The organism is Neptunomonas marina (assembly GCF_004005935.1).
Lineage (GTDB): Bacteria > Pseudomonadota > Gammaproteobacteria > Pseudomonadales > Balneatricaceae > Neptunomonas > Neptunomonas marina.
Genome location: NZ_SACQ01000012.1, coordinates 1 through 53,291 on the forward strand (window position 1 = coordinate 1; position 53,291 = coordinate 53,291).

Sequence of the window (53,291 nt, forward strand, 5' to 3'; positions counted from 1 at the left end):
TCCCATCCCGAACTCAGAAGTGAAACGATTTAGCGCCGATGGTAGTGTGGGGTTTCCCCATGTGAGAGTAGGACATCGCCAAGCTTTTAATTAGGAAGCCCTGATCGGTAACGGTCAGGGCTTTTTACTGTGTGCAAAGAAAAATAAGATTAAACGTTTCCTTTTTAATATTCACTCTCCCCTCAAGCACTCCCCTTTTAATCGGCAGGTTAGCAAAGATAAACGAAGTCGATAGACATCGTTCAGTTCCTATACTAGAATACCGCCCGTTTGCCCGCAGCAAATGCAGGTAAGCGTCAGCTAGTGTAAAAAGTGAGGTGATTTCTCTTTTTACAAATCTCGTACAGATTCCATATATACAGCGCATGCGGGGAGGTTAAATTGACAAGACCAGCCATTCTGGCTCTTGAAGATGGTAGTGTATTCAAGGGTATTGCTATTGGCGCGGACGGTCAATCAAGTGGAGAGGTGGTGTTTAATACCTCCATGACCGGCTATCAAGAAATTCTTACAGATCCTTCCTATTGCCGACAAATCGTTACATTAACGTACCCACATATTGGTAACGTAGGAACCAACGACGAAGATGAAGAGTCTTCAGGTACTTGGGTTTCTGGGTTGGTTATCCGAGATTTGCCGCTTGTTGCGAGCAACTTTCGTAACCAAAAAGCGCTAGATCAGTATCTAAAAGATAACAATATTGTTGGTATCGCAGATATTGATACTCGCCGCTTAACTCGTCTATTGCGTGAAAAGGGCTCACTGAATGGTTGTATTATGGCCGGTGAGATCTCTGAGGAAGACGCGCTCGCTGCTGCCAAAGCTTTCCCTGGTTTGAAGGGTATGGATTTAGCGAAAGAGGTATCGGTCAACGCTGCATATGAGTGGAACTCAAGCACATGGGCTCTCGGTGAAGGTCATCGCGATATCGCGCCGCAAGAGCAACCTTATCATGTGGTAGCTTATGACTTCGGTGTAAAGCGCAATATTTTGCGTATGTTGGTTGAGCGCGGATGCCGTGTAACAGTGGTTCCTGCGCAAACTCCTGCTGCTGACGTTTTGGCCATGAAGCCTGATGGTGTATTTTTATCAAACGGTCCTGGTGATCCGGAGCCGTGTGATTACGCGATTGAGGCTATTAAAGCCATCTGTGAAACTACGCTACCCGTTTTTGGTATTTGCCTTGGCCATCAGTTACTCGCATTAGCTTCTGGTGCACAAACTATCAAGATGAAGTTTGGTCATCACGGTGCCAACCACCCGGTGCAAGACTTGGATCACAAGCAAGTGATGATCACTAGCCAAAACCACGGTTTTGCGGTGGATGAATCTTCGTTACCAGAGACCCTGCGTGCAACTCACAAGTCATTGTTTGATGGCTCACTACAGGGCATCGAGCGTACAGACCGCTCTGCCTTTAGTTTCCAAGGACACCCGGAAGCAAGCCCAGGCCCTCGTGATGTCGCTCCGCTGTTTGATCGCTTTATCAAAGAGATGGCTGCACACAAAAACGCTTGATCGATTGATCAGTAAAGTAAACAGATTTGACCGGTTGTTAGAATGCCAAAACGTACGGATTTAAAAAGTATACTGATTCTGGGTGCAGGTCCGATCATTATCGGACAAGCATGTGAGTTTGACTATTCGGGTGCGCAAGCCTGTAAAGCGCTACGTGAAGAGGGTTACCGAGTTATTTTGGTGAACTCGAACCCAGCAACAATCATGACTGATCCAGCGATGGCCGATGCGACATACATCGAGCCTATTAACTGGAAAACAGTAGCGAAAATCATCGAAAAAGAGCGCCCAGATGCATTATTGCCAACAATGGGTGGTCAAACAGCTTTGAACTGTGCGCTTGATCTTGAGCGAGAAGGGGTGCTGGAGCAGTTTGGCGTTGAGATGATTGGCGCAAACGCAGACACGATTGATAAGGCAGAAGATCGTGATCGCTTCGACAAGGCGATGAAGAATATTGGACTCGAGTGTCCACGTGCTTCTATCGCACATAGCATGGAAGAAGCGCTACAAGTGCAAGCGCAGCTTGGTTTTCCTTGTATTATTCGCCCATCTTTCACGATGGGTGGCTCAGGCGGTGGTATCGCTTACAACATCGATGAGTTTGTCGAAATTTGCGAACGTGGTTTGGATCTTTCACCGACAAACGAGCTGCTGATTGATGAATCGCTGATCGGTTGGAAAGAGTATGAGATGGAAGTTGTTCGTGATAAAAACGACAACTGCATTATCGTCTGCTCGATCGAAAACTTCGATGCAATGGGCGTTCATACAGGTGACTCAATCACGGTAGCGCCTGCACAAACGCTAACTGACAAAGAGTATCAACTGATGCGTGATGCTTCTTTGGCTGTACTACGTGAGATCGGCGTAGAGACAGGTGGTTCAAACGTACAGTTTGGTGTTAACCCGAAAGATGGCCGTATGGTTGTCATCGAAATGAACCCACGTGTATCTCGTTCATCCGCATTGGCTTCTAAAGCAACGGGTTTCCCTATTGCCAAAGTTGCTGCAAAGTTGGCCGTAGGTTATACGCTCGATGAGCTACAAAACGATATTACGGGTGGAGCGACGCCTGCGTCATTTGAACCTTCTATCGACTACGTAGTGACTAAAATTCCACGCTTCACTTTTGAGAAATTCCCTCAGGCGAACGATCGCCTGACGACTCAGATGAAGTCGGTGGGTGAGGTGATGGCGATCGGCCGTACGCAGCAGGAGTCATTGCAAAAAGCGCTGCGTGGTCTTGAGGTTGGAGCGACCGGCTTCGATCCAGTGCTTGATCTAGATAGCGAAGACGCGCGTTCAACGATCATTCGTGAAATGAAAGAACCGGGCGCTGAACGTATTTGGTACCTTGGCGATGCTTTCCGTATGGGTATGAGCGTCGACGAGTTATACCGTATCAGTGGCATTGATCCATGGTTCCTTGTGCAGGTTGAAGACCTGATCAAAGAAGAGCAGCGCGTTGCTGAAATGGCGATGTCAGGCTTAGATAAAGATGCGGTTTATCGCCTCAAGCGTAAGGGCTTCTCTGATGCACGTTTGGCGACTCTATTAGGTGTTTCTGAGAAGCAGTTTAGAAAGCACCGCCAAGCGTTAGATGTCCGTCCTGTTTACAAGCGCGTTGATACGTGTGCTGCGGAGTTTGCCTCTGATACTGCTTACATGTACTCCACTTATGAAGAGGAGTGTGAAGCAAACCCATCTAGCCGCGATAAGATTATGGTCATTGGCGGCGGTCCAAACCGTATCGGTCAGGGCATTGAGTTCGATTACTGCTGTGTGCACGCAGCCCTTGCTGCGCGTGATGATGGTTTTGAAACGATCATGGTTAACTGTAACCCTGAGACGGTTTCAACCGATTACGATACATCTGATCGTCTGTTCTTTGAGCCTATTACGCTTGAAGATGTGTTGGAAATTGTAAACGTAGAGCAGCCGAAAGGGGTTATCGTTCAGTATGGTGGTCAAACACCATTGAAACTGGCTGTTGCTCTAGAGCAAGCGGGTGTGCCGATCATTGGTACGTCACCTGAGGCGATCGACCGCGCTGAAGACCGTGAGCAGTTCCAGCAGATGTTGAAGCGTCTTGGCTTGAAACAGCCAGAAAACTCTACAGTGCGTTCACTCGAAGAGGCGATCATAGAAGCAGAGCGTATCGGTTACCCGCTCGTTGTACGCCCTTCCTACGTTCTTGGTGGTCGCGCTATGGAGATCGTCTACAAAGAAGACGAGCTGCGCCGTTACATGAATGAAGCTGTGCAAGTATCTAATGAAGCCCCAGTGCTACTCGACCACTTCCTGAATGCGGCGATTGAAGTCGATATCGATGCTGTTTCTGATGGTGAGACCGTCGTTATTGGTGCGATCATGCAGCATATTGAACAGGCTGGCGTTCACTCTGGCGACTCTGCTTGCTCTTTCCCACCTTACAACTTGCCGGCTGACGTGCAGGACTTGATGCGTGAGCAGGTTAAGAAGATGGCACTGGAGCTTGGGGTTGTGGGCTTGATGAACACGCAGTTGGCTTACCAGGATGGTGAGATCTACGTGATCGAAGTCAATCCGCGTGCATCGCGTACTGTGCCATTTGTCTCTAAGTGTATCGGTGTTTCGCTTGCTAAGATCGGCGCTCAGGTGATGACAGGCAAAACGCTGAAAGAGCTTGGCTTTACGGAAGAGATCGTACCGACGCTATTCAATGTGAAGGAAGCGGTATTCCCATTCAATAAATTCCCATCAGTGGACCCGATTCTCTCTCCAGAGATGAAGTCTACGGGCGAAGTAATGGGCTCTGGCACAACCTTTGGTGAAGCGTTTATGAAGGCAACGATTGGTGCTGGTGAGAAGATGCCAACGCCAGGGCGTGCGTTTATCTCGGTCCGCGATGTGGATAAAGACGGTTCTGTTCGCGTTGCAAATGCGTTGCTAGATCTTGGCTTTACGCTATGTGCGACCGGCGGTACCGCTGCTTTCTTGCAAGAGAAAGGTTTCGATGTTGAAGTGGTCAACAAAGTGATGGAAGGTCGTCCTAACATCGTTGATATGATCAAAAACAACGAGATTGCTTATGTGGTCAACACAACCGAAGGCCGCAAAGCAATTGCCGACTCGGCAGAGATCCGTCGTAGCTCTCTTCAGAACAAGGTTGCTTATACGACTACCCTTGCAGGTGCAGAAGCGATTACAATGGCGCTTCAATATGGCGAAGAGAAGACTGTTCGTCGTCTACAAGATTTGCACTGAGGAGTGAGAGATGAGTCGTGTCCCTATGACCGTTGCGGGCGAAAAAGCGTTACGAGCTGAGTTAGATCAGCTCAAAACGGAAGCTCGTCCGCGTGTCATTGCTGCTATCGCGGAAGCGCGTGAGCATGGCGATTTAAAAGAAAACGCTGAGTATCACGCTGCCCGAGAAGAGCAGGGCTTTATCGAGGGGCGCATCCAGGAGCTTGAGGGTAAACTCTCTCATGCTCAGGTGATTGATGTCACTGCGTTGCCACAAACCGGCAAGGTTATCTTTGGCACAACAATTGTGATTATCAATCTCGATACGGATGAGGAAGTTCGTTACCAGATCGTAGGTGATGATGAGGCGGACATTAAAAATGGCAAGCTATCGGTGAACTCACCGATAGCTCGCGGCCTGATTGGTAAGTCAGAGGGCGATATCGCGGCCATCCGCACCCCAGGTGGAGATGTTGAGTATGAGATTGCAGAGGTTCTGCACATCTAATGCCAATAAAAAAGCCGCCCTTATGGGCGGCTTTTTTAACGCAGCAAGTTAGAGAGCTTAGGGTTAGGCTCTAAAGATGGGCGGTAGATCAGAGCGATATTACCGATCTCTTGCACAATAGTCGCTTCCACAATCTCGCATAGTTCGCGAATGAGTTGTTTTTTAATGGTGCGGTCACCTACAACGAACTTTACCTTGATCAACTCGTGATCTTCCAGGGCGCGATCCACTTCAAGCTGGATGTTTTCCGTCAGCCCCTTTCCTGCCACAGTAACCAGTGGGTTAAGGCTGTGACCGATGGTGCGGAACTGTTTCTTTTGCTCAGGCGTCAGGCTCATACTAAAATTGTTATCTCATGGTTAGGTGGCGTGAGGCCACAGGGTATTCATATTCCTATTCTACCTGAGAGCTGTGCGGCGTTAAACCAAAGAGATATTTTTGTGTCAAGGCTGAAATCAATGAGTGCAGCCTGAGCGCGTTTTTATGGATCGTCTGTATGGCGCTGAAAAGCACAAGAGCTGCTAGGTCGAGAACTCGCCTTGTGGAGCGTCATGAGCAAGACAGTCTGCACACATGCGGCATACTTGTGTTTTGGATCTGTAAGTCAAAGCCGAGCTAATCGGCGAGCGCTACGGTAGAGTTTCAAGGTGCTGCACAGAACAATCGGCAACAGAGCAGGCACAGTAAGACAGTGGATGTGAGTTTGTAGGCCTTGTAATTTCAGATACGGCCCCCAGTATAAATAGTACGAACTCTATTGATCAGCTTACTGCTATCTCTTTGATTCTGTGAGCACTTGATATGGTGCAGCAAGTTTTGAAACCTAATGATGATCTTGTTGCCGAAGTGTTCCGAAGTGCGGGTTTTGATCAGTATTTAGCCGATGTGCGTACAAGTTTTACAAAGGTTGTTACCTGCAAGCCTGACTCCTCTCGAATTTGGTCGTGAGAAGCCGATATTGCTGGGTTAGTTAAAAAGAGGCGTGAATAGCCAACCGGGCGCAACTCGTGTAGTTTAGCGTTCGCAGATTGATGTTTAATTAGAGGATTGTCTTTTGAACGATATGGCAAAGAATCTGGTACTTTGGTTAGTTATTGCTGCAGTGCTGCTGACAGTATTTAACAACTTCAGTGCAGAAAGTGACCCAGGTCGAGTGACGTACTCCGACTTTGTTACTGAGGTGCAAAAAGGGCAAGTATCTAAAGTCGTGATTGATGGCTTCACGATCCGTGGCCAACGTGCTAACGGAGAGCGCTTCCAAACGATTAGGCCCGCGCTTCAAGATCCAAAGCTTGTGGACGAGTTGTTAGCTAACAACGTTGTCATCGAGGGTAAGCAGCCAGAACAACAGAGTATCTGGACGCAGTTGTTGGTCGCTTCATTCCCGATTCTAGTTATTATCGCGATCTTTATGTTCTTCATGCGCCAAATGCAAGGCGGCGGTGGAAAAGGCGGCCCGATGTCGTTTGGTAAATCCAAAGCCCGCATGATGAGCGAAGATCAGATCAAGACAACATTCGATGATGTGGCCGGTGTTGAAGAGGCTAAAGAAGAGGTGAAGGAGCTCGTTGATTACCTGCGTGATCCGAGTAAGTTCCAACGTCTCGGTGGTAATATTCCACGCGGTGTTTTGATGGCAGGTAACCCGGGTACAGGTAAAACGTTGCTGGCCAAAGCGATCGCCGGTGAAGCTAAAGTACCGTTCTTCAGTATTTCGGGCTCTGATTTCGTAGAGATGTTCGTGGGTGTGGGTGCATCCCGTGTGCGAGACATGTTTGATCAAGCTAAGAAGCATGCACCGTGTATCATCTTTATCGACGAGATTGATGCGGTCGGTCGACACCGTGGTGTTGGTATGGGCGGTGGTAATGACGAGCGCGAGCAAACACTAAACCAGTTGCTGGTTGAGATGGATGGCTTCGAAGGTACGGAAGGCATTATCGTTATCGCGGCCACTAACCGCCCTGATGTGCTTGACCCTGCGCTATTGCGTCCTGGCCGTTTTGACCGTCAGGTTCATGTTGGCCTGCCAGACATCCGAGGTCGTGAGCAGATTCTTAAAGTGCACATGCGTAAAGTGCCAATCGGAGATGATGTTAAACCTGAGCTGATTGCACGGGGTACACCAGGTTTCTCTGGTGCTGACCTTGCTAACTTAGTGAATGAGGCGGCCTTGTTCGCAGCACGAGCTAGCAAGCGTACGGTTGGTATGGATCAATTTGAGCGCGCTAAAGATAAAATCATGATGGGCGCCGAACGTAAGTCCATGGTGATGTCTTACAAGGAACGTCTCAACACGGCGTACCATGAATCGGGCCATGCGATTGTGGGTCGTCTAATGCCGGATCATGATCCGGTGTATAAGGTATCTATCATTCCTCGCGGGCGCGCTTTAGGTGTGACTATGTTCTTGCCGGAAGAGGATCGTTACAGCCATAGCCGACAAACGATTATCTCGAATATCTGTTCTTTGTACGGTGGACGCATCGCAGAGGAGATGACGTTAGGCAAAGAGGGCGTCACAACTGGTGCCTCTAACGATATCCAGCGCGCTACGTCGATGGCACGTAATATGGTTACAAAATGGGGTTTGTCTGATGCGATGGGCCCACTGCTTTATGATGACGAAGACAGTGATCCATTTAGCCGTGGCTATGGTCAAGCCGCTAAGCCTCTTGCAGAAGAGACTCAACGTAAGATTGATGCCGAGGTGAGAAGCATCATTGATGAGTGCTACAAAAAGGCTTATCAGTTACTTGAAGATAACCGCGATATCCTTGAGTCGATGACGCAAGCGCTGATGAAGTATGAGACGATCAGCAGCGAGCAAATAGACCAACTTATGGCTCGAGAGGCGGTATCTGATCCTGATGGCTGGGTTGATGAGAAAGCAGAGGATAAACCTGTAGAAGAGTCTGCATCGCTTGATAGTTTAGAAGATAGCGAAGAAGCTTCCTCAGAGGCGTCTGATGATCAACAACGGAAGGACCCAGATATGCCTGAAGCGCCAAGGCAAAGAAAGCCTGAAGGCGATGACGATGAAGGCAAAATGGTCTAACGTAAAGTAGTTAATTAAAAGGCTGGGTTTCCCAGCCTTTTTTGTTTTCGGAGTGGATGTCGGATGAGTAAACAGTTGGTTTGTAACGATAAGGTCTTGGACCTATCTCGAGTGCAAGTGATGGGTATTTTGAACGTCACCCCTGATTCATTTTCTGATGGAGGTCGGCTTTATCAAAGTGGTAATGGCGTTGCGCTTGATCAATTGTTGCGTAAGGCTGAGGCCATGGTGAGTGCAGGTGCGTCTATACTGGATGTGGGGGGCGAGTCGACCCGTCCGGGAGCTGCGCCGATCAGTGAGCAGGAGGAGTTAGACAGAGTTATCCCTGCCATTGAAGCGCTTAAGCACGAGTTTGATGTTGTTGTATCGATGGATACCAGCAACGCTGCAGTCATCTGTGCAGGCGCCGAGTCGGGGGCTGGATTTATTAACGATGTACGGGGGTTGTCTCGCGAGGGTGCGATCGCCGCTGCAGCAACAACGGGGCTGCCTGTATGCCTTATGCATATGCAAGGCGACCCCTCAACGATGCAAGACCGCCCTGAATATGTGTCGGTTGTTGATGAGGTGCAGCAGTATTTAATTCAGCGGGTAAAGTGCTGCCTAGATGCAGGTATCAAACAGGACGCTATTGTTATCGATCCCGGTTTTGGTTTTGGTAAAGCCCTAGAGCACAATTTGGCGTTGTTAAATCGCCTCGAAACATTAGATGTTTATGGTCTCCCACTACTCATAGGCACATCGCGCAAGAGTATGATTGGAAGTGTCTTAGATCGGCCTGTCGATGAGCGCCTGCACGGCAGTTTAGCGACAGTCGCAATTTCTATCATGAAAGGCGCACGTATTGTTCGTGTTCATGATGTAGAAGAGACAATAGACGTAGTAAGAATGACGGAAGCTGTACTGCTTGAAAAGAGAGGATAGAACGTGGGAAAACGCTATTTTGGTACTGATGGTATTCGTGGTCAGGTCGGTAAGTTTCCGATTACTCCAGACTTTATGCTTAAACTGGGCTGGGCCGCAGGTAAAGTCTTCGCTCGTGAAGGTTACTCAAAGATTTTAATCGGTAAAGATACGCGTATCTCCGGCTACATGTTTGAGTCTGCATTAGAGGCGGGCTTGTCGGCAGCTGGTGTGGATGTGTTGTTAACCGGTCCGATGCCAACGCCAGCAATAGCTTATCTTACGCGAACTTTTCAGGCGAACGCCGGGATTGTGATCTCCGCATCTCATAATCCGTTTGGCGACAATGGCATTAAATTCTTCTCGGCTGAAGGCACTAAACTTCCCGATGAGATAGAGCATGCTATCGAAGCGCAGATGGATTTGGTCATGACTACCGTTGATTCGGGCATGCTCGGTAAAGCGAGCAGAATCGCCGATGCGGCAGGGCGTTACATCGAGTTCTGTAAAGCCACTGTGCCGTTGGGTTTTAATTTGCAAGGCTTTAAGATTGTCCTCGACTGCGCAAATGGCGCAACTTATCACGTCTCTCCTCAGGTATTACGTGAGCTGGGTGCAAACGTTATTGAGATCGCGTCCTCTCCTGATGGGCTCAATATCAATGAGTCCTGTGGCGCGACATCGCCGCAGCGTTTACAGAAGTCGGTTGTCGCTGAAGCCGCCGATCTCGGTATTGCATTGGATGGTGATGGCGACCGGGTCATCATGGTGGACGAGAATGGCGAAGTTGTCGATGGCGATGAAATTCTGTTTATTGTCACACAGCATATGAAAGCTCGTGGTGTTCTGTCTGGTGGTGTGGTTGGAACGCTGATGAGTAACTTTGGCTTAGAGCAATCGCTTAAGAAGATTGGTGTCCCCTTTGTGCGCGCGAATGTGGGTGACCGTTACGTAATGGAGAAACTGGCAGAGCATGACTGGGTGTTAGGTGGCGAGAGCTCCGGGCACGTGGTTTGTCGCCATTTAACCTCGACGGGCGATGGCACAATCTCGGCGTTACAAGCGCTGCGTGCGATGCGTGAAACAGGTAAAAGTCTGGCCGAGCTGAAGTCGGGTATGCAGAAAATGCCACAAGTCATGATCAATGTCAGAATGGCTAAAAAGGTCGACGTTAAAAGTGTGGCTGCGATACAAGATGCAGTAAAAAACGTGGAGGCTGAGCTTGGCTCGAGCGGCCGCGTGCTACTGCGCCCTTCCGGCACAGAGCCGTTGGTTCGCGTTATGCTGGAAGGTGAGAATCCTGAGGTCATTCAGACTCTGTGCGAAGAACTGGCTCAAGTTGTTGAAAAATCATTAGAAGCGCTTGTCAGCGAAGAGTAAGTCAGTTAATATTTGCGCCTCTTTGACGGGGGGATGACGTGCGTAACCTAGTTATTGCTGGAAATTGGAAAATGAATGGTTCTCAAACCTTCGCGCAAGAAATGCGAGAAGCGCTTGATAACGCAGAATTTTCTGAGCGCATCACTACGGTAGTTTTTCCTCCGTTTTTGGCAATTCATACTATGCTCGGTAGCGATAAGTTTGCTGTTGGAGCGCAGAATTGCTACACGGAACAAAGCGGTGCATACACGGGTGAAGTATCTCCTGAGTTAATTGCAGATGCTGGATGTCAGTATGTTTTAGTCGGGCATTCGGAGCGCCGTACGCTTCTTGGTGAAACAGACCAGGTAGTGGCTAAGAAGGTCAAGCTGGCCGTTTCTGCTGGTTTAACGCCTGTTCTGTGTGTCGGCGAGACGTTAGATGAACGTGAGTCTGGCAACTTTAAGGATGTCGTAGAGCAGCAAGTCGTGGCTGGTTTGAAAGAACTGAGCGGCGATGAAGTGAAGCAGGTTGTCGTGGCATATGAGCCGGTGTGGGCTATAGGTACTGGCAAAACGGCCTCTGCTGATCAAGCTCAAGAAGTTCACGCACATATTCGATCAGTGCTTAATAGTGCCTTCGATGGTGCGGGTGACGCTATCTCAATTTTGTATGGCGGCAGCGTTAAGTCGGAGAATGCAGCAGAGTTGCTTGGTTGTGCCGATATTGATGGTGGCCTAATCGGTGGCGCATCATTGAATAGTAAAGAATTTATAACCATCTGCAGAATTGCTGCAGATAGTCATTAAGCGAGAAAGTCATGGAAACACTAGTTTTAGCAGCACATGTTATTGTCGCAGCAGCGATTATTGTACTTGTGCTGTTGCAGCAAGGTAAAGGTGCTGAAGCTGGTGCAGCGTTTGGCGGTGGTGCTTCTCAAACGGTCTTTGGTAGCCAAGGTTCAGGCAGCTTTTTAGGTCGTTTGACGGGCATTATGGCAGCTGGCCTTTTCGTAACAAGTTTTGTTTTAGCTATCTACGCAAAAGAGAAAGCAGTTTCTGTTCAAGATGCTGGTATTCCAGCAGTAGAAGTTGTTGAAGAAGTAGAGCAAAACAACCTTCCTACTCTGGAAGAAAGCGCAGCGCCAGCTGATGCAGATGTTCCAGTAGCAGAGTAAAAGTTTATGCCCAAGTGGTGGAATTGGTAGACACGCTATCTTGAGGGGGTAGTGACCTATCGGTCGTGCCGGTTCAAGTCCGGCCTTGGGCACCATATTTGCAAAAAGGTGTGTAGGTATATATAATGCGCACCTGTTTCTGATGCGGGGTGGAGCAGCTTGGTAGCTCGTCGGGCTCATAACCCGAAGGTCGTTGGTTCAAATCCAGCCCCCGCTACCACTTAAGAAAGCCCCTTTTAAGGGGCTTTTTCGTAGGTTTGGTGTAATTTGTAGTCGCAGAAATGGGTCCAAGAGGCCCATTTTTTGTTTCTGAGATAAAGAAAAGAGGTCGTTTCGTTGTCTGCGAAGCTTAAATTAATTCAAGAACTGATTCAGCCGTCGGTCGAGGCTTTAGGTTGTGACTTGTGGGGTGTTGATTATCTCTCACAAGGCAAGCATACGACCTTGCGGATCTATATCGATAAAGAAGATGGCGTAACGGTTGATGACTGTGCAGCAGTTAGCCACCAAGTTAGCGGCGTTCTCGACGTTGAGGACCCGATAAACGGAGAGTATACGTTAGAGGTTTCCTCTCCGGGTATGGATCGGCCTCTTTTTACCTTGGAGCAGTTTGCTGCCTATCGAGGACACAAGATCCACATGCGCCTGCGCGTGCCGTTTGAAGGGCGTCGTAACTTCAAAGGCATCTTAAATGGTGTTGAGGGTGAAGATATTTTGCTGGTTGTGGATGATGAAGAATTTTTGTTGCCGATCGATCTGCTTGATCGAGCACAAGTGATTCCACAGTTTTAATAGCACACAAGACTATTGGGCGAGGCAGTAGCATGAATAAAGAGATTCTACTGGTTGCAGAAGCAGTATCGAATGAGAAAGACGTCCCACGCGATGTTATCTTCGAAGCGATCGAGCTGGCTTTGGCGACAGCGACAAAGAAAAGATACGAAGAAGAAGTTGATATTAATGTGGTAATCGACCGCGCTACGGGTGATTACGACACATTCCGTCGTTGGAAAGTTGTTAGCAATGATGAAGTACCTGCACTAGGTACTGAGCTAACAATGGAAGAAGCTGAAGAGATCGACACTAAACTGCAGCCAGGTGATATCCACGAAGAGCAAGTGGAATCTGTTGCGTTCGGCCGTATTGCTGCGCAGACAGCAAAGCAAGTTATCGTACAAAAAGTGCGTGAGGCTGAGCGAGCTAAAGTTGTTGACCAATACAAAGACAAGCTTGGTGAGCTGATCTCTGCAAGCGTTAAGAAAGTAACGCGTGACAATGTGATCGTCGATCTTGGTAATAACGCAGAAGCTTTGCTACCTCGTGATAACTTGCTCCCTCGCGAAGTATTCCGCATGGGCGATCGTGTGCGCGCAGTGTTGGCAGAAGTACGTAGCGAAGGCCGTGGCCCTCAGCTGGTATTGAGCCGTACTTCGCCGGAGATGTTGATCGAGCTATTCCGTTTGGAAGTACCGGAGATCTCTGAGGAAGTTATCGAGATCCGTGCGGCTGCCCGTGACCCCGGCTCCCGAGCAAAGATTGCTGTTAAAACTAACGACGGCCGCATCGACCCGGTAGGCGCTTGTGTTGGCATGCGTGGTGCGCGTGTTCAGGCTGTTTCCGGTGAGCTTGGTGGTGAGCGCGTCGATATTATTCTTTGGGACGACAACCCAGCGCAGTTGGTCATCAACGCGATGTCGCCTGCTGAAGTCGCTTCCATCATCATGGATGAAGAGACCCATTCTATGGATGTGGCGGTTGACCAAGATGCTTTGGCAATGGCAATCGGCCGTGGTGGTCAGAACGTGCGTTTAGCGTCCGATTTGACGGGTTGGGAACTTAATGTAATGACAGAGCAAGATGCCGCTGAGAAGCAGCAATTTGAGATGGGCTCTGTTATGGAGGTATTCGTAAAACACCTTGATGTGGATGACGATGTAGCGGAAGCACTGGTTGCTGAAGGCTTCACGACCCTGGAAGAGGTGGCTTACGTACCCGCTGAAGAGATGCTTGAAATCGATGGCTTCGATGAAGACATCGTACAAGAGCTAAGAACGCGAGCGAAGGATGCGTTATTGAATCTTGCATTGGCTAGTGAAGAAGAGCTAGAGAATGCAGAACCTGCGCAAGACTTGCTAGAGATGGATGGTATGGAACGTAACCTTGCGTTCCAGTTGGCCGCTAAAGGCGTTATCACCATGGAAGATCTCGCAGAGCAATCTGTAGAGGAACTGTTGGAGATCGAAGGTATCACCGAAGAGCGAGCGGCTGAGCTGATTATGACAGCGCGTGCTCCCTGGTTCGCGGATGAAGACTAAGGTCAACGGAGGAGGTTTACCAATATGGCAGAAGTCACAGTAAAACAACTTGCCGATGTGGTTGGTGTTCCCGTTGAGCGTTTGATGACGCAGATGCAGGAAGCCGGCATAGAAGGAAAGAACGAAAGTTCCAGTGTGACGGATAGTGAGCGTCAAACACTGTTAGCGCATCTGAAACGCTCGCATGGTGAAGCGGAAGAAAGTGTTGCTTCACCTAAAAAGATCACTTTAAAGCGCAAGACAACATCTCAGCTCAAAGTAGCGGGTGCCTCGGGTAAAAAGAAAACAGTCAATGTTGAAGTACGTAAAACGCGCACATACGTTAAACGTTCTGAGATAGAGGCTGATGAAGGTGCGGTGGCGCAAGCTGCAGAAGAGCAAGCGCGCAAAGAAGCGGAAGAGCAAGCGCGCCAAGCGGCTGAAGAGCAAGCTCGCTTAGAAGCTGAGCAGCGTGAAAAAGAGGAAGCAGCGCGTCAAGCAGAGGAAGCTGCTCGTCAGAATGAAGAAGCAGCACGTCGCGCAGCCGAGGAAGCTGCCCGCAAGGCTGAAGAAAACAAGGCTAAAGCGGAAGCTGAAGCCAAGGCTAAGGCACAAGTGGAAGAAAAAGCGAAGGCTGAAAAGCAAACTCGGGGCAATGACGCTTCGAAGAAAACGTACCGTAACGAAGATAAAAAGCCGGGCCGTAACCAAGGGCGTGGTAATGGCCGCTCTGACGGTGATCGCCGTGGCGGAAAGCTCTCTCGTAACAGCAATGCGAAACAGGCGCGTAAAACGCCAAAAGTAGCCAATGCGCATGGTTTCAATGAGCCGCAAGCACCGAAGGTGCATGAGGTATCCATCCCTGAAAGTATCACGGTTGCAGAACTGGCGAAGAAGATGTCAGTGAAAGCGGCAGAAGTGATCAAGGTCATGTTCAAAATGGGTGCGATGGCAACCATTAACCAGGTGATTGACCAAGATACAGCAACGCTCGTTGTAGAAGAGATGGGCCATGTTGCGAAGCCGTTGCAGGAGAATGCGATTGAAGAGGAGCTGATGGATAGCATCCAAGCAGTTCAAGGCGAATCCAAAGGCCGTGCTCCGATCGTTACAGTCATGGGACACGTTGACCATGGTAAAACTTCCCTGCTCGACTACATCCGTTCAACGCGGGTAGCATCAGGCGAGTCTGGCGGCATCACGCAGCACATTGGTGCTTACCATGTAGAAACAGATAATGGCATGGTGACCTTCCTTGATACACCGGGCCACGCAGCCTTCACAGCGATGCGTGCGCGTGGTGCGAAGCTGACCGATATCGTTATCCTAGTTGTTGCAGCAGACGACGGTGTTATGCCGCAGACTGAAGAAGCGATCCAGCATGCGAAAGCCGCTGGTGTGCCTTTGGTTATCGCAGTTAACAAGGTTGATAAAGAGGAAGCTGACCCTGATCGTGTGAAGAACGAGCTAGCGCAGCGCGACGTTATCCCAGAAGACTGGGGTGGTGATGTACAGTTTGTGCACGTATCAGCGAAAACGGGCCAAGGTATCGACGAACTGCTAGAAGCCGTATTGTTGCAAGCCGAAGTTCTTGAGCTAACGGCTGTGCCATCTGCTCCAGGTCAAGGTGTTGTTGTTGAGTCTCGTCTTGATAAAGGTCGTGGTTCTGTAGCGACGTTGTTGGTACAAAACGGCACCATGAAGAAAGGCGACATTGTTCTGGCAGGCCTGCACTATGGCCGTGTCCGTGCGATGATCGACGAGAACGGTAAGCCTGTTAACTCTGCAGGTCCAGCGATTCCGGTTGAGATTCAAGGCCTAGATGGTACTCCAGAAGCGGGTGAAGAGTTCACGGTGGTTTCTAATGAGAAGAAAGCGCGTGAAGTTGCACTGTTCCGCCAAGGCAAATATCGCGAAGTTAAGTTGGCTCGCCAGCAAGCATCTAAGCTTGAAAACCTGTTTGCCAACATGCAAGCGGGTGATGTTAAGAACTTGAACATCGTTTTGAAAGCGGACGTACGTGGCTCGCTAGAAGCCCTGACGCATGCCCTTGAGGACCTATCCACCGACGAAGTGAAGGTGGTTATTGTATCCAGCGGTGTTGGTGGTATCTCCGAAACTGAGGCGAACTTGGCGCTGGCGTCATCTGCGCTATTGGTAGGTTTCAACGTGCGTGCGGATGCTCAGGCGAAGTCGATTATCGACCGTGAAGGCCTGCAGCTGCGTTACTATAGCGTGATCTATGACATCATCGATGACGTGAAGCAGGCGATGTCTGGTCTGTTGTCTCCAGAGTTCCGTGAAGAGATCGTGGGTGTTGCTGAAGTTCGCGATGTATTCCGCTCACCAAAGCTGGGTCTGGTAGCTGGTTGTATGGTGACCGAGGGTACGGTATTCCGTAACAAGCGTATCCGTGTACTACGTGATAACGTCGTTATCTATGAAGGTGAGCTTGAATCACTGCGCCGTTTCAAAGATGCCGTTAACGAAGTCCGTCAAGGTATGGAGTGTGGTATCGGTGTGAAAAACTACAACGACGTTAAAGTTGGCGATCAGATTGAGGTTTACTCAACGATCGAAGTTCAACGAACACTGTAAGAGCGAGTATGGCACGCGAATTTAGTCGTACCCAACGAATTGCTGAGCAGGTCCAACGCGACCTTGCTCAGTTGATTCAATTTGAAGTCAAAGATCCTCGTATGGGGATGGTGACAATCAGCCATGTCAAAGTGACCAAAGACCTTGGTTATGCGGATGTCTATGTGACAGTGATGCCGCTTGGCGACCAAGACGAGGCGGAGTCCATCGCCGCTTCTTTGCATGTATTGCGTCAAGCATCGGGCTTTCTGCGTCGTGAGTTAGCGCGCCAAATTAAACTTCGTGTTATGCCGCAGCTGCGTTTTCACTTTGATGAAAGTGTTGAACGTGGCCGCCAACTGCACAGTTTAATTGAGAAAGCTGCGCGCGAGCTGCGCGAAAAAGAACGCACTGACGAGGAGTAACGTCCGTGGCAAGGCGTCGTAAAGGCCGTCCTGTGGACGGCATTTTTTTGCTTGATAAACCTCAAGGCGTAAGTTCAAACGGTATTCTGCAACGAGTGAAGCGTATCTATGATGCAGCGAAAGCAGGCCATACCGGTGCGCTTGACCCGTTAGCTACGGGTATGTTGCCGATCACATTTGGTGAAGCGACTAAGTTCTCCCAGTTTCTTCTTGATGCGAATAAGCGCTATATCACCACGGCAAAGCTTGGCATTCGTACGGATACCAGTGATGCGGATGGTGAAGTGATTGCAACCGCAGATGTACCCAAGCTTGAGTTGTCGGAGCTGCGCAAACTGCTGGATCAGCACTTCACTGGCGAGATTGAGCAGGTGCCATCGATGTACTCTGCACTTAAGCATCAAGGTCAGCCACTTTATAAGCTTGCTAGAGCCGGTAAAACAGTCGAGGTGAAGCCGCGTCGTGTGACGGTTTTTCAGATCGATATTCTTGATCTGCGTGACGATGAGGTGGACTTAGATATTCGCTGTTCTAAAGGCACTTATATCCGCTCTATCGTTGAAGATTTAGGTTTGCTGTTAAGCTGTGGTGCTCACGTAAAAATGCTCCGCAGACTAGACTCCGGACCGTATCGTGCGGAGCAGATGCTGACGATTGATCAACTCGAAAGTTTGGCGGCGCCAAAAGCTGACAATGAGTCAGTCGAAAGCATACAAATGCGCTTAGATGCGCTATTATTAGCGCCTTGGAGTGCTATTGAAGATGCGCCTGTGGTTCAGCTGGATCAGCTAGCAACAGAGCGGCTTCTTAATGGTATTGCAGCCGATGTATCCGCCGCTCCTTGCGAGTTGGTACGGATCGAAAACGGTACCACCGGCCAGTTTCTTGGTATCGGTGAAGTGACCGACGAAGGCAAACTAAAATCAAAGCGGTTGTTGTCTACGCAGACAGCACCGAAGTCATTTTGAGCAGTGTGCTCAAACATGGCGCTGCACTGAAAATATGCTCGGTTCAGCGCGTCTATTAATCCGGCGATTAATGAATAATCGTCTGCATATTACATTGGAGAAAATACAATGCTTACAGCTGAACAAAAAGCTCAAATCGTTGCTGATTTCGCACGTAGCGAAGGCGATACTGGTTCTACAGAAGTTCAAGTTGCACTGCTAAGTGCTAACATCGAAGGTTTGCAGAGCCACTTCAAAGCGCACAAGCACGATCACCACTCTCGTCGTGGTTTGATCCGCATGGTTAACCAACGTCGTAAGTTGTTGGACTACCTGAAGCGCAAAGACGCTGACCGTTACCTTGCTTTGATCGGTCGTTTGGGACTGCGTCGCTAAGTGAGTTTCTCCAGAGGCCATACATTGTGTGGCCTCTGCTTTTTTGGCCCCGTAAAGGCGTAACGTTTCGACCCGCCTGTACTCATTTGTGTTTCGTTATCTGCTGAATACAAATGAGTACTGGCTAGCATGATGGTATGAAACAGACGTACTTGACGGGATCATTTTTCAAAATTTAGAAGGAGATAATCGTGCAAGCGATTACAAAAACATTTGAATTTGGTGGTCAAACCGTCACATTAGAAACAGGCCGTGTTGCGCGTCAGGCAACAGGTGCCGTATTAGTCACAATGGGAGAGAACCAGGTACTGTGTACGGTGGTTGGTGCAAAAGACGCTAACCCGGGTCAGGACTTCTTCCCACTGTCTGTTCACTACCAAGAGAAATACTATGCGGTTGGCCGTATCCCTGGTGGTTTCTTCAAGCGCGAAGCTCGTCCGTCTGAGAAAGAGACGCTGACGTCACGTTTGATCGACCGTCCAATCCGTCCACTTTTCCCGAAAGGCTTCATGAATGAAGTGCAGGTGATCTGTACGGTGATGTCTGCGGATAAGGTAAACGATCCCGATATCGCTGCTATGCTGGGTACATCTGCAGCACTGGCGATCTCTGGTATTCCTTTCCTTGGCCCAATCGGTGCGGCACGTGTCGGCTTTACTGAAGACGAGGGTTACCTACTTAACCCAAGCTACGAAAAACTAGCTGAGTCTGAGCTGGACATGGTGGTTGCTGGTACGTCTGATGCGGTCTTGATGGTTGAATCTGAAGCACAAGAGCTGACAGAAGATGAGATGCTCGGTGCGGTATTGTTCGCTCATGCTGAGATGCAAGTAGCAATCAACGCGATCAACGAGTTGAAAGCCGAAGCGGGCAAAACGGCTTGGGAATGGGAAGCTCCAGCGAAAAACGAAACGCTGATCGCTCAGGTACAAGAGCTAGTGGGTGCAGGTATCACTGAAGCATACCAAGTGGCTGATAAAATGCAGCGTCAAGCGGCATTGTCTGAGCTACGTAGCAAAGCTGTTGCGGCATTAGCGGGTGATGAAGAAGGCCAACCATCTGAGAAAGAAGTTTCTGCTGTGGTGGGCTCTGTTGAGAAAGCGACAGTTCGTCAGCGCATCGTTAACGGTGAGCCACGTATCGACGGTCGAGACACGAAAACTGTACGTGGTATCAATGTTGAGATTGATCTACTGAAAGGTACGCACGGTTCTGCGCTGTTTACGCGTGGTGAAACGCAGTCTATCGCTACCTGTACTCTGGGTACTGCACGTGATGCTCAGATCATCGATGCCCTAGAAGGCGAGCGTAAAGATCCATTTATGCTGCACTACAACTTCCCTCCATATTCGGTAGGTGAAGCGGGCCGTATGGGTGCGACGGGTCGTCGTGAGATTGGTCATGGCCGTTTGGCACGTCGTGGTGTTGCAGCGGTACTGCCAACACAAGAAGAGTTCCCATACACGATCCGTATTGTTTCTGAGATCACAGAATCTAACGGTTCTAGCTCAATGGCATCTGTATGTGGCGCGTCACTTTCTATGATGGATGCTGGTGTACCGTTGAAAGCGCCGGTTGCCGGTATCGCAATGGGCTTGGTGAAAGAAGCCGACCAATTTGCCGTACTAACCGATATCCTAGGCGATGAAGATCACCTAGGTGACATGGACTTTAAAGTAGCTGGTACTGAGCAGGGTATTACTGCACTGCAGATGGATATCAAGATCACAGGTATCACTGAAGAGATCATGGAGATCGCACTTGAGCAAGCGTTCGAAGCGCGTGTTCACATCTTGAAAGAGATGGCGAAGGTAATCGGTTACGCACGCCCTGAGCTGCCAGACAACGCACCAGCGATGACTCAGCTGAAGATCAACCCAGAGAAGATTCGTGACGTTATCGGTAAAGGCGGCGCAACAATTCGCAGCCTAACTGAAGAAACTGGCGCGATGATCGATATCGACGACGACGGTACAGTACGCATCTACGCTGCCGATAAAGCAGCAGCGAAAGAGGCGACTGATCGCGTTATCGCAATTACTGCCGAAGCTGAAGTTGGCAAAATCTACGAAGGTAAAGTTGTTCGCATCGAAGAGTTTGGTGCATTCGTGAACATCCTGCCGGGTAAAGATGGTTTGGTTCACATCTCGCAAATCGCTAACAAGCGCGTTGAGAAAGTGACTGACTACATCAATATGGACGATGTTGTTAAGGTTAAAGTGTTGGAAGTTGACCCACGCGGTCGTATCAAACTTTCCATGAAAGACCTGATTGAAGACGAATCAGTCGACAACTAAGCAACACACTCTGAAAAAGCCCTCCTTGTGAGGGCTTTTTTGTTGTGTGTGATATGCGGATGTATCGTGATTTTTGACGAATCTTGCGATTTGTTAAGGTTTTTTGTGGCGTCAGTATCGATCATAACCCTTCGTTAGGAGGTTGCTATGTCGTTTGTTTTCTTCGAAAGCCAACCCAAATCCTTTTGGGGGGTGTTACTTAGCAATGGTTTTCGGCCATTGTTTCTGTGTGTTGGGCTGGCTGGCCTGCTACTCATTGCGCTTTGGATTCCTCTGTTTGCGGGCCACATTACGTTACCTTTAGGTATGTCATCGATATTGTGGCACGCTCACGAGATGCTGTTTGGTTTTGTCGGCGCGGCCATGGGCGGCTTTTTGTTGGCAGCGGTGTCGAAATGGACGGGGCGTTTTCCCGTGAGCGGCGGTGCGCTGGCACTCTTGGTGGTGCTATGGATGAGCGGGCGCATCGTCATGTTGCTCTCTGGAACATTGCCGGCATGGTTGGTCGCTACGGTTGATGTCAGCTACGGGCTTTGTCTCGCGGCGCTGGTGGGGCGAGAGATCATCGCGTCAGGTAATCGCCGCAATTATAAAGTTATTGTGCTACTGCTTGTTTTCGCCGCGTTGAAAGTCGTGTTTCACTGCGCCGTAGCTTTGCCTGAGTGGGATCCAAATATCGCCATCAGAGGCGCTGTGATGCAGATCTGTATGATGCTCTCGCTGATTGGTGGGCGCATTACACCGGCATTTACACGTAACTATCTTATGAAGCAAAACCCGGCGCTAACTTTGGCGCCAGCGGCTTTTGGTCGTTTGGATATTGCCGCAACGCTGACTTTGTTAGCTGCTGCGCTCAGTTGGATCGCACTGCCCACCGCTGTATTTTCCGCCTACTTACTTATGGTCGCAGGCCTATTGCAGATAATGCGCCTTGTGCGCTGGAAAGGTTGGCTAGCTCTGGATGAGCCTTTATTGTGGATATTGCACCTAGGGTTTGTCTGGTTAGGGCTAGGTCTTGTGCTACTTGGCGCCGGTGTGCTGGATAGTTCACTTGGATCCGTGGGCTTTCACGGTTTAGGTATCGGCGCTATGGCGTCGATGATTTTGGGGGTGGCCTCGCGTGCAGCACTGGGTCATACCCAGCGTCCGCTGGTGGCAGGTAAGTTGATGACAGTGGCATTTATGCTATTAAGCGGCGCAGCCGTATTGCGGATTCTCGTATCGCTGTTGGCTGCTTCGTTATACTGGCCGCTGTTGTATGGTGCTGCGTTGCTATGGCTAGCCGGCATGTTGCTGTTCTGTATCCGCTATGTGCCGATTCTAGTGAAGCCTGCACCGAGCTGGCGCTACCCCGGAGCATAGATTAACGGGGCTGGCGTAGCCTAATCAGTTTGAAGTGCTCGGTTACAACGGGTGTGGCGATCTCTTGGAAGTAGGGTTGCGCCTTGCGTTCAAGCCCGATATGTAAGTTGGTGACAAAAATCGCCACGCCTTCAGAGGTGAGGTGTCGAGCAGCACTTTGAATAAACCGCTCAGTCAGGTCGCCACTGATACCAAAGCCACTATGAAACGGTGGATTACAGATAACGGCATCAAAGCGGGATTCAATACTCTTGCCACAATCGGAGGCGATAACCTCGCCAAGCGTATTGAACTGCGCGAAGTTCTCCCGGCAAGCTGCTACAGCTGCTGCGTTGTTGTCTGTGGCGCTGATATGTGCACCGAGCAAACGATGGCTATGTAAGCTTAGGTAGCCGTAGCCACAGCCAAGATCCAATAGTGATTTGATCTCCACCCCTGCGCTTAGTGTGCGTAAGTGTTCGACAAGCAAAGCGCTGCCTTTATCGATCTTATCCCAGCCAAATACGCCGGGCTTGCTCCAGAAGTGAAAGCTCTCATCGCGAGGGGCTTGGCGTAGGGTGAGATAGTCCTGGTCGTCCAGCGGCGTGAATTGGTTAATCGTTACAGCAGCAGCCCATGTTTGTTTATCTGCTTTCCAACTCTCTGCGCTGCTATGTGCTGCTTTTGCCGCCCGATCAATAAAGCCTTTGATTCCCTCTTGCTTCATGCCTGTAATGATCAACTTGCCATTAGCGACTAATTTCGCTGCCGCTTGATTGATCAGGTGATGGGCACGCGCTTTCTCTTTCGGGATTCGTATAAGAGCCGTGTGGTAGTGGTTAGCCGTGACATTTTCTAGACCGTCGCAGAAATCGCACTGCCAGCCACGTTCAGTCAGGCCTTGGTAGATATCAAAGCGGTTAGTGAAGGCATGGACTGAGGGATTAACCGCGGGCAGTGTTTCGAAATCAAGGTTGTCGTCCACCAACCATAGAGCGGGTGCGCTGATTTGGCGAAACTCGTCAAACAATAGAGCGAAGGCGCTATCTCGGCTCATGCAACCACCCGCTCAATCTCTTCTTGCGTGAGTGGGCGATATTCACCAGGCAGCAGCTCTTCATCGAGATCGATGCTACCGATGCGGTCACGATGTAGCTCCACGACGCGATTGCCAATAGCGGCAAACATACGTTTCACCTGATGATAGCGTCCCTCAGTCAGTGTGAGATAGGCCTCGTGGTTCGCTAAAATCTCGAGTGCAGCAGGCTTGGTGGGCTCTTTCTCGCCCTGCAGCAAGATGCCAGTGGCGAAGGTGTCAATCGCCTCCTCAGGAATAGGGTCGGCGGTCACCACGTGATAACGTTTGCTGCATTGGTGGCGCGGCGATGTAATCTTATGGGACCACTGTCCGTCATCTGTAATCAGCACAAGCCCTGTGGTATCCACATCTAAGCGACCCGCTAAGTGCAACTCTTCTGGGCGGACTTCATCGATTAGCAAGCCGTTAATGGTTGGGTGCGTGCCGTCATCACTTGAGCAAACATAACCCTGAGGTTTGTAGAGCATGAAGTAACGCGGTTTAGGTGCAGATATCTCGCGATCATCCAAGGTGACCACATCATCTTCGCTGAGCTTGTAGCTGCTATCACGCAGCGCCTTGCCGTTCACTTCGACGCGGTCTTTATGCATCATGCGCTTGATATCTTTACGGGAAAAACCAGTGGATTGAGAAAGGTATTTATCGATGCGCATGAGCTGTTTGTCTCGCCTTGAAAAAGCGCCATTATAGCGCTTTTGTCAGCGTAAATGCTGCCTTTGTAGTCAATTCCGAGTAGAATAGTCGGCTTCTAATTGAGGCGGAATATCGTGAAACTTTTTGTTAACAACTTAACCAATATCGACTTCTCTTATCTGCATACTGAGCGCGGCTTGATGGGTGAATCTTGGCTGGTACAGCTGCAGCTAGATGGTGCTTTGAATGACCAAGGGATGATCTGTGATTTTGGGATCGTTAAGAAAGTTGTTAAGGAGTGGATGGATACGTTTGCGGACCACGTCTTGCTGGTGCCTGTGGGCAGTGATCAAGCTGATTTGCAATACCATGACCAGCAAGCGCAGCTTACTTGGCACTATAAAGAGGGCGAAGCGTTGGTTTGTCAGTCGCCAGCGCAAGCGATCATCGCCGTCGAAACGCCTGAAATTACGCCGCAAAGCTTGGCTCAGTGGTGTGAGGCTAAACTTAAAGCGCTTTTTCCTGGTGAGGTAAAGGGGCTTAAGCTGCACTTTGTTGCAGAGCCAGAGCAGGGCGCTTTCTATCACTATAGCCATGGTTTACAGCAGCACGAGGGTAACTGCCAGCGTATCGCCCACGGCCATCGCTCGCAATTGCACATCTACCGCAATGGGCAACGCGATAGCCTGTTAGAGCGCGAATGGGCAGAGCGCTGGCAAGATATCTATTTGGGGACGACGGCTCACCGCCAACCAGACCCTAAGCCGGGTGTATATGCATACTGTTATCAGGCACCTCAAGGGCAGTTCGAGCTGTCTTTACCGGCGAGCCGTTGCTATGACCTCGACACTGAGACAACGGTTGAGTTGATCGCTGAACACTTAGCAGAGCAAGTGAAAGCAGTCTTTCCGGATGACTCGATTGAAGTGCACGCGTTTGAAGGGATTGGCAAAGGCGCCATCTCCGTTCGCTGATTCACAGGCAAAAAAACCGCAGTTAAGACTGCGGTTTTTTATATGGGTCAGTCGAGAGCCGGTTTAGTCGCGCTCAATCGCCAAAGAGGTTCCCATACCACCGCCGATACATAGCGTAGCCATGCCTTTTTTCGCATCGCGGCGGCCCATCTCATGAATGAGAGAGACTAAAATACGGCAGCCTGATGCACCAATTGGGTGGCCCAGTGCAATTGCGCCGCCGTTGACGTTAACGATATCGGTATTCCAGCCTAGCTCTTTATTTACAGACATCGCTTGTGCAGCGAATGCTTCGTTGGCTTCAACGAGGTCAAGGTCGTTGATGCTCCAACCTGCCTTCTCTAGCGCTTTTTGAGTCGCGCAGATTGGGCCTGTGCCCATGATTGCTGGATCAACACCCGCAGAAGCGTAAGCGCTAATACGTGCTAGAACAGGTAAACCAAGCTCAGCTGCTTTGTCTGCAGAGCATACGATAACCGCTGCTGCGCCATCGTTGATGGTTGATGCGTTACCCGCTGTGACAGTGCCATCTTTTTTGAAGGCTGGGCGTAGTTTCGCCAGCGCATCAACCGTACAGCCAAAACGCGGTTGCTCGTCAGTGTCGAACACAACCGGATCACCTTTACGCTGCGGGATCACGACTGGGATGATCTCATCTTTGAACTTACCAGCCGTCACAGCCGCTTCAGCTTTGTTTTGAGATGCAGTGGCAAAGGTGTCTTGTTCTTCACGTGAGAAACCGTATTTCTCAACGATGTTCTCCGTTGTAATGCCCATATGGTAGTTGTTGAACGCGTCCCATAGGCCATCGGTGATCATGGTATCGACCATTTTCCAGTCACCCATGCGTGCGCCGTTACGTGAGTTTGGCAATACGTGAGGTGATTGGCTCATGTTCTCTTGGCCACCTGCGATGATGATGTCAGCATCGCCGCAGCGGATCGCTTGCGCTGCCATCTGCACGGCTTTTAGGCCAGAACCGCAGACTTTGTTGATAGTGAGGGCAGAAACTTCCTGTGGAATACCCGCATTGATAAGCGCTTGACGTGCTGGGTTTTGGCCACAACCTGCGGTCAATACTTGGCCGAGGATCACCTCATCGATTTGAGCTGGGTCGATCTTCGTCTGCTCTAGCAAGCCTTTGAGTACCGTTGCGCCAAGATCCGATGCGGAAACTTTTGCCAACGATCCATTGAATGCTCCGACCGCTGTACGTCCAGCGGCAACAATAACGACATCACGCATGTTTTTGCCTCATTTCAAACAAGTTCTATGGTCCCTAAAAAGGGTGAGTGTATGCAGAATAAGTGACTCAATTATTGCGAAGTGCAAAAACATCCGAGCCCATACTATTCGACCTACCGCTATGTTGCAGTGCAACAAGACGCTCAGTGTGCGGTAGAGACGTGTCTATTGCAAGTCTCTGAAGCTTATCAGTGACTCACAATAGACGTTAGCAAGGCCCTTATGGAGAGGGAAGGGGACTAAAGGTTAACGACCTGATTGTCGAGTAGGCGGGCAGGTCCCATATAAGCGGCGGCTAGAATCACCAGCTGTTGGTCGTTCTCATTCGCAGGAAGTAGGTCTGACTGGCGCACGATCACGAAATAGTCGCGCTTAAAGCCAACCTCTTCGAGCTGCTTTTGAGCACTTTCTTCTAGCTCCGTGTAGTGGCGGTGACCAGCGACGATTGCGTCACGAGTACGCTTCAGCACTTGATTAAGAGCGGTAGCACGCTCCATCTCGTCAGCACTGAGGTACCCATTACGGGAGCTTAGTGCTAAGCCCGCCTCATTGCGCACGATGGGAGAACCCTGAATCTCAATAGGCAGACTTAGGTCTCTTGTCATGCGGCGGATAACGTAGAGCTGCTGGTAGTCTTTCTCGCCAAAGACGGCGATATCAGGCTGCACCATACCAAACAGTTTGCAAACAATGGTGGCAACGCCTTGGAAGTGACCAGGACGGCTCGCGCCACAGTAGAGGTCTGAAACCTCGGGTACTTCAACCATGGTTTGCTTTTCGCGTCCGTCTGGATATACCTCCGCCTCGGTGGGGGCGAACAGGTAGTGACAGCCTGCAGCAATCAACTTTTGCTGATCATCAGCTAGCGTGCGTGGGTACTTATCGAGATCTTCACCGGCTGCGAATTGCAGCGGATTTACAAAGATTGTCGCGACAACAATATCGGACTCTTCCAGTGCCTGCTCAACAAGAGCGATGTGCCCTGCATGCAGGTTTCCCATAGTGGGAACGAGACCAATACGCTTGCCAGCGGCACGTTCAGCCGCCAGCACGCTACGGAGCTGTTCCGTTGAGTGAAATGTTTGCATAGGACTTATTCGAAGCTGTGTTCTGCTTGAGGGAAACTCCCCTCTTTGACCGCTGTAGCGTAGGCTACGAGCGCTTCTTGGACTGAGCTAGCATCTGCCATGAAGTTTTTGACAAACTTAGGCGAGCGGCCTGGCGTTAAACCTAGCATGTCATGCAGGACGAGTACTTGAGCATCTGTTTGTGCTCCGGCACCGATACCGATAACCGGGATGTCTACAGCTTGCGTGACTTCCTCAGCCAACAGCGATGGTACGCACTCTAGCAGTAGTAGGCTGGCACCTGCTTGCTCTAAACGCACGGCATCTTCGATCATCTGCTTGGCGCTATCGCGATCACGCCCTTGGACTTTGTAACCCCCTAGCTTGTTAACGGCTTGTGGAGTCAGCCCTAAATGGACGCAAGTTGGGACGCCGCGCTCAGATAGCAGCGTTACGCTTTCGGCCAGCCAAGCACCGCCCTCAAGCTTGACGATGTGAGCACCTGCTTGCATTAATTGCGCGGCGTTTTCCATCGTTTGCTCAGGCGTGGCATAGCTCATAAACGGCAGGTCAGCCATCACCATAGAGCCTTGGTTACCACGGGTAACACAAGCCGTGTGATATGCCATCTCTTCCATTGTAACCGGTAGGGTACTGTCTTGGCCTTGTAGAACCATACCCAGAGAATCGCCTACCAGAATCACCTCTACCCCAGCTTCGCTAACGGCGTGCGCGAAACACGCGTCATATGCCGTAAGTACAGCGAATTTCTCACCTGCTTTCTTGCAAGCGGATAATGTATGTAATGTGACTTTGTTCATAGGCAACTCAAATCTGTTTTAGAAAAGCTAATTTCGTAAGTGATTATACCGATATCTTCTCGAGTGTGCCCACAGGGCATGCTACTAATAGATCACTTATTGGCCGCTGAGGGGGGAAGATTAACTCGCTATTAATCTCTGCCATTGGCCAAAGCACGAAGTTACGCTGGGTCGCGAATGGGTGAGGTACTTGTAAACGCTCAGTATCTATCACCGCTTCGCCGAAGAGAATAATATCGAGATCAAGCGTCCTTGGGCCCCAGTGTTGTTTACGTATCCGGCGGTGTTGTTGCTCTATCGCTTGCAAGGCATCCAAGAGCTGCTCAGGTGCGAGCGTCGTTTCGAGCAGCGCGACAGCGTTAATAAAGTCGGGCTGGTCTTGAGGTCCGACTGGATCGGACCGGTAGATGCTCGATTGAGCAAGGAGTGTGCAATTGGGGAGCTGCGCAAGCTCCGCAAAAGCACGCGTCACTTGTGCAATAGGATCATCTAAATTGCTGCCTAAGCCGATATAGCACTTACGATGTTTTGTTTCTTGGGTCATTTTTTGCTCTGCTGCGACGACGTGGCTTGCGAGGCGAGCGTGCGCTCTTGTCGGTAGGGATGGCGTTCACCATCTCCTCTTTACGCTCACTGTTAGCCGATTGAAACTCTGTCCACCACTCACCTAAGTTGTCTAGGGACTCACCACTTTGTTCGCGTAGGAGTAAAAGGTCATACGCTGCGCGAAAGCGCGGATGATCGAGCGTTTGTTGGGCTCGATTACCATGGCGTCTCGGTAGGCGCAGCTGTAACTCCCAAATCTCTCGGATCGGTGTAGAGAAGCGGCGTGGAATCGCTGTACGTTTTACCTGCTCAGCTAAAACATCGTTCGCAGCGGCATGCAGGGCTGCCAGCACCGGCATTTTGCTATCCGCATCGCGCAGCGCTTGCATCCGTGTTTGCAGCGGGTGCCAGAGCATGGTCGCGTATAAAAAGGCTGGTGTAACACTCTTACGTTGATTGATGCGGCGGTCGGTATTTTTCAGCCCAGCAACAATCAACGACTCCACTAAACCGCTATCGTCTTGCTGAAGCGCAGCTTCAACGCCCGGTAAGAGTTGTACGAAAAGATCGTACTCTCTTAATAGTGTAAATGAACCAACGGCATGCCCGGATTGGAACAGTTTCAGTACTTCGTCAAATAGGCGTGCAGGGGCGATACCTTGTAGCAAACCCGACAGTTCGCGGATAGGTGCTTCAGTTTGAGGCTCGATGGAAAACTTCAGTTTCGCGGCAAAGCGAATAGCGCGAAGCATGCGCACAGGGTCTTCACGATAGCGGCTTTCTGGGTCGCCAATCATGCGGATTTTCTTAGCGTTTAAATCCTCATAGCCTTGCGTGAAGTCATAAATTTTGTGGCTGTTAACGCAGTAATACAACGCATTGATGGTGAAATCGCGGCGAATGGCATCGTCTTCAATCGAGCCGTAAACGTTGTCACGCAGGATTAAACCAGAATCAGCTTGCTTACCATGGTTGTCGCTTTGCTTCTTCGCACTGTCATGATCTGCGCGGAAGGTTGCAACTTCGATAATTTCACGCCCAAAGCGCACATGGAGTAGTTTGAAGCGGCGGCCAATCAAACGTGAGCGTTTAAACAGCTCGTGAGCTTGCTCAGGGTGTGCGCTGGTCGCGACATCAAAATCCTTAGGACGCTTCTTTAGTAAAAGGTCGCGAATACAACCACCCACTAGATAGGCTTCATGGCCTTGGTCTGTTAAGCGGTAGACCACTTTTGTGGCGTTATCGTCCAGAAACTTGCGGCGAATTTGATGGATATCTTCAGGTATCACAACCGCGCCATTGGCAAGCGTCTCAATTACGTTCGTCTTCTCGACTACATCAGCTTTGGGTGCTGGTGGGCGGACGGTGGCTTCGGTTTGAGAGGTGCGTTTCTGGCTAAGAAAGCCCGTAATTTTCTGAATTAAACGCTTCGGCATGTTTAAGACTTATCCGCTTACAATTTGAATGGCGCGCATCATAACACTGAAAAGGGGGGACAGTAAGCGCAGAGAAGATAATCGAATAAGTGAAATAAGAAAGGAGATGTAGAGCTGATCGCGAGCTGCAAGTAGCCTAACCCTATTGTTATTATTTTGCCGGATGTTGTGTTTACTTCATCTGGCGATCAGCACTGTTTAAGCCTCATTTTTATTATTATTCGAGGTAGTTAACTTTCCGACACGCTGCCTATTTTTATTTTTATTAATGGTTTGTGTTTAAAAGTCTGATTTTTGTTGTTTGTACACCATAGATAAAGCAGTTGGTGTGCCAGTTTTTTTAAGTGTTTGTTTTTTAAGGTTTTTATTTTTTTTGGTGCTTTTTCTTATCTATGCTAAGCACGGTAACGTAACAAAATGTTTCCAAAGGTAACACTTTGGGTAACAGTGTTACCGAGTGTTACCCCTTCGGTTTGCGTGGAATTCCCAACTTTTGGCGGCGCTCCCACAAGCACTTACGGCTGACGCCCAGCTTTTTAGCAAGCTCGGTTTCACTCATTTGGTCTTGATGCTCAAGCACAAAGCGTTGGAAGTAGTCATCTAGTGATAATCCCTGCTGAGGTTGGCGTTGTGCGCCGGCATTCACCACTTGCTCTTGCTGTGGTTCATGCTCCACGAAACGAGACTCTAGCTGGTCCAGCGTGAGTTTAGCGTCGATATCTAGGCCGAGTAGGTCCGGTGTGATGCTATTTGTGTCTGCGAGGATAACAGCCCGCTCAATCGCGTTTTCAAGTTCGCGCACGTTGCCCGGCCAGTTGTACGCCAGCATCATGGCGCGACTCTCTGGGCTGAGCGAAAGGGTAGGGCAGGCCATGCGCTCGCAGGCATCTGCCAAAAACTTTTCGGCCAGTTCAATGATGTCCTCGCCGCGATTGCGCAAGGGAGGCATCTTCAGCTCCATAACGTAAAGCCGATAATAGAGGTCCTCACGGAACTCGCCAGCACGTGCCAGCTCTTTCAGATTTCGGTGAGTGGCCGCTATCAAGCGAACATTGACCTTCTTCGATTGTACTGAGCCAACTTTACGAATCTCGCTTTCCTGTAAGAAGCGTAACAAGCGTGCTTGGGCTTCTAATGGCAACTCGCCTATCTCATCTAGGAAAAGCGTACCGCCATCAGCCGCTTCGATCAGACCGCTGCGCGCGCTATTGGCACCGGTAAATGAGCCTTTTTCGTGACCGAACAGCTCTGACTCGATCAGCGTTTCAGGGATCGCAGCGCAGTTTACCGAGATCATGGGGGCTTGAGCTCGTGGGCTTTGATCATGAATAGCGCGTGCGGCCAGCTCTTTACCTGTGCCTGACTCACCTAAAATCAGTACGGTCGCGTCAGTACGCGCGACTTTAGCGATGCGGCCAAATAGCGCCTGCATCGGCTCGCACTGGCCGATGAAGGGTAGGTTATGACTCGGTTCGACACTGCTGCTGTCTGCTGCTGGTGTCTCTACAGGTTCTTCAGACGCCGTTGCGAGTAGCGCTGCGATGGTTTCCAGCATCTCGTCATGGTTAAACGGTTTGGCGATATAGTCCTTAGCGCCGAGCTTCATCGCATCAACGGCGGAGCGCATGCTGCCATAGCTGGTCATGATCAGTACGGGTACGTGACCGGCTAGCTTGATCAGGTCCGTGCCAGGTGCGCCTGGTAATCGAAGATCACTGATGATGAGGTCAAAATCTGTGAGTGAAAATTGCGCAACGGCCTCGTCTACGGCACCGGCGTCACTCACGTCATAGTTATGTTTTTCTAACAGGCGCCGAAGCGCAGAGCGGATGACTTGTTCATCCTCTACAATCAGAATGCGGCTCATGGTTAACTACCTACTCTCCAAAACACGACCTGTTTCCGGTCTGGAGCCCGGTAAGGTGATTAACACCTGTGTGCCTTTGTTCTGCTTTTTATTGGCGGGGCTTATTAATTCAATACTACCATAATGTTCAGTGAGAATATTGTACACCAATGGTAGACCCAAGCCGGTACCTTTTCCGGGTTCTTTGGTGGTAAAGAACGGCTCGAATATCTTATCTTTTGCTTCTGCGGGAATACCTGCGCCTTCATCTGTAATCGAGAGCTTTACGCGCTGATCTTGAGACTCGGCCCGAATCCAAATGGTGCTTTTGGCCGGTGATGCATCGCAGGCGTTATTGAGCACATTCACCAGTACTTGGAGAATCAACTGAGGATCACCGTCGATCTCTAGCTCTCCTCCTAATAGCTTGATGAACTGCTGGTCTCGTGCGTGCGAATCAAGCGAGACAAGGTGCACCGCCTCATCGATCGCATCATTTAGTGAGAAGCGTTCAAACTGCACATCATTGATGGTTTGGCCGGTATGAGCAAAGCGCACTAACGATTGCACAATACGGCTGATGCGCTTGGTTTGCTCGATGATCTCATCACCGGCGTGGAGAATTTCGGGGTCATCGGTCTCTAGTGATAAGTTTTGCGCAAGGCAAGCGATCCCTGTCACAGGATTACCAATCTCGTGGGCAACACCCGCTGCAAAGCGGCCAATGGAGGATAAGCGCTCACTATGAGCGAGGCGATCAGTGAGCAAATGCTGCTCTGTGCCATCTTCGACCAAAACAACGATCGAGCTATCAGGGCTGTCTGAAAGGGGGCTTTTATGCAGAGTTAACCAATAGCTGTGGCCTTCAACTATTACTTCGCGCTCGGTGGTGTGATTGTCCTCCTCCTCGATAAAGCTGGGCAGAAGTTCATTCCATGGCGCGGGCAAGTCACTTAGGGCGCGGTCTGTGGTCGCGTGTGGTGCTAGCCCCGTTAGCTTTGCCATCTCATTGTTCCAAAAGAGGATGTGCTGTGATGGGGCGATGGTAAATGCGCCGATAGGGAGCTTTTCTAGCGTAGTCCGGTGGTAGCGGCGCAGCTCGTCTAGCTCGACCGCAAGGCCGCTGAGTCGTGCTTGGTAAGTCTCTAAGTGAGTTTCCAGTAAGTGGATATCACGGGCTTGGAATGACTTCTCAGAAGAGCTTTTACTCAAGGGCTCTAAAATAGTCGCTGCTTCAACGGGGCCGATAAGCGCAGATAAGTTTTGTTCCAGTGTGTTACGCAGGCGCAGTAAATCAAGTGGTGCTAAGTGCTCGCGATCAACTCCTAGGCGTTGCAGCGCATGGTGAAGTTCCCGTCGAGCTGCGCCCTCGCCAAGCTTGGGTGTCAGGATGTGAATAACATCGTTTGGCGTGAAAGAGGGGCGCTGGATCTCGCGGGGGGAGTCCATCGTGTTAAGCAAACAGGATTCGGCTGCGCGCGCCTCATCTGAATGTGGCTTTGAAATGCGTGAAATCACAACAAAGAGCAGTGTATTGATCACCAGTGCAAAGATGGCCGATGACTCCCAGTTAAGCTCATCAATCCCGACATCTTTGAGTGCTGCTGGATAGAAGGTTGTGATCATCCAACTGGCCATACCGGCTAGCAGGCCGCTGATGAAGCCGAGGCGAGTCGCACCCAGCCAAAAGAGTATCGCGATTAAACCTGGCAAAAACTGTAGGAACGCGACGAAAGCACTCAGGCCCAGCAGCTTAGGTTCTAAGTGCACGCCCACTTTGGTGTAGAAAAGGAAGCTTGCAAAAATGACTGCAAGAATAAGGGCGCGTCTTAGCCAGAGCAGCCAAGAGTAAAAACGAATATTTTCGGGGGTATCGGCAAAGGGCAAGATAACGTGGTTTTGCAGCATAGAAGCTAGCGAAATCGCTGCAACGATAATGATGCCGCTGGCGGCTGATAATCCTCCCATCAGGGCGAGCACGATCATCCAATCTTGGTGCATTAGATAGCCGATGTTAAACAGCAGCAACGAGGAAGATTCCATAATCCCCAGCTCATAGCCGGCAAATACGATAATCGGTACACACAGCGCTAGCAGCAGTAGATAGAGTGGCATGCCCCAAGAGGCCTTGTGTAAGCTTTCCGCTGAGCGGTTCTCAGTAAAGGCAAGATGGAACATATGTGGCATGGCTAGTGTTGAGGTAAAGAATGCCATTAAGAGAGTACGCCACGTTGAACCTTCGCCACCGGCTTGGATGTTCTCAATAAAGTGGGCGTTTGTGTGAATCCACTCCACTGTTGCGGCTGGCCCGTTGAGCACTTCCCACAGCAGATAGCCAGCGATGCCCAGTAGCGCGCCAAGCTTGAAAACAGAGTTTGCGGCGATAGCCATCACCAAGCCTCGGTTACGAGATCGCATGGAAGGATGTCGGGCGCCAAACAGCAGCGCAAAGAGCGCGATTAAAAGACAAAAGGCAGTGGCGATCTCGAGCGTTGAAAACTCATTATTTAGCTGGTGGAGCACATCCGCGATAGCCTGGATCTGGATCGAAATCAGGGGCAATGTGGCGAGAAACAGCACGCAAGTGGTGAGGGTGCCAACGAAGCCGCTGCGAAAGCGAAAAGCAAATAGGTCGGCTAGTGAGCTGAGTTTGTATCGGTTAGTGATATGGAAAATTGGGATAAACAGCACTGGTGCCAGTAAAAAAGCAGCGCTGCCACCCAAATATGATGATAGAAACTGTAAACCATCCGTTTCGATGGTCGCGAATGCACCATAAAAGGTCCATATACTGGCATAGGCGCCAAAAGATAACGTATGAACCCACGGGTGCTGAGCGATGCGTCTGGGGATAATTTCCCGCTCAGATGCGTAAGCGATTCCAAACAACACCAGTAGATAAACAGTAACAATCAGAAATAGGCCTGCGACTGAAAAGCTCATAGGTCCTCCCTTCGCAGCTCCGCGAGTACGACAATAACGATGAAGAATAGCCAGCAGCCAAATGTCATCACCAGGGCGTGATCAAGCGCCAGCCACCACTCAAAAATGGCGGGTAAAAACAGCCAGCATGCCATGATGATCAATAAAATGGCGCGATGGGAATACACAGCTAAACCCCCGGCCATGCCATGGCAGCGCGCTTAGGAATACGCTCCATTGACCAGTGTTCCGTTGCCCAGCGCAACTGCGCTTGAGGCGCTGCGCGCAATAATGATTCAGGCAAAGGGTGTCCAAGAAATGCCAATGCGGCAGCGATCTGCTCGCTGACACAGGAGAGATCAAGGGGTTTGGCTAAGTTCTGCTTGCTTAACTTTTGGCCGTTGGTAGTGGTGACGATGGGAATATGGGCATAGCTGGGTGTTTGGTAATGAAGCGCTTGCTGGAGCAGAATTTGCTTGGCGGTTTCGTCGATGAGGTCGTAACCGCGCACCACATGCGTTATGCCCGCTGCAGCATCATCAACAACGACTGCGAGGTGGTAGGCCCACAGTGCATCGCGGCGACGCAATAGGAAATCTTCAATACTGGCTGGGGCATGTGTCCGTTTGCCCTGAATAGCGTCGTGCCAGATTAGCTCAGCATTAGAGGAGATAAAGCGCACTGCGCCGCCGGTGTGCTGCTGGGTGCGGCAAAACCGATCATAACCAACGCCTGCATGCCGTTGCGCAACCATTTTGCGTGAACAGGTGCAGTAGTAGCAACACTGGTTTTCCTGCAGCTGGTGGAGTGCTGTTTCATAGCGCAGGTGATGGTTGCTCTGGTGGCTGATCTCACCATCCCACTCCAAACCAAAGGCGCTGAGTGTTTCAGGGATGCGGTGGATGGCTGCGGGTACAGAGCGAGGCGGGTCGATATCTTCAATGCGAAGTAGCCACTTGCCTTGATGATGGCGAGCGTCAAGGAAACTTGCGAGCGCAGCAAGCAAAGAGCCGAAGTGGAGCGGGCCCGTCGGCGAAGGCGCAAAACGTCCTATATACATACGTATCGAGAGGGCAAACCGGTGCGTGTTACCGAACTTGCCCTTAGGTTAGCAAGCGTCTTAGGAGCCGACTTGCTTCTCTTTAATTTCAGCAAGTGTTTTGCAATCGATGCACATGGTTGCTGTAGGTCGAGCTTCTAGACGACGAATCCCGATCTCGATACCGCAAGTTTCGCAGTAGCCGTAGTCGTCTTCATCGATACTTTCCATCGCCTCGTTGATCTTCTTGATCAGCTTACGCTCCCGATCACGGGTACGTAGTTCAAGGCTGAATTCCTCTTCCTGACTAGCACGATCACTCGGATCGGCAAAGTTGGCAGCTTCTTCTTGGAGGTGATGAATGGTGCTATCCACCTCTTCCATCAACTGCTGCTTCCATGTCGTCAGAATTTGGCGGAAATGGTCCTTTTGAGCTTCATTCATGTATTCCTCACCTTCAGCCGGGTTGTATGGCTCAAAGTGACTGAACTGTGATTCGTTAGTGTTTGGCATAGCGTGCCTCACTTCTCCGAAATTGCTTAGATCATCAGCGATCTGCAATTCAATACCGTTAAATTCCAAGACTTCCAGAAAATGGAAGGTTGGAGAAATTACCAGAACACCTTAGTTTAGGCTAGCCCTGTTTGGCAAAAAATAAAGGGAGAATTAACCGCTGCTCGGTTCCACTTCTTGACCACGCGAGGGTGATATTTAGTGTTGGGGAGGAACAATAGGGGTAGTTATGTATAATGGCGCATTAACCTAAAGTAGGAGTAAATAATGGATAGTCGATGGACTGGACGGGCCCGTGAAATCGAATCTTTCAAAGTGATGGATCTACTCAAGCGCGCCAAAGAGCTGGATGCTCAGGGCCATGATGTAGTGCATATGGAAGCAGGTGAGCCTGATTTCGGCACCGCGCCCCGCGTGCGCGAGGCGGCTCACCGCGCAATTGATCAAGGCCTCACACAGTATACTCCTGCTGCCGGTATTCCTGAGCTGCGCCAAGCGATCGCAACGTTTTATAAGCAGCGCTACAATCTAGACATACCTGCTGAGCGGGTTGTGGTGACTTCGGGTGCCTCTGGGGCGCTATTGATGATGTTCGGTTTGCTGGCGGACCCCGGCACGACCTTTATGATGAGTGACCCTGGCTATCCGTGTAACCGCCAATTTTTGCGGATGATGGAAGCGCGTGCGCAGCTCATCCCAGTGAGCGCCGACGATAACTTTCAGCTGACGCCCGCCATGATCGAGGCCCAGTGGCAGGCAAATACTGCGGGTGTGTTGATGGCATCACCGGCTAACCCAACCGGCTCGGTACTATCGAAAGAGGAGCTAAAAGGTATCTCTGCCGCCGTAAAACAGCAGGGGGGCACCTTAGTAGTTGACGAGCTCTACCATGGCCTGACGTACGGTTTTGATGCCAGCAGTGTGCTCGAAGTCGACCCTGATGCGTTTGTGCTAAATAGCTTCTCAAAGTATTTCGGTATGACGGGCTGGCGCTTGGGTTGGATTGTCGCGCCAGAAGCAGCCGTTCCAGAGCTTGAGAAGCTGGCGCAAAACCTCTATATCTCGCCACCAACGGTTTCCCAATACGCAGCGTTGGCTGCGTTCGAACCGGATTCCATCGCTGAATTTGAGCGTCGTCGAGCCGAGTTTGCTAAGCGCCGGGATCTTTTGGTTAACGGGCTGCGTGAGCTTGGTTTCGGTATTCCGCTAATGCCAGAGGGGGCTTTTTACGTTTACGCGGATGCTTCTCACCTAACGGATGATACGTACAGCTACTGCTTCTCGCTGTTAGAAGAGGATCACGTTGCGGTGACGCCCGGTTTAGACTTTGGCACCTACCGAGCGAATCAGTTTATCCGCTTCTCCTACACCACCGGGCTGGATCGTATTGAGTTGGCGTTAGAGCGTTTGCGCAAGCGTATCGGCTAGCTGGTTACCTTGGGCAGCTCGACCCATAGCTGCCCATCTTTCAGGGTGCACGCCAACGCTGTCAGTTTCTCGCCCGGACAGGGGCCAGCAATGCACTCACCGTTCTCTACTGAGAAGAGTGCGCCGTGGGTGGCGCACTGAATAAAGTTACGCTCGTAGTCGAGAAACTGATCCGGTTGCCATTCGAGACGAATGCCACGGTGTGGGCAGTTGTTCAGATAAGCGAAGAAATCCCCACCTTGATTAACCACAAACAGCGCGTGTGCCTCGACCTCGAATCCCTTGGCGCTGCCTGCTGCGATATCGGTTGCTTTACAGAGCTGATGCATAGTGTGCGATTTACTCCTATTTGAACAATTGATCTGGCGCGTATAATAGCAACATCATCTTAACTTATGGATACGCCTGCTTGTGTTGCAGCCTTACCGTTGGCTTTCTGTTATTGCGCTATCTGGTGCTGCTCATTGGGGAGCGGCAACGTGGCTGGTGGATTTTGCGAGCAGCGAACAGACAGTATCAAGCGCCGCTCCCATTGCGCTGCATTTAAGCGCGCAGGCGCAAAATAACGCTTCACATTCCGCCGCGAACAGACATACTGCGCAACCGCAACCGCAACCGCAACCGCAACCGCAACCGCAACCGCAACCGCAACCGCAACCGCAACCGCAACTAAGTGGTACAGCAGAGCAACCCGTTAATGTTGAATGGTCAGCATTGCGCTTTGCTGCGCCGCCGGTAAAACCACGCTATCCACGTATGGCGCGCCGTCGCGGGGTAGAAGGTGAGGTGCGTGTCTTAATCACCATCGGCCCAGAAGGGCGGGTGAAGTATGCGGAGATTGAGCAAAGCTCAGGTTCACAAGCGCTCGATCAAGCGGCTATGAAGGCAGTCCGGCAGTGGCGCTTCACGCCGCACACCCGAGGTTTTGTGCGGGCGCGAGCACCGATTACCTTCTCGCTAACATCCCCTTAGGGGTGGGTTAGGCCTTGCGATATCAGTTGATTCACTAAGCGACTAACCGCTTCATCATCGTCGGTGTTGATGAGAAACGAGAAGGGCTCTTCTTGTGCGGTCAGCGGCTGTGCGTGAATGAGCTGGTCTTGCATCACCTCGACATCTGCGTCTGATGCATCGACGCCCTCGGCGCTGCGGCGGCGCAGGCGGGCTTCGATCAACTTCTCCTCACATTCACAGCTGATAATTCGTGCGGGTACCCCCAGATTCTCGGCGAGCTGGAAGTAGCTTTGGCGGGTGCGTGCCCGTATAAAGGTGGCATCGACGATCACAGAGTACCCCGCTGCCAGCAGGCTGCGCGCTAGCTCAAACAGGTACTGGAAAGTACGCGCATTCATCTCTTGGCCGTACAGTTGCGGAGATTCGCCGCGATGGCTGAGTTCGCGATACAGCCGTTTGCGCTCGACATCTGAGCGAATACGGATGCAATCAATCCGCTCGACCAGCTGTTGGCTCAAATGGCTTTTGCCGCTGCCTGAAACGCCATGCATCAAGAACAGTGTTGGCTTGGTTTGTTGGGTGTAGCTTTGGGTTAAGTTGAGGTAACGGCGGAACTCAGCGAGACTAGGCTGCTCGCCCAACATGGCAACTTTTGCGCGCACCATGGAGCGGTACGATTTATAGAAGTTGAGCACCTCTAAGCCTTGATAATCGCCGCTGATTTCAAGGTAGCGGTTGAGTAACCGGTTAGACCAGCGGTACTCGCCTTTGACCTCAAGATCCATCAAAAGGAACGCGAGATCACAGATGGTGTCTATCCAGCGGAATTGTAGGTTGAACTCAATGCAGTCGAACAAGCGCAAGGTGTCATGAAACAGTGTTATGTTGGCCAAATGTAGGTCGCCATGGCACTCGCGCACGTGCCCTTCGCGCTTGCGGCGTTCAATCGTTGGGATCAGTTTGCGGAACTGCTGTGCGGCGCGCTGAGATAGCAATTGGAGCTGTTGCCAATCGTTGGGCGTCAGCTGTGCTTCGGGGATATGGGTGTAGTTGTCACCCGCCACCTCCCAGATGGTTGTGGCCTCACCCCATGGACTATCTTGTGCGACATGTGGCACGCGCTGGTGAAAATCGGCGATCTGCTCGGCAAGCATATCGATCCAGATTGTCTCGAAGCGTTTGTTACTCAGGATACGATCAAGACGTTGTTCATCGTCAAACTGGTACATTTGCACCGCGTATTCAAGCACATCGTCTGCTTCGGTGACCTGATCGGCCGGTATCATACGTGGCGCACTGAGTGGCCCAACGACTGCCATCATCGCATGATAGATATCAGGCGCGAGGCGTTGATTAAGCCGTAGCTCCTCCTCACAGTAATGACGGCGGCTGTCTAAGGTGGTGAAGTTAAGAAAGCCAAAATCAACGGGTTTCTTGAGCTTGTAGGCAAACTCGCCCGTCAAGAAAAGCCAAGAGATGTGAGTCTCGATAACATGAATTGGCTCGGCCACCTCATGGTCATAGGCCGCCGGAGTCGATAGCGCAGCAATCAGTTCTGAATGCATGAAGTCCACTGTGTTTAACGAAAGGTGAAGGGATTATACTTGCCCGATGAGTAAAAAGAGAACATCTGCTAATAAAGCGACAACCACCAAGCGTGGTAAAAAGAGCCAGCCGCGCAGCCGCTGGCGTGCCTTGGGTGTATTCCTGCTAAAACTTTCCTTTCTTGGCGCAGTGATGGCGGCGATTGGTCTGGTTTATCTTGATGCCCAGATACGAGAAAAATTTGAAGGCAAGCGCTGGGCGCTGCCCGCTAAGGTGTATGCGAGGCCGTTGGAACTATATCCCGGTGCTCAGCTCTCGATTCAAGACTTGAAGCTAGAACTTAAAGGGTTGGGTTACAAGTTTGTCCGCTCGGCAAAAGAGCCTGGGCAAGCGGAGTTTTCCAAAACCCGAGCGCGGTTGGTCACGCGTGGCTTCGAGTTTCCCGATGGTAGCGAGTCGAGTCGAAACCTGCAGCTCAGTTTCGCTGGAGGGCAGCTCTCTGGTATGAAAGAGGGTGGCCGTGCAGCGCATCTCGCACGGCTTGAACCCGTACTTATCGGGGGCATCTATCCACAGAATAATGAAGATAGAGATCTGGTTAGAATCGAGAATGTCCCTGCTGATCTCGTACGTGCCTTGGTGGCCATAGAAGACCGTGATTACTACACCCATTTTGGTGTGTCGCCGAAGGGTATTGCCCGTGCGATGTGGGTCAATATTAAAGCGAAACGCTTTGTGCAGGGCGGTAGTACGTTAACCCAGCAGCTCATTAAAAACTTCTACCTAACCTCTGACCGTACATTGGCGCGTAAGTTGATGGAGATGCCGATGGCGGTGCTATTGGATTTCCACTACAGCAAAGATGAAATTCTAGAGGCTTACCTCAATGAAGTTTATCTGGGGCAAGAGGGTAACCGAGCCATTCACGGTTTTGGTTTGGCCTCTCAATACTTCTTTGGCCAGCCGTTGGCAGAGATTAAGTTACACCAAGCTGCGCTGCTTGCCGGTCTTGTAAAAGGGCCCTCCTACTATGACCCGCGTCGCCACCCAGAACGCGCTAAAAAGCGCCGTGACCTTGTTTTGCGGGTGCTGCGCGATATGGGCCATATCGATGCAGCTCAATATGGTCAGGCGGTGAAAGCGCCGTTAGGGATCGTGAAGCAAAAGAGCCTGTTAAAAGGGGCTTATCCTGCATATCTCGATGTGGTGAAACGCCAACTGCGGGAGAACTACCACGAGGAGGACCTGCGCTCTGAAGGGCTGCGCGTATTCACAAGCCTTGATCCCATTAGCCAAGCAAAAGCTGAAAAAGCGATGGTTGCTGGCTTGAAAAAGCTTGAACAGCGTTACGGCAAAAGAGCGACGTCGCTTGAGGGCAGTATGGTGGTGACTGACCCACAAACTGGCGAAGTGCTCAGTATTATTGGTGGGCGCAGTACTCGTTACGAAGGGTTTAACCGTGCTGTTGACGCTGTGCGCCCCATCGGTTCGTTGGTAAAACCGGCAGTTTACCTTGCTGCGCTTCAGCGGGGCTACTCTTTGGTGTCGCCGCTGCAAGATGAGGCATTGCGGGTTGAGATGGCAAACGGTCAAGTGTGGGAGCCGCAAAACTTTGATCGTAAAGCGCATGGGGCAGTGCCGTTGCATCGAGCGCTGGCTAAGTCCTATAACCTTTCTACCGCAAGCTTAGGGCTCGACATCGGGCTGGATTCAGTGATTGATACGCTACGCGATCTAGGGGTTGATAGGCCGATCGATCCTTATCCCTCTTTGCTGCTCGGCGCGCAGGGGATGTCTCCTGTTGAGGTGGCGGGAATGTACCAGACGATCGCTGCGAATGGTTTCCAAATGCCGCTGCGAGTTATCCGTATGGTGACGGACAGCTACGGGCAAGAGCTCTCCCGTTACCCATTCCAAGTGCAGCAAACGGTGCCGGGTGAAGATATTCATCTGCTGCAATATGCGATGCAAGAGGTCGCACGTGAAGGCACGGCACGATATATGTACTCGCAACTGCCAAGTTCGTTGAATGCGGCAGGCAAAACGGGTACTTCGAATGATCAGCGGGATAGCTGGTTTGCCGGTTTCACAGGCAATCGCCTAGCCGTTGTTTGGCTCGGGCGGGATGATAACAAGCCGCTACCTTTTACTGGCTCTGGTGGCGCGTTAAGGGTTTGGACCGCTTTTATGAAAGCTGAAAAGCCCACGCCCTTCTTAGCTCCTGCTCCAGAGGGAATTGACTACCTTTGGGTGGATGATGAGACGGGTTATTTGTCGGATGAGCGTTGTCAGGGTGCGATTCAAGTGCCGTTTAAGCGGGGGGACCGCCCTGAATATCGAGTTGATTGCGGACTGGAACCTGTAGAGAATAAGGCCAGTGAGCCACTGGATTGGTTTCGGCAATGGTTTAGGCAGGAGTAATAGAGCGCGTGAAGTCCTTTTTTAATCTATCAACATTGAGCCTTGTTATCTTACTGGCGGGCTGTTCCACACAATCGGTTTATCAGCCAGCGGTAGAAGACCGCTCAACGGTTTCAAAGCCGCTGCCAGAGAATAACAGTGTCGTTACACCTGCTGACCCCTCCTTAGGCGTCAAGGTTACACCGGTTGGGCCATCTCCTGTGATTCGCTCACAGCGTGAAGAGGTCCAGCAGGAGCAGCGTACCAAGAACCCCGTACCTGTTGCCCCAGCGCAAGTTGTACGCAAGCAAAACCCAGCGGTTGTGGCGCTGCTGGATACGGCGAAAACCCAAACGCGCAACGGGCAGTTACGGAATGCCCAAACGAGTTTGTCACGAGCACAGCGTATCTCGCCTGATGACCCAGCGGTTTACTACTTCTTGGCGGATACACACCGCCGCTTAGGTGAGTTCTTGCAAGCGGAACAGGTAGCGTTGAAAGGCGTCGCAACTGCGTCGGGACAAAACCAGCAGCTGTACCGCCTGTGGAAGCTGGTGGCATCAATTCGCAGCGATGCGGGTGATTTAGAGGGTGCCAACAAAGCGGATGCGGTGGCGAAGCGTTATAAGTAACGCGGAGTAACGAAAAAGAGGCCCTAATCGGCCTCTTTTTTTGTCTCTGCTTGTTGGAGCCGAATCACGTGGCCGGTGGCTATACCGAAGGCGATAAGGCCCACCGCAAAACTGGCGAGCCGCAACGGTTCGCTCTGCAAGCCCTGCCAAACAGGATAAGGCCCAGCGACCAGCATAGAAACACCCCAGCAGCCTGCGGTGATTAAGCCTGCTGTACGCACGGTTGGGCTACTAAAGCGCACAAACGCAATGGCCAGCGCCGCAACCGTGAGCGCACCCAATACCACCGAGTAACTTACGCCAAGCTCCATTCGACGCATCAGCTCGAACATCGCAAACAACGCCAGTACCCAGCGCCCCCAGCCTCGGCGAGAGAAGTGATAGCCAAAGCTTGCTGCAAACAAAAGCGACGCCATTAACGGTGTGCTGATGTAGGTCGCTAGATTGCTCAGTAAACGCTGCATGGTTTGGGCGTCTTGCGAGCTGTTCGTAAGCGTCAATTGCCCCACCTCGGCGGCAGCAATAAACGCCACCGCCATTAAAATCAGCGACGCGAGCGTTTTGCTCCGCTCATTGAGCTTTTCAGGCTGTCGAAAGAGTAGGGCTGCACACACGATGCAGCCCAAAATTACGCTTAGGTGAAGTACCGTTAGCATCGTGAGGTCGTTACTTTAACGTTGCGAATACGCGATCTGCTGCGTCAATCGTACGATCGATGTCCGCTTCTGACGTTGCTGCTGACATAAAGCCTGCCTCATACGCAGACGGCGCCAGATAAACGCCCTCTTTTAGCATACCTTGGAAGAACGCCGCGAAGCGTTCTGTATCGCACGCGGTCGCCTCAGCGAAGGTTGTCACCTGCGCTTGATCAGTGAAGAAGAGGCCAAACATACCGCCCACCGCCGTGGTGGTGAAAGGAATACCATGCTTGAGCGCCTTCGCTTCCAAACCTTGAGTCAGTAGCTCAGTTTTCGCTGAAAGTTGCTCGTGCACGCTACGGTCAGCATCTAGCGCATTCAGCATTGCCAAACCTGCGCTCATCGACAGAGGGTTGCCCGATAAGGTGCCCGCTTGGTAAACCGGGCCGAGTGGCGCGATGTGAGACATGATGTCGCGGCGTCCACCAAACGCACCAACAGGTAAGCCACCGCCGATCACTTTACCCAGTGTTGTGAGGTCTGGTTTAACGTTGAAGTGTGCTTGAGCACCGCCCAAAGCAACGCGGAAGCCCGTCATGACCTCATCGAAAATCAGTACACTGCCATGCTCGTCACAGACGTCGCGCAAACATTCTAGGAAACCAGGCTGGGGCGGGATGCAGTTCATGTTACCAGCGACTGGCTCCACGATGATGCAGGCGATTTGATCACCAAGCTCAGCGAAGGTTTGGCGGACATTGTCAACATCGTTGTAGGTCAGCGTGATGGTATGCTCGGCTAGGGATGCCGGTACACCCGGTGAGCTGGGCTCGCCCAGAGTCAACATGCCAGAGCCTGCTTTGACGAGCAGTGAGTCTGAGTGGCCGTGGTAGCAGCCTTCGAATTTGATGATTTTGTCACGCCCGGTAAAACCACGCGCTAGGCGGATAGCACTCATCGTTGCTTCTGTGCCTGAGCTCACCATGCGTACCATCTCGATGGAGGGCATGAGCTCGCACACTTTGTTAGCCATCTCGGTTTCAATCGCCGTTGGGGCTCCGAAGCCTAAGCCGTTGTCGAGCATACTGCGCACGGCGTTCAGCACGTCTTCCTGAGCATGACCCAGAATCATTGGACCCCATGAACCCACGTAGTCGATATATTCGTTGTCATCTTCGTCGTAAAGGTATGCGCCTTGGCCGCGCTTAAAGAATACAGGTGTACCACCGACCCCTTTAAATGCGCGAACCGGCGAGTTTACGCCGCCTGGGATATGCTCTTGGGCTGCTTGGAATAGATCTGCTGAACGTGACATAGAATAACCTTAATCTTCAATCCGGTTGAAAGTCTGATTAAATGCGCGTGCTTGGGCGGTGATATCGGCAGCTGCAAAGAGCGCATGTACCACCGCAATCATCTGCGCACCTGCATCGATTACTTGGTGGGCATTATCCACAGTAATTCCCCCAATCGCCACCACTGGCGCGTTGATCTCTTGTTGAGCTGTGTGCAGTAACTCCAGAGGTGCAGGCTTGGCATTGGGTTTTGTTTTAGAGGGGAAGAATGCGCCAAATGCCACATAATCAGCCCCTTGAGCCGCGGCTTCTTGAGCAAGCTCCAGTTGGTCGTGGCAGGTGACACCAATGATGGCTTGAGCACCAAGAGCTGCACGTGCTTGGCTTGGAGAACCGTCGCCTTGCCCCAGGTGCACGCCATCAGCTCCGCTGAGCTTGGCGAGTTCTACATCATCGTTGATGAGTAAAACGGCGTTATGCTGGTGGCAGAGTGCGACCAGCGCCTTAGCTTGGCGCAGGCGGCGTGTGGTGTCGGATGATTTGTCGCGATACTGCAGAATACGCATACCGCCTTCTAGCGCTTTTTGTACGCTGTCTAATAGCGTTTCATCGTTGGGTAACAGTTCGCTATCGGTAATGCCATAGAGTCCATATAGTTGTGTCATGATGTTTGTTTATGCGTGTAATAATATTCAATCTGTGATCGTGTCAGCATACCGAGAATATCTCCTTGGTTGCTCTGTACGCAGAGCAAGCTGACTTGGCGTTCGTTCATCATCTGTAGTGCTTCGTGCAGTGTGGCACGAAAGCTGATAGTGGTGACATCAAATCGTTCAGCTGGCATCTCCAATAGATCAATCGTCTGCTTCTCCTCTTTACGTGCCAAGTAGTCTTGCAGTTCTTTCGGGGGCATCACAAAGCTTGGTGTATCGCTGTTTTCATCAACTAAGATCCACACGGGCTGCTCTGATAGTAGCTGGCTGGCGGTGGATGCCTGTAGTGATGAGGGCGTTGAAACGAAGTTTCGCTCCATCAGACTACCGACTGCGGCGCGCGATAAGGCCTGAGCGAGAGGCTCTTGACGATAGTCGAGCCCTTGGGCTTGTAAAGAGGACAAGAAAATAGAGGGCAAGTTGAAGAAGTAGCGCACAGTGAGGTTGCTGATCACGATTGCGATCATGCCTGGGAAAATAATGTTTGGATTACCGGTTAGCTCAAGTAGCGCGACGAGTGCGGCGAGCGGTGCATTGAGCACCGCAGCCATCATCGCACCCATACCCAACATGGCGTAAAGGCCAATGTGGGAGACGTTGCTATCGGCCAAATGCGTTCCCACTTGGCCAAAAATAGAGCCGATTAATGCGCCGATAAACAGCGTGGGGCCAATAAGACCTGCGGGAATACCCAGCCCTAATATGATGGGAGTGACAATGAGCTTTGCGAACAGCAGCCCCACGAGTAGCTGTAGTTCCAGTGAGCCTGCGAGTGTTTCGCCAATGGTATCGTAGCCGACGCCCATGATCTGCGGATAGAAACACGCCACCGTGCCAGTAATTAAACCCGCCAAAGAGAAGCGCAGCCACACAGGTGTTTGAGAAAGGCGTACTGTTTGCAGCATAAGGTGGCTAAACGCTGCGGCACATACCCCGACAGTCACGCCAAGCAACATCACCCACGGCAGCTCAGCGAGTGAGTTGATCGTAAAGGGTGGAACATCAAAGGCATCGTGATAACCCAGCGTGGTGCGCATCAGCAGGTCAGCTGCCACGGCAGACACGATAACCGGTGTGAAACCAATGAGCGTATATTCGAGCAGAATAACTTCCATTGCGAAGATAACGCCCGCTAAAGGAGTGTGGAAGGCGGCGGATATTGCAGCTGCTGTGCCGCAGCCGATCAATAAGCGAATGGAGTTATTGGGCACTTTAAGTTGCTGCCCTAACCAGCTACTACCCGCCGCACCTAAGAAGACAGCGGGGCCTTCCCGCCCGACAGAGTGGCCACTGATCAATGCAACTGATGCGGTCACGAACTGCATAACTAAGCTGCTAAAAGGGATATAGCCTTGGTGGTAAGCCATGCGCTGCAGTAGGTTAGCCATCCCCACTTGGCGGGCAATTCTGGGCCACGTTAAGTAGATCGCGATAAGCACCGCACTGCCGATCAGCGGCCAAGTTAGGCGCTCCAGAACGGTAAGCTCTTCGAAATTCTCGGGGTGCGCGAGCCATGCGCTCAGGGGGAGTTCAACGGCGAGCCGAAAAAGTATCATCAGCAGGCCGGTGATGACACCGGAAGCTAGGCCAAGAATCACCAGCTGAGGCAAAGCATCGAAATGCGATAGGCGCTCGCGAAAGTGTTGTAGGGTCAGTTGCTGCTTAATCATCAAAATCTATAACCAACTGCGGATAGTCTTTGCTCGGCCTGCTCGCTATTATAAGGGCGTAGGCTCGCGCTTGTGCGTGCCCTACGTTATCAGTTTTTGTAGCCCGATGAGAGGTCCAAGTGATTAAAGTAGGTATTGTAGGTGGTACAGGTTATACCGGCGTTGAGCTGTTACGCCTGTTAGCAAATCATCCTGATGTTGAGGTGAGCGTTATTACCTCTCGCTCTGAAGCAGGTGTAAAAGTTGCTGATATGTTCCCGAACCTGCGACGACACTATGACCTCGCTTTCACAGTGCCTGACACGGAAGCACTGGCCGCCTGTGATGTTGTTTACTTTGCAACGCCGCATGGTGTTGCGATGAGCATGGCGCCTGAGCTGGTTAAGCGTGGTGTGCGAATTATCGATCTTGGTGCGGACTTCCGTATTAAAGATGTAGAGCTATGGTCACAGTGGTACAAGCTTGAACACACGTGCCCAGATCTTGTTGAGATGGCTGTTTATGGTCTTCCAGAGGTCAACCGTGAACGGATCAAACAGGCACAGTTAATTGCGTGCCCGGGTTGCTACCCGACGGCTGCACAATTGGGCTTTTTACCGCTGCTTGAGAATAACTTGGTCGATCATCGTCGTTTGATTGCTGACTGTAAGTCAGGTGTTAGTGGTGCTGGGCGCGGTGCATCGGTTGGTTCGCTGCTGTGTGAAACCAGCGAGAGTATGAAAGCCTATGCAGCAGGTGGCCACCGACACTTGCCAGAGATCCGTCAGGGTTTGAGCCTAGCGGCGGATCGTCCGGTTGGGTTGACTTTCGTGCCCCATCTCACCCCGATGATCCGTGGTATCCACGCAACGCTGTACGCTACGTTGAAAGATCCAGTGGATGGTTTGCAAGCGCTTTATGAATCGCGTTATGCGGATGAGCCGTTTGTGGATGTGATGCCAGCGGGCATTCACCCTGAAACGCGCAGCGTTAAAGGGGCAAACATGTGTCGGATCAGTGTATTCCGCCCACAAAACGATGATACGGTGGTGGTGCTTTCTGTGATCGATAATCTCGTTAAGGGGGCTGCGGGGCAGGCGATTCAGAATATGAACATTATGTTTGATCTGCCTGAAGATGCTGGTTTATCCCATACGGGCATGATGCCTTAAACTTGACTAAACTACTCGGTTAATTACAATAGGTAACCAAAGTTAATTTAGGTACGAGTAAACTATGTCTGGATCTATGGTCTTTACCGATGCAGCTGCGACAAAAGTAAAAAGCCTAATTGAGGAAGAGGAAAACGATCAACTGAAGCTGCGTGTGTTTATCACAGGCGGTGGATGTGCGGGATTCTCTTACGGCTTTACTTTTGATGAGGCCGCAGCAGAGGACGATACGCAGATCGAGAATATGGGCGTAACGATGCTGGTGGATCCTATGAGCTACCAGTATCTTGAAGGCGCGGAGGTTGATTACACGGAAGGGCTGCAAGGCTCTCAGTTCAAAATTAACAACCCCAATGCAACGACCACGTGTGGTTGCGGCTCTTCATTCTCAATCTGATCGCAAAAGGCAGCTTATTAAGCTGCCTTTTTTATGCCTCCCAGTTTCCCTCTATCAATTACGTCAGCGAAAAGCGGGGTAGACCCCTCCTAGCAGCGTAGCTTGCGATGCGCCTGTCACCGCAGGGCAGTTGCCACTTAATTGCTGCAAGTTACGATAAGCCAGCCAAGCGAATGCGGCTGCTTCGACCCAGTCTGGTGATAAGCCCAGTGCGTGGGTATCTGCGATAAGGCGAGGTTGAATGTGCGCTTCTAACCGTGACATAAGATGCGTGTTATGTGCGCCTCCACCACAAACATATAGCTCAACCTCATCGAGGTTATGGCGCGCGACTTCGTGTGCAATAGTGATCGCGGTGAGTTCGGCCAGTGTTGCTTGTACATCAGCGGGGGCAACGGGCTGGCCATAGGTTTCAAGCCTCTCGAGTAACCAATCTAGGTGGAATAATTCACGGCCGGTGCTTTTTGGCGGTGGTTGCTGGAAATACTCAGTGCTAAGCAGCAGCGTGAGCAGGTCTTGATCGACGCTGCCACTTGCTGCCCACTGGCCCGATGAGTCAAAGCTAAATTGTCTACTGTGGGTTATCCAAGCATCCAGAAGCACATTGCCAGGCCCCGTATCATAGCCAGTAAGGTTACTGTCTATGTGAGGTGGCAGTAGCGTAATGTTGGCCATGCCGCCGATATTCAGAATGATGCGTGAGCGCTCGTTTGATGTGAACAATGCTTGATGAAACGCAGGTACGAGCGGGGCGCCCTGTCCTCCAAAGCAGAGGTCGCGCCGGCGAAAATCAGCTACGGTGGTGATATTTGTGCGTGCGGCAATGATGTTTGGGTCGCCGATTTGTAATGTAAAACCACGCTCTGGACGGTGGCGAATGGTCTGCCCATGACTGCCAATCGCATGGATATCGCTGGCTTTAAGCTGGTGAGTGCGTATAAAGGTGCTGACGCACTCGGCAAAGAGCTCTCCGAGGGCGGTATCAAGCTCGCCTAACCTGTCGATCTCGTTGTCGCTTGGCTGGGTCAGTGCGAGGATCTGTTTGCGTAGTTGCGCTGGAATAGGGTAGGTCTCGCCAGCGACTAAGCGAAAGTGATCTTCATCAATCTCTGCAACAGCGACATCGATACCATCTAAGCTCGTCCCGGACATAACGCCAATATAACGTTGGATGGCTGCCATTAGTTATTGCCCGCCTGCGCGTATTGAGCCGCTGCGAATGTATCTAACTGTTGCAATACGTGAGCGGCTGCGGTTTGGAATCGTGCTTGCTCATCTTTTGGAACAGGCTGAGCGTGCGGGAATTTAACCTTCATCGGATTTTTATGTACACCGTTGACGCGAAACTCGTAGTGCAGGTGAGGTCCCGTTGCTAAGCCTGTTTTACCCACATAGCCGATAACCTGCCCTTGCTTAACCCAGCTGCCTTGTTTCACTTTGCTGCGGAACTTAGACATATGCGCGTAGAGCGTGGTGATATTGCCACCGTGCTTCAAAATGATCACATTACCGTAGCCACCCTTCTTGCCGCGAAAGATCACCTTGCCATCTCCTGACGCTTTGATGGGTGTGCCGGTGCGTGCGGCGTAATCGACACCTTTATGAGCGCGGATTTTGTTTAAGACTGGGTGGCGGCGCGATAAATTAAAGTGCGAACTGATGCGTGCAAAATCGACAGGCATACGTAAAAAGGCTTTACGCATACTCTGGCCCTCTGGTGTGAAGTAGCTGCTGTTGCCTTCAGCATCGGTGTAACGAATCGCAGTATAGGTTTGATCCTTGTTGATAAACTGTGCGGCAACAATATGGCCATCGTTGATTTTCTTACCATCCAGATATTGCTCGTTATATAGCACTCGGAATTGGTCGCCTTTACGTAAATCCTGCGAGAAATCGAGATCCCAGCCGTAAATGGCTGCGAACTTCATAATCATATTTGCGGATAGGCCCGCGGCTTCGGCATCTAAAAACAGAGAGTTTTCGATAGTCCCTTCAACAAAACGCTGCTGGCTAACCGGCGTGCGCTCTTGTAGACGGACGGAGTAAGTGTTGCTGGCGGGTTGGCGCTCTACAAATATCGTTTTCAATGCGTTGACTTCATAACGCACCTTCTGCAGTTCGCCGCCTTCAATCAGAAAACTCAGTGTTTCGCCAGGGTATAGGCGGTTGAGCTCTTTGCCCTCTTCAGTGGCCTTCGCTACGTAGTAAACATCGGTTGCGGTGAGGCCTGCCCGTTTGAAGAGCGACGTTAGGTTGTCATTCTTCTCAACTTGATAGGAAACCCAATTCTCTTCAACCACTGGCTCTTCAGCCAATACGGGAGGCTCAACCGCAACAGGTTGTGCTGTGGCTGGTTGGCTCGCGCTAGTCGGTGATGTGGGTGCTGCAATCACAGTCTCTGCTGCGGGCAGGTCGAGTGGTATTTGCGCTTTCTTGGCTTCAACGGATTCGGTAGGCAGTAGCAGCAGAGTAATAGCGATGATCGTACTGCAAATAGCGATAGCGGCGATATGTACCGAAGGAAAGCGGTTGCGCGGTAATAAGTTTTTCAATGACGGCATCAGTAGACCCTAATGTCGATTTTTAATTAACAAATGAAACGATTTCGTAAATATACACAAATACGTCATGGTTATCGGCTATTCAAGGAGAAGATAGACATATTCGTTGAATATTTGTTCAATACGCGCGCCGCGTTTAGAATAGCGGCGTTTATTAACCATGATATGAATTAAAAGGTATGAGACTTAAATGAGTAAGTTAACACTGTTAGAGGATTTAAAAGCACGTGGCCTAGTTGCACAAATGACTAGCGAAGCGGAGTTGGAGCAGCACCTCAATGAAGGCAGTGTAACCCTCTATTGTGGCTTCGACCCTACCGCCGACAGCTTGCATATTGGTAGTCTGGTACCGTTATTGGCGCTACAGCGCTTTCAGCGTTACGGTCACAAACCACTAGCATTGGTAGGCGGTGCTACAGGCTTAATCGGTGATCCATCTTTCAAAGCGCAAGAGCGTAAGCTCAATGATGATGAAACCGTTGCAGGCTGGGTCGAAAAACTACGCGCCCAGGTGAGTGCTTTTATCGACTTCGATTGCGGAGCAAATAGCGCAGAGGTGGTTAACAACCTCGATTGGACTCGCGGTATGGATATTCTGACGTTCTTACGCGATGTGGGTAAGCACTTCTCTGTTAACCAAATGATTGCACGAGAGTCAGTTAAGCAACGTATTAATCGTGAAGGTGAAGGAATCTCCTTTACTGAGTTTACTTACTCCATTCTGCAATCATATGACTTCCAAGTGCTGAACAGCTCGCACAACTGCACATTACAAATCGGTGGTTCTGATCAGTGGGGAAATATCACCGGTGGTACAGAGCTAACGCGCCGTGTTAACGGTAATCGCGTTTTTGGTCTTACTCTGCCACTGATTACCAAATCAGACGGCACTAAATTTGGTAAAACTGAGTCGGGCACTATTTGGTTGTCGGCAAACAAAACATCGCCTTACGCGTTCTACCAGTTCTGGCTACAAACGGCAGATGCGGATGTTTACCGTTTCCTTAAGTACTTTACGTTCCTATCTGTCGAAGAAATTGATGAACTCGAAAAAGCGGACGCAGAACGGGCAGGGCGTCCTGAAGCGCAGGCTGTCTTGGCTCGCGAAGTGACACGACTCGTACATGGCGAAGAAGGTCTTGCTGCAGCTCAGCGTATTACCGACGCGTTGTTCTCTGGCGATGCGACGAGTTTGTCACAGAATGATTACGAGCAGATCGCTCAAGATGGTCTTCCCTGCTTCCTATTAAACGCAGCGGGACAGTTCGAACAGCCGATCACTAGTCTGTTATCTGCTTTTGACTTGGGCACCGGCAAGCAGATTAAAGATGCGTTGCAGCGGGGTGCTGTCGTCGTCAATGGTGTTGCGTTAGGTCTAGATGATAACTTTAAAGTGAAAGAGACCTTTACCCGAGATAATGCACAGTTTGATAATTACTTTATCGTCAAAGTTGGTAAGAAGAAGCACTGTATCGTTAAATTAGGCGATTAAGCTTCTTACACTAATACCTAAACGCCCCTCCGGGGCGTTTTTTTGTGTCTGAAGTGGTTGTTTTTTGTTCGGTTTTAAATGGTTTTGTATGTTTTTTAACCGGTTTTGATGTTTTTTTACGTTTTTTATTAAAAAGTTGAAATAAGTGTTGACGGCAGAAGGGAGGTCTCTATAATACGCCTCCACTCGCTGAGGGAGTCACCGAAAGGACGACAAAGACAACGAGTCATAACGAAGATAACGTGT

Annotated in this window: 46 protein-coding genes, 2 tRNA genes and 1 rRNA gene; 28 read left to right on the forward strand and 21 right to left on the reverse strand. The window is 50.8% G+C overall.

What is annotated here, in order from left to right; genetic code table 11:
- From rrf to greA, 4 genes are all read left to right on the forward strand, one after another.
- Window positions 1-84, forward strand: a 5S ribosomal RNA gene (gene rrf / locus EOE65_RS17095); the annotation flags it as partial.
- 297 nt (window positions 85-381) lie between these two features.
- The gene (gene carA, locus EOE65_RS17100; protein ID WP_127695995.1) at window positions 382-1,518 is read left to right on the forward strand and encodes a glutamine-hydrolyzing carbamoyl-phosphate synthase small subunit; all 1,137 of its coding nucleotides are present in this window, start codon (window positions 382-384) and stop codon (window positions 1,516-1,518) included.
- Between the two features lie 42 nt (window positions 1,519-1,560).
- Complete coding sequence (gene carB, locus EOE65_RS17105) at window positions 1,561-4,767, forward strand: carbamoyl-phosphate synthase large subunit (RefSeq protein WP_127695997.1); 3,207 nt, start codon at window positions 1,561-1,563, stop codon at window positions 4,765-4,767.
- Between the two features lie 10 nt (window positions 4,768-4,777).
- Window positions 4,778-5,254 (forward strand): transcription elongation factor GreA, encoded by a 477-nt coding sequence (gene greA / locus EOE65_RS17110; protein ID WP_127695999.1) that lies wholly within the window; start codon window positions 4,778-4,780, stop codon window positions 5,252-5,254.
- Between the two features lie 35 nt (window positions 5,255-5,289).
- Here the strand turns inward: greA and EOE65_RS17115 are convergent, their stop codons facing one another.
- Entirely contained in the window at window positions 5,290-5,592 is a 303-nt protein-coding gene (locus tag EOE65_RS17115) for a YhbY family RNA-binding protein (RefSeq protein WP_127696001.1), read from the reverse strand.
- A gap of 463 nt (window positions 5,593-6,055) precedes the next feature.
- On the opposite strand from EOE65_RS17115, the gene EOE65_RS17120 reads away from it, so the two are divergent.
- The 16 genes from EOE65_RS17120 (at window position 6,056) to EOE65_RS17195 (ending at window position 22,049) form a co-directional block, all read left to right on the forward strand.
- Complete coding sequence (locus EOE65_RS17120) at window positions 6,056-6,202, forward strand: SAM-dependent methyltransferase (RefSeq protein WP_240657031.1); 147 nt, start codon at window positions 6,056-6,058, stop codon at window positions 6,200-6,202.
- Window positions 6,203-6,317: 115 nt separating this feature from the next.
- Window positions 6,318-8,312, forward strand: coding sequence for an ATP-dependent zinc metalloprotease FtsH (gene ftsH, locus EOE65_RS17125; RefSeq protein ID WP_127696080.1), 1,995 nt, complete (start codon window positions 6,318-6,320; stop codon window positions 8,310-8,312).
- A gap of 63 nt (window positions 8,313-8,375) precedes the next feature.
- On the forward strand, window positions 8,376-9,236 hold the full coding sequence (gene folP / locus EOE65_RS17130; RefSeq protein WP_164847153.1) for a dihydropteroate synthase: 861 nt from the start codon (window positions 8,376-8,378) through the stop codon (window positions 9,234-9,236).
- Window positions 9,237-9,239: 3 nt separating this feature from the next.
- A complete protein-coding gene (glmM, locus tag EOE65_RS17135; RefSeq protein WP_127696003.1) occupies window positions 9,240-10,595 on the forward strand; it encodes a phosphoglucosamine mutase in 1,356 nt (451 codons plus the stop codon).
- A 38-nt stretch (window positions 10,596-10,633) separates the two neighbouring features.
- Complete coding sequence (tpiA, locus tag EOE65_RS17140; protein WP_127696005.1) at window positions 10,634-11,383, forward strand: triose-phosphate isomerase; 750 nt, start codon at window positions 10,634-10,636, stop codon at window positions 11,381-11,383.
- Between the two features lie 11 nt (window positions 11,384-11,394).
- Entirely contained in the window at window positions 11,395-11,751 is a 357-nt protein-coding gene (gene secG / locus EOE65_RS17145) for a preprotein translocase subunit SecG (RefSeq protein WP_127696007.1), read from the forward strand.
- An 8-nt stretch (window positions 11,752-11,759) separates the two neighbouring features.
- Window positions 11,760-11,846 (forward strand) — tRNA-Leu (locus tag EOE65_RS17150).
- Window positions 11,847-11,894: 48 nt separating this feature from the next.
- Window positions 11,895-11,971: transfer RNA gene (locus tag EOE65_RS17155), tRNA-Met, on the forward strand.
- Between the two features lie 116 nt (window positions 11,972-12,087).
- A complete protein-coding gene (gene rimP, locus EOE65_RS17160) occupies window positions 12,088-12,543 on the forward strand; it encodes a ribosome maturation factor RimP (protein ID WP_127696009.1) in 456 nt (151 codons plus the stop codon).
- Between the two features lie 32 nt (window positions 12,544-12,575).
- Window positions 12,576-14,066, forward strand: coding sequence for a transcription termination factor NusA (gene nusA / locus EOE65_RS17165; RefSeq protein ID WP_127696011.1), 1,491 nt, complete (start codon window positions 12,576-12,578; stop codon window positions 14,064-14,066).
- A 24-nt stretch (window positions 14,067-14,090) separates the two neighbouring features.
- Window positions 14,091-16,643, forward strand: coding sequence for a translation initiation factor IF-2 (gene infB / locus EOE65_RS17170; protein WP_127696013.1), 2,553 nt, complete (start codon window positions 14,091-14,093; stop codon window positions 16,641-16,643).
- A gap of 8 nt (window positions 16,644-16,651) precedes the next feature.
- The gene (gene rbfA / locus EOE65_RS17175) at window positions 16,652-17,047 is read left to right on the forward strand and encodes a 30S ribosome-binding factor RbfA (RefSeq protein WP_127696015.1); all 396 of its coding nucleotides are present in this window, start codon (window positions 16,652-16,654) and stop codon (window positions 17,045-17,047) included.
- A 5-nt stretch (window positions 17,048-17,052) separates the two neighbouring features.
- Window positions 17,053-18,015 (forward strand): tRNA pseudouridine(55) synthase TruB, encoded by a 963-nt coding sequence (gene truB, locus EOE65_RS17180; protein WP_127696017.1) that lies wholly within the window; start codon window positions 17,053-17,055, stop codon window positions 18,013-18,015.
- 108 nt (window positions 18,016-18,123) lie between these two features.
- Complete coding sequence (gene rpsO / locus EOE65_RS17185) at window positions 18,124-18,390, forward strand: 30S ribosomal protein S15 (RefSeq protein WP_127696019.1); 267 nt, start codon at window positions 18,124-18,126, stop codon at window positions 18,388-18,390.
- Between the two features lie 191 nt (window positions 18,391-18,581).
- The gene (gene pnp / locus EOE65_RS17190) at window positions 18,582-20,687 is read left to right on the forward strand and encodes a polyribonucleotide nucleotidyltransferase (protein ID WP_127696021.1); all 2,106 of its coding nucleotides are present in this window, start codon (window positions 18,582-18,584) and stop codon (window positions 20,685-20,687) included.
- Between the two features lie 147 nt (window positions 20,688-20,834).
- Window positions 20,835-22,049 (forward strand): NnrS family protein, encoded by a 1,215-nt coding sequence (locus EOE65_RS17195; protein WP_127696023.1) that lies wholly within the window; start codon window positions 20,835-20,837, stop codon window positions 22,047-22,049.
- Between the two features lies 1 nt (window position 22,050).
- Here EOE65_RS17195 and EOE65_RS17200 read toward each other — a convergent pair whose 3' ends face one another.
- Together EOE65_RS17200 and rsuA are read right to left on the reverse strand one after the other, a co-directional pair.
- A complete protein-coding gene (locus EOE65_RS17200; RefSeq protein WP_127696025.1) occupies window positions 22,051-23,085 on the reverse strand; it encodes a class I SAM-dependent methyltransferase in 1,035 nt (344 codons plus the stop codon).
- Window positions 23,082-23,780, reverse strand: coding sequence for a 16S rRNA pseudouridine(516) synthase RsuA (gene rsuA, locus EOE65_RS17205; RefSeq protein ID WP_127696027.1), 699 nt, complete (start codon window positions 23,778-23,780; stop codon window positions 23,082-23,084). The genes EOE65_RS17200 and rsuA overlap by 4 nt, the downstream gene beginning before the upstream one ends.
- Window positions 23,781-23,894: 114 nt before the next feature.
- Here rsuA and EOE65_RS17210 point away from each other — a divergent pair, with 114 nt between their 5' ends.
- Window positions 23,895-24,734, forward strand: a complete 840-nt coding sequence (locus EOE65_RS17210) for a 6-carboxytetrahydropterin synthase (protein ID WP_127696029.1) — start codon at window positions 23,895-23,897, stop codon at window positions 24,732-24,734.
- Between the two features lie 63 nt (window positions 24,735-24,797).
- Here EOE65_RS17210 and EOE65_RS17215 read toward each other — a convergent pair whose 3' ends face one another.
- From EOE65_RS17215 to dksA, 10 genes are all read right to left on the reverse strand, one after another.
- Window positions 24,798-25,979, reverse strand: coding sequence for an acetyl-CoA C-acetyltransferase (locus tag EOE65_RS17215; protein ID WP_127696031.1), 1,182 nt, complete (start codon window positions 25,977-25,979; stop codon window positions 24,798-24,800).
- A gap of 239 nt (window positions 25,980-26,218) precedes the next feature.
- Window positions 26,219-27,067, reverse strand: a complete 849-nt coding sequence (gene panC / locus EOE65_RS17220) for a pantoate--beta-alanine ligase (protein WP_127696033.1) — start codon at window positions 27,065-27,067, stop codon at window positions 26,219-26,221.
- A 5-nt stretch (window positions 27,068-27,072) separates the two neighbouring features.
- Window positions 27,073-27,867, reverse strand: coding sequence for a 3-methyl-2-oxobutanoate hydroxymethyltransferase (gene panB, locus EOE65_RS17225; RefSeq protein WP_127696035.1), 795 nt, complete (start codon window positions 27,865-27,867; stop codon window positions 27,073-27,075).
- A gap of 43 nt (window positions 27,868-27,910) precedes the next feature.
- Window positions 27,911-28,411, reverse strand: a complete 501-nt coding sequence (gene folK, locus EOE65_RS17230; RefSeq protein WP_127696037.1) for a 2-amino-4-hydroxy-6-hydroxymethyldihydropteridine diphosphokinase — start codon at window positions 28,409-28,411, stop codon at window positions 27,911-27,913.
- Window positions 28,386-29,849 carry a polynucleotide adenylyltransferase PcnB gene (gene pcnB / locus EOE65_RS17235; protein WP_127696039.1) on the reverse strand — a complete coding sequence of 488 codons (1,464 nt, stop codon included), beginning with the start codon at window positions 29,847-29,849 and terminating at the stop codon, window positions 28,386-28,388. The genes folK and pcnB overlap by 26 nt, the downstream gene beginning before the upstream one ends.
- Before the next feature lie 460 nt (window positions 29,850-30,309).
- Window positions 30,310-31,716, reverse strand: a complete 1,407-nt coding sequence (locus EOE65_RS17240; RefSeq protein WP_127696041.1) for a sigma-54-dependent transcriptional regulator — start codon at window positions 31,714-31,716, stop codon at window positions 30,310-30,312.
- A gap of 6 nt (window positions 31,717-31,722) precedes the next feature.
- Window positions 31,723-34,638 (reverse strand): ATP-binding protein, encoded by a 2,916-nt coding sequence (locus EOE65_RS17245; protein ID WP_127696043.1) that lies wholly within the window; start codon window positions 34,636-34,638, stop codon window positions 31,723-31,725.
- Window positions 34,635-34,805 carry a hypothetical protein gene (locus EOE65_RS18070; RefSeq protein WP_164847154.1) on the reverse strand — a complete coding sequence of 57 codons (171 nt, stop codon included), beginning with the start codon at window positions 34,803-34,805 and terminating at the stop codon, window positions 34,635-34,637. Before EOE65_RS18070 ends, EOE65_RS17245 begins: the two co-directional genes overlap by 4 nt.
- A gap of 2 nt (window positions 34,806-34,807) precedes the next feature.
- Window positions 34,808-35,677 carry a tRNA glutamyl-Q(34) synthetase GluQRS gene (gene gluQRS / locus EOE65_RS17250; RefSeq protein WP_127696045.1) on the reverse strand — a complete coding sequence of 290 codons (870 nt, stop codon included), beginning with the start codon at window positions 35,675-35,677 and terminating at the stop codon, window positions 34,808-34,810.
- A 60-nt stretch (window positions 35,678-35,737) separates the two neighbouring features.
- Window positions 35,738-36,169 carry an RNA polymerase-binding protein DksA gene (dksA, locus tag EOE65_RS17255; RefSeq protein WP_127696047.1) on the reverse strand — a complete coding sequence of 144 codons (432 nt, stop codon included), beginning with the start codon at window positions 36,167-36,169 and terminating at the stop codon, window positions 35,738-35,740.
- Between the two features lie 267 nt (window positions 36,170-36,436).
- On the opposite strand from dksA, the gene EOE65_RS17260 reads away from it, so the two are divergent.
- Entirely contained in the window at window positions 36,437-37,597 is a 1,161-nt protein-coding gene (locus EOE65_RS17260; RefSeq protein ID WP_127696049.1) for a pyridoxal phosphate-dependent aminotransferase, read from the forward strand.
- Here EOE65_RS17260 and EOE65_RS17265 read toward each other — a convergent pair.
- The gene (locus EOE65_RS17265) at window positions 37,594-37,926 is read right to left on the reverse strand and encodes a Rieske (2Fe-2S) protein (protein ID WP_127696051.1); all 333 of its coding nucleotides are present in this window, start codon (window positions 37,924-37,926) and stop codon (window positions 37,594-37,596) included. The two genes, EOE65_RS17260 and EOE65_RS17265, sit on opposite strands and share 4 nt — an antisense overlap.
- Before the next feature lie 82 nt (window positions 37,927-38,008).
- Between EOE65_RS17265 and EOE65_RS17270 the strand changes: the two genes are divergently transcribed.
- Window positions 38,009-38,569 (forward strand): energy transducer TonB, encoded by a 561-nt coding sequence (locus tag EOE65_RS17270; protein WP_127696053.1) that lies wholly within the window; start codon window positions 38,009-38,011, stop codon window positions 38,567-38,569.
- Here EOE65_RS17270 and EOE65_RS17275 read toward each other — a convergent pair.
- The gene (locus tag EOE65_RS17275) at window positions 38,566-40,116 is read right to left on the reverse strand and encodes a bifunctional aminoglycoside phosphotransferase/ATP-binding protein (protein ID WP_127696055.1); all 1,551 of its coding nucleotides are present in this window, start codon (window positions 40,114-40,116) and stop codon (window positions 38,566-38,568) included. The two genes, EOE65_RS17270 and EOE65_RS17275, sit on opposite strands and share 4 nt — an antisense overlap.
- 46 nt (window positions 40,117-40,162) lie before the next feature.
- Here EOE65_RS17275 and mrcB point away from each other — a divergent pair, with 46 nt between their 5' ends.
- Both mrcB and EOE65_RS17285 read left to right on the forward strand, forming a co-directional pair.
- Window positions 40,163-42,517: a penicillin-binding protein 1B gene (mrcB, locus tag EOE65_RS17280; RefSeq protein ID WP_127696057.1), complete on the forward strand. Its 2,355-nt coding sequence runs from the start codon at window positions 40,163-40,165 to the stop codon at window positions 42,515-42,517.
- Between the two features lie 8 nt (window positions 42,518-42,525).
- Complete coding sequence (locus EOE65_RS17285; RefSeq protein WP_127696059.1) at window positions 42,526-43,128, forward strand: tetratricopeptide repeat protein; 603 nt, start codon at window positions 42,526-42,528, stop codon at window positions 43,126-43,128.
- Between the two features lie 23 nt (window positions 43,129-43,151).
- Here the strand turns inward: EOE65_RS17285 and EOE65_RS17290 are convergent, their stop codons facing one another.
- Genes EOE65_RS17290 through EOE65_RS17305 form a run of 4 tightly spaced genes read right to left on the reverse strand, consistent with a single transcriptional unit; the run spans window position 43,152 to window position 47,444 of the window.
- Window positions 43,152-43,784: a hypothetical protein gene (locus EOE65_RS17290; protein ID WP_127696061.1), complete on the reverse strand. Its 633-nt coding sequence runs from the start codon at window positions 43,782-43,784 to the stop codon at window positions 43,152-43,154.
- 10 nt (window positions 43,785-43,794) lie between these two features.
- A complete protein-coding gene (hemL, locus tag EOE65_RS17295; protein ID WP_127696064.1) occupies window positions 43,795-45,081 on the reverse strand; it encodes a glutamate-1-semialdehyde 2,1-aminomutase in 1,287 nt (428 codons plus the stop codon).
- 9 nt (window positions 45,082-45,090) lie between these two features.
- Window positions 45,091-45,726 carry a thiamine phosphate synthase gene (gene thiE / locus EOE65_RS17300; RefSeq protein WP_127696066.1) on the reverse strand — a complete coding sequence of 212 codons (636 nt, stop codon included), beginning with the start codon at window positions 45,724-45,726 and terminating at the stop codon, window positions 45,091-45,093.
- Window positions 45,723-47,444: a chloride channel protein gene (locus EOE65_RS17305; RefSeq protein ID WP_127696068.1), complete on the reverse strand. Its 1,722-nt coding sequence runs from the start codon at window positions 47,442-47,444 to the stop codon at window positions 45,723-45,725. The genes thiE and EOE65_RS17305 overlap by 4 nt, the downstream gene beginning before the upstream one ends.
- Window positions 47,445-47,563: 119 nt before the next feature.
- Here EOE65_RS17305 and argC point away from each other — a divergent pair, with 119 nt between their 5' ends.
- The gene (gene argC, locus EOE65_RS17310) at window positions 47,564-48,595 is read left to right on the forward strand and encodes an N-acetyl-gamma-glutamyl-phosphate reductase (protein ID WP_127696070.1); all 1,032 of its coding nucleotides are present in this window, start codon (window positions 47,564-47,566) and stop codon (window positions 48,593-48,595) included.
- Between the two features lie 64 nt (window positions 48,596-48,659).
- Window positions 48,660-48,992, forward strand: a complete 333-nt coding sequence (erpA, locus tag EOE65_RS17315; RefSeq protein ID WP_127696072.1) for an iron-sulfur cluster insertion protein ErpA — start codon at window positions 48,660-48,662, stop codon at window positions 48,990-48,992.
- Between the two features lie 63 nt (window positions 48,993-49,055).
- Here the strand turns inward: erpA and EOE65_RS17320 are convergent, their stop codons facing one another.
- Entirely contained in the window at window positions 49,056-50,174 is a 1,119-nt protein-coding gene (locus EOE65_RS17320) for an anhydro-N-acetylmuramic acid kinase (RefSeq protein ID WP_127696074.1), read from the reverse strand.
- Window positions 50,174-51,553 carry an OapA family protein gene (locus tag EOE65_RS17325; protein WP_127696076.1) on the reverse strand — a complete coding sequence of 460 codons (1,380 nt, stop codon included), beginning with the start codon at window positions 51,551-51,553 and terminating at the stop codon, window positions 50,174-50,176. The genes EOE65_RS17320 and EOE65_RS17325 overlap by 1 nt, the downstream gene beginning before the upstream one ends.
- A 190-nt stretch (window positions 51,554-51,743) precedes the next feature.
- Between EOE65_RS17325 and tyrS the strand changes: the two genes are divergently transcribed.
- Entirely contained in the window at window positions 51,744-53,045 is a 1,302-nt protein-coding gene (gene tyrS / locus EOE65_RS17330) for a tyrosine--tRNA ligase (RefSeq protein ID WP_127696078.1), read from the forward strand.
- Window positions 53,046-53,291 lie beyond the last annotated feature (246 nt).

Coding starts and splice junctions, on each gene's coding strand:
- carB (WP_127695997.1), top strand. CDS start 1,561: ATGCCAAAACGTACGGATTTAAAAAGTATACTGATTCTGGGTGCAGGT.
- greA (WP_127695999.1), top strand. CDS start 4,778: ATGAGTCGTGTCCCTATGACCGTTGCGGGCGAAAAAGCGTTACGAGCT.
- EOE65_RS17115 (WP_127696001.1), bottom strand. CDS start 5,592: ATGAGCCTGACGCCTGAGCAAAAGAAACAGTTCCGCACCATCGGTCAC.
- EOE65_RS17120 (WP_240657031.1), top strand. CDS start 6,056: ATGGTGCAGCAAGTTTTGAAACCTAATGATGATCTTGTTGCCGAAGTG.
- ftsH (WP_127696080.1), top strand. CDS start 6,318: ATGGCAAAGAATCTGGTACTTTGGTTAGTTATTGCTGCAGTGCTGCTG.
- folP (WP_164847153.1), top strand. CDS start 8,376: ATGAGTAAACAGTTGGTTTGTAACGATAAGGTCTTGGACCTATCTCGA.
- secG (WP_127696007.1), top strand. CDS start 11,395: ATGGAAACACTAGTTTTAGCAGCACATGTTATTGTCGCAGCAGCGATT.
- nusA (WP_127696011.1), top strand. CDS start 12,576: ATGAATAAAGAGATTCTACTGGTTGCAGAAGCAGTATCGAATGAGAAA.
- infB (WP_127696013.1), top strand. CDS start 14,091: ATGGCAGAAGTCACAGTAAAACAACTTGCCGATGTGGTTGGTGTTCCC.
- rbfA (WP_127696015.1), top strand. CDS start 16,652: ATGGCACGCGAATTTAGTCGTACCCAACGAATTGCTGAGCAGGTCCAA.
- rpsO (WP_127696019.1), top strand. CDS start 18,124: ATGCTTACAGCTGAACAAAAAGCTCAAATCGTTGCTGATTTCGCACGT.
- EOE65_RS17195 (WP_127696023.1), top strand. CDS start 20,835: ATGTCGTTTGTTTTCTTCGAAAGCCAACCCAAATCCTTTTGGGGGGTG.
- EOE65_RS17200 (WP_127696025.1), bottom strand. CDS start 23,085: ATGAGCCGAGATAGCGCCTTCGCTCTATTGTTTGACGAGTTTCGCCAA.
- rsuA (WP_127696027.1), bottom strand. CDS start 23,780: ATGCGCATCGATAAATACCTTTCTCAATCCACTGGTTTTTCCCGTAAA.
- EOE65_RS17215 (WP_127696031.1), bottom strand. CDS start 25,979: ATGCGTGATGTCGTTATTGTTGCCGCTGGACGTACAGCGGTCGGAGCA.
- panC (WP_127696033.1), bottom strand. CDS start 27,067: ATGCAAACATTTCACTCAACGGAACAGCTCCGTAGCGTGCTGGCGGCT.
- panB (WP_127696035.1), bottom strand. CDS start 27,867: ATGAACAAAGTCACATTACATACATTATCCGCTTGCAAGAAAGCAGGT.
- folK (WP_127696037.1), bottom strand. CDS start 28,411: ATGACCCAAGAAACAAAACATCGTAAGTGCTATATCGGCTTAGGCAGC.
- pcnB (WP_127696039.1), bottom strand. CDS start 29,849: ATGCCGAAGCGTTTAATTCAGAAAATTACGGGCTTTCTTAGCCAGAAA.
- EOE65_RS17240 (WP_127696041.1), bottom strand. CDS start 31,716: ATGAGCCGCATTCTGATTGTAGAGGATGAACAAGTCATCCGCTCTGCG.
- EOE65_RS17245 (WP_127696043.1), bottom strand. CDS start 34,638: ATGAGCTTTTCAGTCGCAGGCCTATTTCTGATTGTTACTGTTTATCTA.
- gluQRS (WP_127696045.1), bottom strand. CDS start 35,677: ATGTATATAGGACGTTTTGCGCCTTCGCCGACGGGCCCGCTCCACTTC.
- dksA (WP_127696047.1), bottom strand. CDS start 36,169: ATGCCAAACACTAACGAATCACAGTTCAGTCACTTTGAGCCATACAAC.
- EOE65_RS17260 (WP_127696049.1), top strand. CDS start 36,437: ATGGATAGTCGATGGACTGGACGGGCCCGTGAAATCGAATCTTTCAAA.
- EOE65_RS17265 (WP_127696051.1), bottom strand. CDS start 37,926: ATGCATCAGCTCTGTAAAGCAACCGATATCGCAGCAGGCAGCGCCAAG.
- EOE65_RS17275 (WP_127696055.1), bottom strand. CDS start 40,116: ATGCATTCAGAACTGATTGCTGCGCTATCGACTCCGGCGGCCTATGAC.
- mrcB (WP_127696057.1), top strand. CDS start 40,163: ATGAGTAAAAAGAGAACATCTGCTAATAAAGCGACAACCACCAAGCGT.
- EOE65_RS17290 (WP_127696061.1), bottom strand. CDS start 43,784: ATGCTAACGGTACTTCACCTAAGCGTAATTTTGGGCTGCATCGTGTGT.
- hemL (WP_127696064.1), bottom strand. CDS start 45,081: ATGTCACGTTCAGCAGATCTATTCCAAGCAGCCCAAGAGCATATCCCA.
- thiE (WP_127696066.1), bottom strand. CDS start 45,726: ATGACACAACTATATGGACTCTATGGCATTACCGATAGCGAACTGTTA.
- EOE65_RS17305 (WP_127696068.1), bottom strand. CDS start 47,444: ATGATTAAGCAGCAACTGACCCTACAACACTTTCGCGAGCGCCTATCG.
- erpA (WP_127696072.1), top strand. CDS start 48,660: ATGTCTGGATCTATGGTCTTTACCGATGCAGCTGCGACAAAAGTAAAA.
- EOE65_RS17320 (WP_127696074.1), bottom strand. CDS start 50,174: ATGGCAGCCATCCAACGTTATATTGGCGTTATGTCCGGGACGAGCTTA.
- EOE65_RS17325 (WP_127696076.1), bottom strand. CDS start 51,553: ATGCCGTCATTGAAAAACTTATTACCGCGCAACCGCTTTCCTTCGGTA.
- tyrS (WP_127696078.1), top strand. CDS start 51,744: ATGAGTAAGTTAACACTGTTAGAGGATTTAAAAGCACGTGGCCTAGTT.